At 72.4% G+C, this 52,616-nt stretch carries 44 protein-coding genes; 30 read left to right on the plus strand and 14 right to left on the minus strand.

All coding sequences use genetic code 11. The features are described from left to right. The 4 genes from ACFWVV_RS14715 to ACFWVV_RS14730 form a co-directional block, all read left to right on the plus strand. The coding region (locus ACFWVV_RS14715) for a vitamin B12 dependent-methionine synthase activation domain-containing protein (protein ID WP_384353795.1) at positions 1–1,156 on the plus strand (1,156 nt) is incomplete at its 5' end. Between the two features lie 105 nt (positions 1,157–1,261). Further along, positions 1,262–2,173: a methylenetetrahydrofolate reductase [NAD(P)H] gene (gene metF, locus ACFWVV_RS14720; RefSeq protein WP_384353801.1), complete on the plus strand. Its 912-nt coding sequence runs from the start codon at positions 1,262–1,264 to the stop codon at positions 2,171–2,173. Between the two features lie 222 nt (positions 2,174–2,395). After that, on the plus strand, positions 2,396–3,796 hold the full coding sequence (gene ahcY, locus ACFWVV_RS14725; protein WP_384353793.1) for an adenosylhomocysteinase: 1,401 nt from the start codon (positions 2,396–2,398) through the stop codon (positions 3,794–3,796). Between the two features lie 216 nt (positions 3,797–4,012). Next, positions 4,013–4,681 carry a DUF1772 domain-containing protein gene (locus tag ACFWVV_RS14730; protein WP_384353791.1) on the plus strand — a complete coding sequence of 223 codons (669 nt, stop codon included), beginning with the start codon at positions 4,013–4,015 and terminating at the stop codon, positions 4,679–4,681. Between the two features lie 77 nt (positions 4,682–4,758). Here the strand turns inward: ACFWVV_RS14730 and ACFWVV_RS14735 are convergent, their stop codons facing one another. Next, positions 4,759–5,262: a DUF1772 domain-containing protein gene (locus tag ACFWVV_RS14735; protein WP_384353789.1), complete on the minus strand. Its 504-nt coding sequence runs from the start codon at positions 5,260–5,262 to the stop codon at positions 4,759–4,761. Between the two features lie 289 nt (positions 5,263–5,551). Here ACFWVV_RS14735 and gdhA point away from each other — a divergent pair, with 289 nt between their 5' ends. Both gdhA and ACFWVV_RS14745 read left to right on the plus strand, forming a co-directional pair. Beyond that, complete coding sequence (gene gdhA / locus ACFWVV_RS14740; RefSeq protein ID WP_384353799.1) at positions 5,552–6,886, plus strand: NADP-specific glutamate dehydrogenase; 1,335 nt, start codon at positions 5,552–5,554, stop codon at positions 6,884–6,886. Positions 6,887–7,115: 229 nt separating this feature from the next. Then, positions 7,116–7,928: an SDR family NAD(P)-dependent oxidoreductase gene (locus ACFWVV_RS14745; protein ID WP_384353787.1), complete on the plus strand. Its 813-nt coding sequence runs from the start codon at positions 7,116–7,118 to the stop codon at positions 7,926–7,928. Positions 7,929–8,007: 79 nt separating this feature from the next. Here ACFWVV_RS14745 and ACFWVV_RS14750 read toward each other — a convergent pair whose 3' ends face one another. Next, the gene (locus tag ACFWVV_RS14750; protein ID WP_384353785.1) at positions 8,008–9,003 is read right to left on the minus strand and encodes an AMP-binding protein; all 996 of its coding nucleotides are present in this window, start codon (positions 9,001–9,003) and stop codon (positions 8,008–8,010) included. Between the two features lie 347 nt (positions 9,004–9,350). Here ACFWVV_RS14750 and ACFWVV_RS14755 point away from each other — a divergent pair, with 347 nt between their 5' ends. The 4 genes from ACFWVV_RS14755 to ACFWVV_RS14770 all read left to right on the plus strand — a co-directional run bounded on the left by ACFWVV_RS14755 (position 9,351) and on the right by ACFWVV_RS14770 (position 12,623). Beyond that, entirely contained in the window at positions 9,351–10,178 is an 828-nt protein-coding gene (locus ACFWVV_RS14755; RefSeq protein ID WP_384353783.1) for an NAD(P)H-binding protein, read from the plus strand. 143 nt (positions 10,179–10,321) lie between these two features. Further along, entirely contained in the window at positions 10,322–10,957 is a 636-nt protein-coding gene (locus tag ACFWVV_RS14760; RefSeq protein WP_384353781.1) for a hemerythrin domain-containing protein, read from the plus strand. Further along, positions 10,954–11,496, plus strand: coding sequence for a DUF1772 domain-containing protein (locus ACFWVV_RS14765; RefSeq protein WP_384353779.1), 543 nt, complete (start codon positions 10,954–10,956; stop codon positions 11,494–11,496). Before ACFWVV_RS14760 ends, ACFWVV_RS14765 begins: the two co-directional genes overlap by 4 nt. Positions 11,497–11,615: 119 nt before the next feature. Then, positions 11,616–12,623 carry an AraC family transcriptional regulator gene (locus ACFWVV_RS14770; RefSeq protein ID WP_384353777.1) on the plus strand — a complete coding sequence of 336 codons (1,008 nt, stop codon included), beginning with the start codon at positions 11,616–11,618 and terminating at the stop codon, positions 12,621–12,623. Here ACFWVV_RS14770 and ACFWVV_RS14775 read toward each other — a convergent pair. From ACFWVV_RS14775 to ACFWVV_RS14800, 6 genes are all read right to left on the minus strand, one after another. Then, positions 12,595–13,455 (minus strand): 4'-phosphopantetheinyl transferase, encoded by an 861-nt coding sequence (locus tag ACFWVV_RS14775; protein WP_384353775.1) that lies wholly within the window; start codon positions 13,453–13,455, stop codon positions 12,595–12,597. The two genes, ACFWVV_RS14770 and ACFWVV_RS14775, sit on opposite strands and share 29 nt — an antisense overlap. Next, entirely contained in the window at positions 13,452–14,288 is an 837-nt protein-coding gene (locus ACFWVV_RS14780) for an alpha/beta fold hydrolase (RefSeq protein ID WP_384353773.1), read from the minus strand. Before ACFWVV_RS14780 ends, ACFWVV_RS14775 begins: the two co-directional genes overlap by 4 nt. Further along, positions 14,285–14,758, minus strand: a complete 474-nt coding sequence (locus tag ACFWVV_RS14785) for an SRPBCC family protein (RefSeq protein WP_384353771.1) — start codon at positions 14,756–14,758, stop codon at positions 14,285–14,287. Before ACFWVV_RS14785 ends, ACFWVV_RS14780 begins: the two co-directional genes overlap by 4 nt. Positions 14,759–14,837: 79 nt before the next feature. Further along, positions 14,838–16,379: an FAD-binding protein gene (locus ACFWVV_RS14790; RefSeq protein ID WP_384353769.1), complete on the minus strand. Its 1,542-nt coding sequence runs from the start codon at positions 16,377–16,379 to the stop codon at positions 14,838–14,840. A gap of 37 nt (positions 16,380–16,416) precedes the next feature. Then, positions 16,417–17,970 (minus strand): flavin-containing monooxygenase, encoded by a 1,554-nt coding sequence (locus tag ACFWVV_RS14795; RefSeq protein ID WP_384353767.1) that lies wholly within the window; start codon positions 17,968–17,970, stop codon positions 16,417–16,419. A 10-nt stretch (positions 17,971–17,980) separates the two neighbouring features. Next, positions 17,981–18,877, minus strand: coding sequence for a class I SAM-dependent methyltransferase (locus tag ACFWVV_RS14800; protein ID WP_384353765.1), 897 nt, complete (start codon positions 18,875–18,877; stop codon positions 17,981–17,983). Between the two features lie 211 nt (positions 18,878–19,088). On the opposite strand from ACFWVV_RS14800, the gene ACFWVV_RS14805 reads away from it, so the two are divergent. From ACFWVV_RS14805 to ACFWVV_RS14815, 3 genes are read left to right on the plus strand one after another with little or no spacing between them, the layout of a single operon-like run. After that, positions 19,089–19,343 (plus strand): hypothetical protein, encoded by a 255-nt coding sequence (locus ACFWVV_RS14805; protein WP_384353763.1) that lies wholly within the window; start codon positions 19,089–19,091, stop codon positions 19,341–19,343. Positions 19,344–19,354: 11 nt separating this feature from the next. Then, positions 19,355–20,341 (plus strand): 3-oxoacyl-ACP synthase III family protein, encoded by a 987-nt coding sequence (locus ACFWVV_RS14810; protein ID WP_384353761.1) that lies wholly within the window; start codon positions 19,355–19,357, stop codon positions 20,339–20,341. Next, positions 20,338–21,090 (plus strand): SDR family NAD(P)-dependent oxidoreductase, encoded by a 753-nt coding sequence (locus tag ACFWVV_RS14815; RefSeq protein ID WP_384353759.1) that lies wholly within the window; start codon positions 20,338–20,340, stop codon positions 21,088–21,090. The genes ACFWVV_RS14810 and ACFWVV_RS14815 overlap by 4 nt, the downstream gene beginning before the upstream one ends. Before the next feature lie 264 nt (positions 21,091–21,354). Here the strand turns inward: ACFWVV_RS14815 and ACFWVV_RS14820 are convergent, their stop codons facing one another. Then, on the minus strand, positions 21,355–22,296 hold the full coding sequence (locus ACFWVV_RS14820) for a BTAD domain-containing putative transcriptional regulator (RefSeq protein ID WP_384353757.1): 942 nt from the start codon (positions 22,294–22,296) through the stop codon (positions 21,355–21,357). A 300-nt stretch (positions 22,297–22,596) separates the two neighbouring features. Between ACFWVV_RS14820 and ACFWVV_RS14825 the strand changes: the two genes are divergently transcribed. The 12 genes from ACFWVV_RS14825 to ACFWVV_RS14880 all read left to right on the plus strand — a co-directional run bounded on the left by ACFWVV_RS14825 (position 22,597) and on the right by ACFWVV_RS14880 (position 33,847). Further along, complete coding sequence (locus ACFWVV_RS14825; protein WP_384353755.1) at positions 22,597–23,808, plus strand: aminotransferase class I/II-fold pyridoxal phosphate-dependent enzyme; 1,212 nt, start codon at positions 22,597–22,599, stop codon at positions 23,806–23,808. Positions 23,809–23,886: 78 nt separating this feature from the next. Continuing rightward, complete coding sequence (locus ACFWVV_RS14830; RefSeq protein ID WP_384353753.1) at positions 23,887–25,140, plus strand: beta-ketoacyl-[acyl-carrier-protein] synthase family protein; 1,254 nt, start codon at positions 23,887–23,889, stop codon at positions 25,138–25,140. Then, the gene (locus tag ACFWVV_RS14835) at positions 25,137–25,985 is read left to right on the plus strand and encodes a MaoC/PaaZ C-terminal domain-containing protein (protein WP_384353751.1); all 849 of its coding nucleotides are present in this window, start codon (positions 25,137–25,139) and stop codon (positions 25,983–25,985) included. Before ACFWVV_RS14830 ends, ACFWVV_RS14835 begins: the two co-directional genes overlap by 4 nt. Continuing rightward, positions 25,982–27,589 (plus strand): AMP-binding protein, encoded by a 1,608-nt coding sequence (locus ACFWVV_RS14840; RefSeq protein ID WP_384353749.1) that lies wholly within the window; start codon positions 25,982–25,984, stop codon positions 27,587–27,589. Before ACFWVV_RS14835 ends, ACFWVV_RS14840 begins: the two co-directional genes overlap by 4 nt. Next, positions 27,586–27,849 (plus strand): phosphopantetheine-binding protein, encoded by a 264-nt coding sequence (locus tag ACFWVV_RS14845; RefSeq protein WP_384353747.1) that lies wholly within the window; start codon positions 27,586–27,588, stop codon positions 27,847–27,849. The genes ACFWVV_RS14840 and ACFWVV_RS14845 overlap by 4 nt, the downstream gene beginning before the upstream one ends. Positions 27,850–27,888: 39 nt before the next feature. After that, entirely contained in the window at positions 27,889–28,944 is a 1,056-nt protein-coding gene (locus ACFWVV_RS14850; RefSeq protein WP_384353745.1) for a hypothetical protein, read from the plus strand. Continuing rightward, on the plus strand, positions 28,937–29,845 hold the full coding sequence (gene trpA, locus ACFWVV_RS14855) for a tryptophan synthase subunit alpha (protein ID WP_384353743.1): 909 nt from the start codon (positions 28,937–28,939) through the stop codon (positions 29,843–29,845). Before ACFWVV_RS14850 ends, trpA begins: the two co-directional genes overlap by 8 nt. A gap of 79 nt (positions 29,846–29,924) precedes the next feature. Then, entirely contained in the window at positions 29,925–30,299 is a 375-nt protein-coding gene (locus ACFWVV_RS14860; RefSeq protein ID WP_384353741.1) for an ectoine synthase, read from the plus strand. A 47-nt stretch (positions 30,300–30,346) separates the two neighbouring features. Next, positions 30,347–31,492, plus strand: coding sequence for an acyl-CoA dehydrogenase family protein (locus ACFWVV_RS14865; protein WP_384353739.1), 1,146 nt, complete (start codon positions 30,347–30,349; stop codon positions 31,490–31,492). After that, positions 31,489–32,205 carry an N-(5'-phosphoribosyl)anthranilate isomerase gene (locus ACFWVV_RS14870; protein WP_384353737.1) on the plus strand — a complete coding sequence of 239 codons (717 nt, stop codon included), beginning with the start codon at positions 31,489–31,491 and terminating at the stop codon, positions 32,203–32,205. The genes ACFWVV_RS14865 and ACFWVV_RS14870 overlap by 4 nt, the downstream gene beginning before the upstream one ends. Positions 32,206–32,270: 65 nt before the next feature. Continuing rightward, on the plus strand, positions 32,271–32,993 hold the full coding sequence (locus tag ACFWVV_RS14875; RefSeq protein ID WP_384353735.1) for an indole-3-glycerol-phosphate synthase: 723 nt from the start codon (positions 32,271–32,273) through the stop codon (positions 32,991–32,993). Beyond that, the gene (locus tag ACFWVV_RS14880; protein WP_384353733.1) at positions 32,990–33,847 is read left to right on the plus strand and encodes an alpha/beta hydrolase; all 858 of its coding nucleotides are present in this window, start codon (positions 32,990–32,992) and stop codon (positions 33,845–33,847) included. The genes ACFWVV_RS14875 and ACFWVV_RS14880 overlap by 4 nt, the downstream gene beginning before the upstream one ends. Positions 33,848–33,901: 54 nt before the next feature. Here ACFWVV_RS14880 and ACFWVV_RS14885 read toward each other — a convergent pair whose 3' ends face one another. The 3 genes from ACFWVV_RS14885 to ACFWVV_RS14895 are packed head-to-tail and all read right to left on the minus strand — an operon-like array spanning position 33,902 to position 36,560. Then, positions 33,902–34,534, minus strand: coding sequence for a DUF6875 domain-containing protein (locus ACFWVV_RS14885; protein WP_384353731.1), 633 nt, complete (start codon positions 34,532–34,534; stop codon positions 33,902–33,904). Then, complete coding sequence (locus ACFWVV_RS14890) at positions 34,531–35,124, minus strand: hypothetical protein (protein ID WP_384353729.1); 594 nt, start codon at positions 35,122–35,124, stop codon at positions 34,531–34,533. Before ACFWVV_RS14890 ends, ACFWVV_RS14885 begins: the two co-directional genes overlap by 4 nt. A 38-nt stretch (positions 35,125–35,162) precedes the next feature. Then, a complete protein-coding gene (locus ACFWVV_RS14895) occupies positions 35,163–36,560 on the minus strand; it encodes a pyridoxal phosphate-dependent decarboxylase family protein (protein WP_384353727.1) in 1,398 nt (465 codons plus the stop codon). A gap of 233 nt (positions 36,561–36,793) precedes the next feature. Here ACFWVV_RS14895 and ACFWVV_RS14900 point away from each other — a divergent pair, with 233 nt between their 5' ends. From ACFWVV_RS14900 to ACFWVV_RS14915, 4 genes are all read left to right on the plus strand, one after another. Then, positions 36,794–38,260 carry a multicopper oxidase family protein gene (locus ACFWVV_RS14900; protein WP_384353725.1) on the plus strand — a complete coding sequence of 489 codons (1,467 nt, stop codon included), beginning with the start codon at positions 36,794–36,796 and terminating at the stop codon, positions 38,258–38,260. Between the two features lie 317 nt (positions 38,261–38,577). After that, positions 38,578–40,134 carry an acyl-CoA carboxylase subunit beta gene (locus tag ACFWVV_RS14905; protein ID WP_384353797.1) on the plus strand — a complete coding sequence of 519 codons (1,557 nt, stop codon included), beginning with the start codon at positions 38,578–38,580 and terminating at the stop codon, positions 40,132–40,134. Between the two features lie 17 nt (positions 40,135–40,151). Then, positions 40,152–40,481, plus strand: a complete 330-nt coding sequence (locus ACFWVV_RS14910) for an acyl-CoA carboxylase epsilon subunit (protein WP_384353723.1) — start codon at positions 40,152–40,154, stop codon at positions 40,479–40,481. A gap of 84 nt (positions 40,482–40,565) precedes the next feature. After that, positions 40,566–41,492, plus strand: coding sequence for an MBL fold metallo-hydrolase (locus ACFWVV_RS14915; protein ID WP_384353721.1), 927 nt, complete (start codon positions 40,566–40,568; stop codon positions 41,490–41,492). A 95-nt stretch (positions 41,493–41,587) separates the two neighbouring features. Here the strand turns inward: ACFWVV_RS14915 and ACFWVV_RS14920 are convergent, their stop codons facing one another. Both ACFWVV_RS14920 and ACFWVV_RS14925 read right to left on the minus strand, forming a co-directional pair. Continuing rightward, positions 41,588–41,965, minus strand: coding sequence for a DUF6009 family protein (locus ACFWVV_RS14920; RefSeq protein ID WP_384353719.1), 378 nt, complete (start codon positions 41,963–41,965; stop codon positions 41,588–41,590). A gap of 118 nt (positions 41,966–42,083) precedes the next feature. Then, on the minus strand, positions 42,084–43,637 hold the full coding sequence (locus ACFWVV_RS14925; protein WP_384353717.1) for a phage/plasmid primase, P4 family: 1,554 nt from the start codon (positions 43,635–43,637) through the stop codon (positions 42,084–42,086). A 688-nt stretch (positions 43,638–44,325) separates the two neighbouring features. Here ACFWVV_RS14925 and ACFWVV_RS14930 point away from each other — a divergent pair. Further along, positions 44,326–52,616, plus strand: an 8,291-nt coding sequence (locus ACFWVV_RS14930) for an amino acid adenylation domain-containing protein (RefSeq protein WP_384422699.1), incomplete at its 3' end; no start/stop codon positions are given.

Genomic DNA, 52,616 nt, shown 5'->3' on the forward strand with positions numbered 1-52,616 from the left:
CGACGTCATCGGCATGTCGGGTCTGCTGGTCAAGTCCACGGTGATCATGAAGGAGAACCTGCAGGAGCTCAACCAGCGCAAGATGGCCGCCGACTACCCGGTCATCCTCGGCGGCGCCGCCCTGACCAGGGCGTACGTGGAGCAGGACCTGCACGAGATCTACGACGGGGAGGTGCGCTACGCGCGCGACGCCTTCGAGGGGCTGCGCCTGATGGACGCACTGATGGGCGTCAAGCGCGGGGTCCCCGGCGTCGAACTGCCGCCCCTGAAGCAGCGCAGGGTCCGCCCCGCCGCCGTGGCGCAGATCGAGGAGCGTCCCGAGGAGGAGGGCTCGGTCCGCTCGGATACCGCCACCGACAATCCCGTACCCACGCCGCCGTTCCGGGGCACCCGGGTCGTCAAGGGCATCCCGCTGAAGGAGTACGCCTCCTGGCTGGACGAGGGCGCGCTGTTCAAGGGGCAGTGGGGGCTCAAGCAGGCGCGCGCGGGAGGCGCCACGTACGAGGAACTCGTGGAGCGCGAGGGCAGGACCCGGCTGCGCGGCCTGCTGGACAGGCTGCACACCGAGAACCTGCTGGAGGCGGCCGTCGTCTACGGCTACTTCCCGTGCGTGTCCAAGGGCGACGACCTGATCCTGCTGGACGAGCAGGGACTGGAACGCACCCGGTTCACCTTCCCCCGGCAGCGCGGCGGCCGCAGGCTGTGCCTGGCGGACTTCTTCCGCCCCGAGGAGTCCGGTGAGGTCGACGTGGTCGGCCTCCAGGTCGTCACGGTCGGCTCGAAGATCGGTGAGGAGACCGCCAAGCTCTTCGAGGCCAACTCCTACCGCGACTACCTCGAACTGCACGGCCTGTCCGTCCAGCTGGCCGAAGCCCTCGCCGAGTACTGGCACGCCCGGGTCCGCTCCGAACTCGGCTTCGCCGGCGAGGACCCGGCCAAGGTCGAGGACATGTTCGACCTGAAGTACCGCGGCGCCCGCTTCTCGCTCGGCTACGGCGCCTGCCCCAACCTGGAGGACCGCGCCAAGATCGCCGACCTGCTCCAGCCCGAGCGGATCGGCGTCCACCTCTCCGAGGAGTTCCAGCTCCACCCGGAACAGTCCACCGACGCGATCGTCATCCACCACCCCGCGGCCACGTACTTCAACGCCCGTTGAGACCGGGCCGCCGACACCGGAAGGAACGGTCCCTTGACAGCTGTCTTCGCCGAACGCGCGGCACCGGCCCCGGCCCGCCCGCAGCCCGCCGCAGCGCCGAGCGCCCTGCCGAACCCACGCCCCACCGTGCGCGAAGTGCTGTCCAGCGGACGGCGCTCGTACTCCTTCGAATTCTTCCCGCCCAAGACCGCGGCGGGCGAGCGGACACTGTGGAACGCGATCCGCCGTATCGAGGCGTACGCACCCTCCTTTGTCTCGGTCACGTACGGGGCGGGGGGATCGTCGCGCGACCGCACCGTGGAGGTCACCAAGCGGATCGCCGCCGAGACCACCCTGCGCCCGGTCGCGCACCTCACCGCCGTCGGGCACTCGCGCGCCGAGCTGCGCCAGATCATCGGCCAGTACGCCGACGCGGGCATCCGGGACGTACTCGCCCTGCGCGGCGACCCGCCGGGCGACCCGCGCGGCGAGTGGACCCCGCACCCCGACGGTTTCCGGCACGCCCATGAACTGGTCAGCATGATCCGGGAGTTGGGAGACTTCAGCGTGGGTGTGGCCGCTTTCCCCGAGCGGCACCCGCGCTCGCCGGGCTGGACCGAGGACATCCGGCACTTCGCCGCCAAGTGCAAGGCGGGGGCCGACTACGCGATCACGCAGATGTTCTTCCACGTGGAGGACTACCTGCGGCTGCGCGACCGGCTCCTGTCGGTGGGGTGTCTGACCCCGGTCATCCCCGAGATCATGCCGGCGACCGACTTCCGCCAGATCCGGCGCTTCTCCGAACTGAGCGACGCACGCTTCCCCGACGCCCTCGCGCAGCGGCTGGAAGCGGCGCAGGACAACCCGGCCGACGGCCACCGGATCGGCGTCGAGTACGCCACCGCCATGTCGCAGCGGCTGCTCGCCGAGGGAGCGCCGGGTCTGCACTACATCACCCTCAACAAGTCGACCGCGACGCTGGAGATCCACCAGAACCTGAACGTGGGGCCGCAGCCGCGGCCCGCGCAGCAGGCCTGACACGGCAACAGTTCCGGCCCGCACACCCGGGCGCCGGCTCTCGTGCCCGCCCGGGTGTGAGTACCGGCCCCGGTGTGCGCACCGACCCCGACGTGCGTACCGGCCCCGGTGTGCGCACCGACCCCGACGTGCGTACCGGCCCCGGTGTGCGCACCGGCCCTCGTACCCACCCCAGCCCTCGTCCCAGTCACCTCTGACGAACCTTTACGGAGCAGCCCCGCTATGGACTTCACCGACTTCAAGGTCGCCGACCTCTCCCTGGCCGCTTTCGGCCGCAAGGAGATCACCCTGGCCGAGCACGAGATGCCCGGTCTGATGTCGATCCGCCGCGAGTACGCCGCCACGAAGCCGCTGGCCGGCGCCCGCATCACCGGCTCGCTGCACATGACGATCCAGACGGCCGTACTCATCGAGACCCTGGTCGCCCTCGGCGCCGAGGTGCGCTGGGTGTCCTGCAACATCTACTCCACGCAGGACCACGCCGCCGCCGCGATAGCCGCCGCCGGCATCCCGGTCTTCGCCTGGAAGGGCGAGACGCTTCAGGAGTACTGGTGGTGCACGGAGCAGGCGCTGACCTGGCCCGGACACGCAGGACCGAACATGATCCTCGACGACGGCGGCGACGCGACCCTCCTCGTGCACAAGGGCGTCGAGTACGCCAAGGCCGGCGCCGTGCCCGACCCGTCGACCGCCGACAACGAGGAGATGGCGCTCGTCCTGTCCCTCCTGGCCCAGTCCGGTCTCGACTGGCCGGCCCTGGCCGCCGGGATCCGCGGCGTGACCGAGGAGACCACCACCGGTGTCCACCGCCTGTACGAGATGCACCGCGACGGCCAGCTGCTCTTCCCGGCCATCAACGTGAACGACGCCGTCACCAAGTCGAAGTTCGACAACAAGTACGGCTGCCGCCACTCCCTCATCGACGGCATCAACCGCGCCACCGACGTCCTCATCGGCGGCAAGACCGCGGTCGTCTTCGGCTACGGCGACGTCGGCAAGGGCTGCGCGGAGTCGCTGCGCGGCCAGGGCGCCCGGGTGATCATCACCGAGATCGACCCGATCTGCGCGCTCCAGGCCGCGATGGACGGCTACCAGGTCACCACCCTCGACGAGGTGGTGGAGAGCGCCGACATCTTCATCACGACCACCGGCAACAAGGACATCATCATGGCCGCCGACATGGCCAGGATGAAGCACCAGGCGATCATCGGGAACATCGGTCACTTCGACAACGAGATCGACATGGCCGGACTGGCGAAGATCGAGGGCATCGTCAAGGACGAGGTCAAGCCGCAGGTCCACACCTGGACGTTCCCCGACGGCAAGGTCCTGATCGTGCTGTCCGAAGGCCGTCTGCTCAACCTGGGCAACGCGACCGGGCACCCGTCCTTCGTGATGTCCAACTCGTTCGCGGACCAGACGCTGGCCCAGATCGAGCTCTTCACCAAGCCGGAGGAGTACCCGACCGACGTCTACGTGCTGCCCAAGCACCTCGACGAGAAGGTCGCCCGCCTCCACCTCGACGCCCTCGGCGTCAAGCTCACCACGCTGCGCCCCGAGCAGGCCGCGTACATCGGGGTCGACGCGGGCGGCCCGTACAAGCCGGACCACTACCGCTACTGACGTACGGGAAGCGCAGCACCGGCCGCCCGTGAACGAGACGGGCGGCCGTGACCGGGGGCGGTCTTCCCGGGGCGGGCGGCCGGATCGGGCCGACGGCCCTAAAACTTCGCTCAAGGACGGTTCGAGAGCCCGCGGCACGGCATCGGGGGAGTGCCACGATCGGATGTCCGTGCCATGGGCAAGCAGTACTCCGACCACTCAGATGAGGACGCAGCCATGAGCCACCCCCCGACCGGGAGCCCGCACCACACCGGCAACTTCCCCCCGCCGCAGCAGCCCGGGCCACCCCACGGGTACCCCCAGGGGCAGGCGCCCGGGTTCCCGCAGCAGGGGTACGGGCAGGCCGGCCGGGGGAGCAACGCCCCGGCGGCTCCCGCCACGGGGAGCACCAAACTCTCGACGGCGCTGATCCTCGTCCCGACCGTCCTCATGGGCCTGATGGCCGGAGTGTTCTTCGCCTTCGACGTCTCCGTCATGCCGGGCCTCGCGGACAGCGACAACCGTACGTACGTCACGGCGATGCAGCACTTCAACGCCAGCATCGACGGCAACGGCCTGTTCGGCATGGCCTTCGTGTGCGCCCTGCTCGTCGCGGTGGCCTCGGCGGTGGTCGAACTGCGCAAGGGCCACCGCAAGGTCGCGCTCTGGGTGGGTGTCGCCGCCGCCCTCTACTTCGTCGTCCTCATGATCACCTTCACGGTGAACATCCCGCTCAACAACGAACTGGCCAGGGCGGGCAGCGCGGCCGAGCTCACCGACTTCTCGATCGTGGAGAAGTTCAGGACCACCTGGGTCACCACCAACATCCTGCGCACGCTGCTGTGCACGGCAGCCCTGACCGTGCTTGCCCGCGCGCTGGTCCTCTACGGGCGCGCCACCCGCTGATAAGGGCGCGCCACCCGCTGACGCAACCCCGGGCCCGCCCCTCTCCCGGGCGGGTCCCGCCACCCGTTCGGCAGGGGTCAGGCGGCGAGGCCGCCGTTGAGCACCAGGGCCCAGGCCAGGAAGCCCACCGCGGCCGTGCACAGCAGGGTCCGCCACACGTTGGCCCGCGCCCACGGGGCCTCGAACGCGCGCCGTACCGCTCTCGGGTCGGGGATGCGGGCCACCGGGCCGGCCTTCTCCAGCGCGTTGTTCAGCGGGATGTTCACCTTGTTGGTGACGCCCATGGAGACGAGGTAGCAGAACAGCGCGGCGATCAGCGGCGGCAGGACGTCGCGGCCGTCCGAGGGGACGTGCAGGGCGAGGGCCACCGCCGTGAAGAGGAACGCGCCGATGTAGCCGAGCACGAACCACCCGTTGAGGATGGCCACGTTGATGCGCTGCATGACGTCGATGACACCACGGTCGTCCTGGGAGCGCCGCAGCGCCGGCAGCACGGACACGGAGAAACCGTAGAACAGGCCGCTGACCAGTCCCATGGTGCTGATCGCGGCGATGAGCGAGGCCAGACGTGCGGTCTCCACGGTGGGGTCCCCCTGCGTGGTCGTGGACGGAACGGGTCATTGGCGGGCAAATGGCACCCCAAGGAAGGGTCATCCTCACGTCAACGCGCCGTGATCCTATGGTGGTCGGGCCGTGCGTCGCGGCGAGCTCGAGCGGGCTTCCAGAGGCCCTTGAGCAGTACGGGCGAAAGTGGCCGCCACCAGGACGGGGACGGGCACGGACTCCGTACCCACCCGAGGAGAGGAACTGCCCGTGAAGGCCTCCGAGACCCCGAAGTCCCCCGCCGCCCCCACCGGCTCCCGGCAGCGGCTGGACGCGCTGCGCGCGGACATCGAGCGCCGCAACCCCGCCCAGCCCGAGTTCCACCAGGCGGTGCGGGAGGTCCTGGACACCCTGGCGCCCGTCTTCGAGGCGCGCCCGGAGTACGCGGAGCCCGCCGCCGCCCTCGTGGAGCGGCTGACCGAGCCGGAACGGCAGATCGTCTTCCGGGTGCCGTGGCAGGACGACCGGGGCCACGTACAGGTCAACCGGGGCTACCGCGTCGAGTTCAACAGCGCGCTCGGCCCGTACAAGGGCGGCCTGCGCTTCCACCCCTCCGTCGACATCGGCGTGGTGAAGTTCCTGGGCTTCGAACAGGTCTTCAAGAACGCGCTGACCGGGCTCGGCATAGGCGGCGGCAAGGGCGGCAGCGACTTCGACCCGCGCGGCAGGTCCCAGTCCGAGGTGATGCGCTTCTGCCAGTCCTTCATGACCGAACTGCACCGCCACATCGGCGAGTACACGGACGTCCCCGCCGGTGACATCGGCGTCGGCGGACGCGAGATCGGCTACCTCTTCGGCCAGTACCGGCGCATCACCAACCGCTGGGAGGCCGGCGTGCTGACCGGCAAGGGCCAGGGCTGGGGCGGCTCCGCGATCCGCCCGCAGGCCACCGGCTACGGCAGCGTGCTGTTCGCCGCCGAGATGCTGGGGCAGCGCGGGGCGTCCCTGGAGGGCCTCACCGCCGTCGTCTCCGGTTCCGGCAACGTCGCGCAGTACACCATCGAGAAGCTCCAGCAGCTCGGCGCCAACCCGCTGACCGCCTCCGACTCGCAGGGGTACGTCGTCGACGACAAGGGCATCGACCTCGCGCTCCTCCAGCAGATCAAGGAGGTCGAACGCGGCCGGGTCAGCGAGTACGCACAGCGCCGCGGCGCCAGCGCCCGCTACGTGCCGGGCGGCCGGGTCTGGGACGTCCCCGCGGACGTGGCCTTCCCCTCCGCCACCCAGAACGAACTGACCGCACCCGACGCCCTGACCCTGGTGCGCAACGGGGTCCGCGCGGTCTCGGAGGGCGCCAACATGCCCACCACCCCCGACGCCGTACGCATCCTCCAGGAGGCCGGCGTCGCCTTCGGCCCCGGAAAGGCGGCCAACGCGGGCGGAGTCGCCGTCAGCGCCCTGGAAATGAGCCAGAACGCGGGCCGGTCCGCCTGGAGCGCCGCCCGCGTCGAGGAGGAGCTGGCCGCCATCATGCGCTCGATCCACGCCGTCTCCTACGAAACCGCCGCCCGCTACGGCGCCCCGGGCGACTACGTCACCGGCGCCAACATCGCGGGCTTCGAACGGGTCGCGGACGCGATGCTGGCACAGGGCGTCATCTGACCTTCCAGCCCGGCCTTTCACGAGCCCGGCGACCGCCCCCCTGGTGCGGGCAGCCGGGCTCATCTACGCCCGGTACGAGTACGAGTACGAGGGAGGTGTGGGCGGGCGGCTCCCCGCTCCACCCGTGTCCTGCCGCGTTCCGAGCCGTCCTTGTCAGAGTCGGGAGGTCCGCACGGGCGCCACGTCCGTACGGGCAGCACGTCTGTGCGAGCGACGGAGGGGGACCGCGATGACGGTGACGGCGATGGGGACGGGCAGGGCTCCGGAGAGCCCGGTGGCCCTGGTCACAGGGGCCACCAGCGGCATCGGGCTGGCGATAGCCCGGGATCTGGGGGCCCGCGGCCACCGGGTGTTCCTGTGCGCACGCACCGAGAGCGCGGTCAAGCAGACGGTGGAGGACCTGCGTGCCGAAGGCCTGTGCGTGGAGGGCATGGCGGCCGACGTCACCGACCGTACGGCGGTCCAGGCGCTGGTCGGGGCGGCCGTCGCCACCTACGGCGCCCCTCTCGGCATCCTGGTCAACAACGCGGGCCGCAGCGGCGGCGGCGCCACCGCCGACATCACCGACGAGCTGTGGCACGAGGTCATCGACACCAATCTGCACAGCGTCTTCCTGCTGACCCGCGAGGCCCTCAACGCGGGCGGTCTGGCCACCGCCGACTGGGGCCGCATCATCAACATCGCCTCCACCGCCGGCAAGCAGGGCGTACTCCTCGGCGCCCCCTACACGGCGTCCAAGCACGCCGTGGTGGGCCTCACCAAGGCCCTCGGCAAGGAGCTCGCCCCGACCGGCGTCACCGTCAACGCGGTCTGCCCCGGCTACGTCGAGACCCCGATGGCCGCCCGCGTACGCAGCGGGTACGCGCAGGCGTGGGACACCACGGAGGAGTACGTCCAGGAGCAGTTCGAGGCGAAGATCCCGCTCGGCCGCTACTCCACCCCGGAGGAAGTCGCAGGCCTGGTCGGCTACTTGACCACCGACCTCGCGGCCTCCATCACCGCCCAGGCCCTCAACGTGTGCGGCGGTCTGGGGAACTTCTGAGCAGCCTCCCGTACACGGAAGGAGCCCCGGCCGGGATACGGCGGCCGGGGCTCCTTCCGTGTACGGGGGCGCGAGCGGCTCACAGCACCGTCGGCGTCCTCCACACGTCCCGCAGGACGGCCTGCGGGGCTGCGCCCGTGGCCTGCCACGCCGTGACCGCCGCCGCGTCCACCGGCTCGTGCGAGAGCAGGACGTGGCGCAGTGACGGGAGGGAGGCGCCGTGGGTGGCGGCCGTGAGGCGGGCGAAGGCGGAGGGGAGCTGGGTGAGGACGGTGATCCGTTCCGCCGCCAGCAGCCGGGCGAAGGCGGGCGCGTCCGCGGCCGTGGCGCGGTCGACGACGACCGCGCGGCCGCCGGAGAGCAGCGGGCCCCACATCTCCCGCATGCCGAGGTCGAGGGTCAGGGAGTGGAAGGACGTCCACACGTCGTCGGGTCCGGCGTCCAGCATCGGCAGGGCCGCGTCCAGCCAGGACAGCACGTCCAGGTGCGAGGCCGGCCGTACCGCCGCCGCCCGGCCGGGATCCGTACCGGCGGCGGGGAGGGACACGAAGGCCGTGTCCCGGGGGAGTTCGCGGGGGGCCGAGGGGGTGGGGCGGGTGCCGATGACGAAGCGGCCCACCTTCGCGAACGGGACCTCGTCGCCCAGCAGTCCGCTGTCCGAGACGACCAGCGAGGCGCCCGCGTCCCGCATCAGGAACTCCTGGAGGCCCCAGGGGTGCGCGGGCTCCAGCGGCAGGACGGCCGCGCCCGCGCGCAGCACGCCGAGCACCGCGCCCACCGCCGTGCAGGACCGCCCGGCCCGTACGGCCACCGCACGGCCGGGTCCGGTACGCCCGGCGAGGCGGCGCGCCAGGTCGTCGGCCAGCAGCTCCAGGTCGAGGTACGTGACCCGGTCCTCGGTGTCCTGGGCGGCGACCCGGTCCGGGTGACGGGCGGCCACGGCCGCGAAGCGCAGGTCGATCCGGTGCCGCCGCTCCAGGCGCTCACCGGCCGGGTCGAGCCCGATCCGGCCGAGCAGAGAAGCCAGGTCGTCGGAGAGCGGGTCGAGCTCCGGATGCTCAGGAGCGGGGTTCATGCGGCCTCCCGGGCCCTCGGGTCGGTTCGGGACGGTGCTTCCCGAGGGACGATGGTGTCGCGTACCACCGGAGTGCCGCTCAAGTCTGGCTGTATGTAAGGGAGTTGCTGTCGGACGGCGCGTGGGGACGCACGGCACCTGAACGTACTCCAGGCGGACTCGAGAGCCGGTCCAGGCAGGGTCCAGAGCCGCTGGAGAGGCTGTGACACGACCCGCCCGCAGATGCCACGCTTCTCGGGCCCTTGCCGCAGCCGCACTCCCCACCACCGCGTGTCCTTGGACGGACGCGTATGGAACTGAGCTTTGTGGCTATGGCCCGTCTCGCGAGACTGGACTTGACTGTACTCATGACTCAGAACGCGCAGAACACGCAGATCACCCTCGTCATCGGTGGAACCGGCAAGACCGGCCGTCGCGTTGCCGAGAAGCTCTCCGCGCAGGGCCGTCAGGTCCGGATCGGTTCGCGCACCGGCGAGCCGGCCTTCGACTGGCACGAGCCCGCCACCTGGGACGCCGCCCTGGAGGGCGTCGACCGGGTGTACGTCACCTTCTACCCCGACCTCGCCTTCCCCGGCGCCGACGAGCTGGTCGGTGCCTTCTCCAAGAAGGCCGTCGCCGCCGGCGCCCGCCGCCTGGTGCTGCTCTCCGGCCGCGGTGAGGAAGCCGCCGAGGTCGCCGAGGACAAGCTCAAGGCGTCCGGTGCCGACTGGACCGTCGTGCGCGCCAGCTGGTTCAACCAGAACTTCAACGAGAGCTTCTTCCTGGAGCCCGTGCTGTCCGGCGAGATCGCCCTGCCGACCGGCAACGCCGTCGAGGCCTTCGTCGACGCCGACGACATCGCCGACGTCGTGGTGGCCGCGCTCACCGACGACAAGCACATCGGCAAGCTGTACGAGGTCTCCGGACCGCGTCTGCTCAGCTACAGCGACGTGGCCGCCGAACTGTCCAAGGCCACCGGCCGCGACATCAAGTTCATCCCGGTCACCAACGAGCAGTACCGCGCGGTCCTCAAGGAGAACAACCTCCCCGAGGAGTTCGCCGACCTGTTCACCATGATCCTGGACGGCCGCAACGCGCACCTCGTGCACGGTGTGGAGGAGGCCCTGGGCCGCAAGCCCAAGGACTTCGCCGACTTCGCCCGCGACGCCGCGGCGACGGGCGTCTGGAACGTCTGACACCGAAGCAGCACGGCAGTACGGCACCACGCGGGACCCCGACCGGTTCGGGCGGCGACTCTGGTACGGCCGCCGCCCGCCGGTACCGGGGCACCCACCACGTACCGCCGCAATCGCACCAACCCGGCAGGAGGCGCTGTCCGATGCCCACTCCGAAAACCTGGTCCAGCGAACAGGGAACGCACTCCCTCCCCCCGCACTTCCACGGTTTCGCCCTGATGCACATCGCCATGCGGCGCGACGCGGCGCGCCTGCGCGCGGCGGCTCCCCACTGGCGGGGCACCGGCAACGAGTGGTGGCAACGCCTGCGCGAAGTCATCGAATGGCACCACACCAGCGAGGACGACGTCCTGTGGCCCGGACTGCGCCGCCGTGACGCCGACTTCGACGCCCAGGCCCGTGAACTGCACGACGACCACGAGGAGCTGGACCGTGCCATGGCCGCGGTCTCCACGGCCGTGACGCAGGGCGGTGCCGGACTCGTCCAGGCCGCCGCGCACTTCGAGCACGTCCTGCACGACCACCTGCGCGACGAGGAGCAGGTCGTCTTCCCGGTCTTCGACCGGCTGGGCGAGCGCGCCTACCTCGCCGAGGAGCGCAAGGTCGTCTCCAGCGCCCCCCGGCGCGTGATGACGTACCTCCAGCCCTGGATGTTCGACGGCGCCGACCGGACCTCGGTGGCGCACGTCTCGTCCACCATCCCGCCCCCGGTCCGGCTGATCGGCGCCACCGTGCTGCGCAGGCGGTACGAACGCACCCTGAAGGGGATCCTGACATGACCAGCACAGTGACAGGCCCGGCCGCCGACGTGGTGAGCGGCGCGGCAGCCGGCACCACCACCCAGTCCGTGACCCTGGTGGCCGCGACGGTGGGCACCGGCCTGATGGCCGGCCTCTACTTCGCGTTCGACGTCTCCGTGATGCCGGGCCTCGGCCGAGGCGACGACCAGACGTACGTGACCGCGATGCGCAACATCAACGAGGCCATCGACAACGGCCTGTTCGGCCTGCTCTTCCTCGGCGCCTTCCTCGCCACCGGGATCGCCGCCGTGCAGCAGCAGCGCGGCGGACGCCCCGACGCGGCCCGCTGGGGCTGGACGGCGTTCGCGCTCTACGGGCTCTCGCTCGTGGTGACCGCGGTCGTCAACATCCCGCTGAACAACCAACTGGCCCGCGCAGGAAGCGACCTGAGTGCCGCCCGTTCGCGCTTCGGCACCCGCTGGGCCGGCGGCAACCTGATCCGCACGGTGGCCTGCACGGCCGCCCTGGCGGCACTGGGCCGCGCACTGACCCTGCACGGCCGGGCGTCGGCGGCGTAATCACGCCGCGGCCGCCCCCCGAAGCAGCGCCCGTCCCTGCCCTCTCCCCCAGGGCAGGGACGGGCGCTTTTCGGTACGAGCCCGGTCCGGAGCACGGCAATCCCGGAGAGGATGAACGGATGGACACTCTGACCGGCCTGCTGGAAGGCCCCAAAGCACGTGGCGCCTTCCTCCTGAAGTCCGTGTTCAACCCGCCCTGGTCGCTGCGGGTCGAGGACCACGCCCCGATCTCCGTCGTGACGATGGCGCACGGCGACGCCTGGCTGATTCCCGACCGCGGCACGCCCGCCGCGATCCGGCCCGGCGACGTGGCCGTGCTGCGCGGCCCCGACCCGTACACCGTCGCCGACTCCCCCCACACCCCGGTCCAGATCACGGTGGGCCCCCAGCAGCGGTGCAACACCCAGGACGGCGAGGACGTCACGGAGTCCATGGCGCTGGGGGTGCGGACCTGGGGCGCCGCCTTCCAGGAGAGGGGCTCCGCGGTGATGCTGAGCGGCACCTACCAGGCCCCCAGCGAGATCGGCCGCCGGCTGCTGAGCGCCCTGCCGACCCTGCTGGTACGCCCCTCCGAGGGCGCCGACGGCACCCTGATCCAGCTGCTCGCCACCGAGATGTCCCGCGACGAACCGGGGCAGGAGATCGTCCTGGACCGGCTCCTGGACCTGCTGCTGATCGGCGTCCTGCGCACCTGGCTCGCCGACCCGGGCAGCGGCGCCCCCGCCTGGTACCGCTCGCAGAGCGACCCGGTGGTGGGCCCCGCGCTGCGACTGCTGCACGAGAACCCCGCCCACGGCTGGACCGTGGAGGAACTCGCCCTCAAGGTGGGCGTCTCCCGGGCCTCCCTCGCCCGCCGCTTCACCGAACTGGTCGGCGAGCCGCCGATGGCGTACCTGACGGGCTGGCGGCTCGCCCTGGCCGCCGACCTGCTGCGCGAACCCGACTCCACGGTGGCGTCGGTGGCCGCGCGGGTGGGTTACGGCTCGGCGTTCGCCCTGTCCACGGCCTTCAAGCGGGTACGGGGTCTCAGCCCGCAGGAGTACCGGTCGGGCACCGCGCCGTCCGGGCCGCGCGAGATCCCGCCGGAGCCCCGCACCGTCATCCTGCCGAAGCCGCGGGGGGCCTGAGGGGCAGCACCCGGCGGGCATCGGCCCGGCGGGCCACCGCCGTCAGGACCAGGCCGTCGGCGGTCAGCCAGCGGCCCTCGTAGACGGGGTCGACGGGGGCCGCCCGCGGCGGGCGCAGGACGGCGGAGAAGGTGCCCCCGGGGAAGAGCGTGAGCGTGGCGTCGCGGAAGCCCAGCCAGATGCCGGTCGCCGGGTACCACGCCTTGTACACCGCCTCCTTGGCGGAGAACAGGACCTTCTCCCACGGCACCGAGGGGTCCGCCGCCGCCAGCTCCGCCAGCCGCACGCGCTCCGCGGGCGAGGTGATCAGTCCGAGGACGCCCTTGGGCAGCGGGCCCACGGGCTCCGCGTCGACGCCCAGGGCGGCGTACCGGCCGGCGGACGCGGCGACCGCACCCCGGTAGCCCTCGCAGTGGGTGATGCTGCCGACCACCCCCTGCGGCCACCGGGGTGCGCCGCCGGGGCCCGGGAGCAGCGGGGCGGGGGAGCGGCCCAGCTCGGACAGACAGCGCCGCGCACAGGTGCGGGCCGTCGCGAACTGGTGGCGCCTGCGCGCGCGGCGGCCCGCCATCAGGGCCGCCTCGGAGAGGAACAGCGGGGCGGGCGCCGCGTCGTCGAAGGCCTCCGACGACGTGACGCCCGCGGGGAGGATCCGCCCGATCAGCCCGGCGGCGCGGGAGCCCGCAGGCCCGGCCGCCGCGAGGGGGGTGCGGGTGCCGGCGGCCACCGGGCGGGCCCGGAGTCCGGCCGCCGCGGGACGGGGGCCGCCGCCGCCCGTGGCGGGAAGCACCGGGCCCGCGCCCGGCGCCGGCAGTGTCCGGCCACCGCTCATCGCGAGGTGAGTTCGGCCACCGCCGACACGGCCGCCGAGGGGTGCTCCAGGGGCAGCATGTGGCCCGCGCCCTCGATGCGCTCGAAGCGGGCCCCGGGCAGCACCCGGGCGAGGGTCTCGGCCAGGCTGATGCCGATCACCTTGTCCGCCGTGCCGTGCAGGACCACCGCGGGGACGGTCAGCTTCTTCAGCGCCTCGCGCACGTCCCAGCCGCGGGTGCACCGGAAGAAGTCCGCCCGCACCCGGGGCGCCGTCGCCGCGAACATCTGGCGGTTGACGTCGCGCACCACCGGGTCGACGCCCTTGCCCATGGTGGAGCCGAGCAGCTTGCGGCCCAGCGGGCCGCGGCGCAGCGCCCACGAGAAGGGGGCGCCGCCCATCATCTTGACCTCGCTGTCCGGGGTGTCCTGGCCGTGCGCGGCCGTGCCCAGCAGCACAAGTCCCTTCAGGCGCCCGGCGGACGGCGAGGACGCCGCATACGCCAGGGCGGCGAACCCGCCGCCCGAGTGGCCGACCAGCACCGATTCGCGGGCGCCCGTCTCGGCCAGCACCGCCGCCAGGTCCGCGCCCAGGCGCTCGACCGAGACGGGGGTACGGCCCAGGGTGGAGGCGCCGTGGCCGCGCTGGTCGTACAGCACCACGCGGTGCCCGGCCCGGATCAGCCGGTCCGCGACGGTGCCCCAGGTCCGGCGGGTGTGGGCCCAGCCGTGCACCAGGACCACGTCGGCGCCCGCCGTCCGTCCGGCCAGCGGCGTCAGGACCGTGACGGCCAGTTCCGCACCGTCGTCGGTGCGTACCGTCAGCTCGTGGGTCAGTTCGGGGATGGTGGTCACTTGGCCACCGCCGACAGCCGCCGGTTCAGCGAGTCGAAGGCGGCGAGCGTGCCCCTGGAGTGCTCGGCGCCCAGGTCGGCGACCTTGGCGAGGATCTTCAGCCAGCCGTGCGGGCTGCCGGTGAAGTGCATCGAGAGCCGGGTGCGGCCGTCGGCCAGCGGCTCCAGACGGAAGGTGCTCGGCCCGCGGAACACCCCGTCGACGTACTCGATGTCGAGCCGGCGGCCCGGCTCGACCGCCACCGTCCGCGAGGTGAAGCGCAGCTTGAGGCCGCCCTTGTCGGCGCCCTTGGTGTGCACGGTCACCCCGGTCCTCCCACCCACCTCGTCGGGCTCGCCGGAGACCGCGTGGAAGGTGTTGGCGGGCACCCACCACTGCTTGGCGCCGCGGAACTCCGAGACGAGCGCCTCCCAGACGGCGTCCGCCGGGGCGTCGATCACCGCCTCGTCGATCAGGTCGTACGTGGTCATCCGAAGCCTCCGAGATAAGGGAAAAGGCGGCGGGGGCGGGGGCGCGTGCCCCGCCCCCGCCGCCCGGTCCGACGGGCCGTCAGGCGAAGATGCCCTGGCCGGGGGTGAAGATGTTGCCGGGGTCGTACTTCTTCTTGGCGTTCACGAAGCCCGCCCAGCGGTTGCCGTAGTGGGCCTGCCAGTCGGCCGTCGTCATGCCGGGGATGGAGCCCACCAGGTAGCGCTTGGCGCCCATGCTCACCGCGATGTCGTACAGCTTGCGGTTCTGCTCCAGCATCGCCTGGACGTTGGGGTCACCCGGGTTGGGGAAGCGGAGCAGGTCGAAGAGGTAGCCGACGGACTCGTTGGGCTGGACCGCCAGCGGTGCCTTGATCTTCGAGGTGTAGTATGGGTAGAAGAGCAGGAACCCGCCGCCCAGCGAATCGCCGCCCAGCTCCTTCTCCGCCAGCTCCATGAACGCCTTGGTCTTCGAGCCGGGCAGGAACATGCTCAGCCACGGCTTGGGCGTGTACCAGTGGCCGGTCTCCTTGAGGTACACCTCGTACGCGTCGAGCCGGAACATGTAGTCCCGGAACGTCCGGTCCTCGATGACCGCCTCGGCCCGCAGGTCGCTCAGGCCCGCCAGCAGCTTCGCGCGGTCCGGCGGCGTCGTGTTGTAGGTGGCGCCGGCCTCCATCTTGTAGCGCCAGCCCGAGCCGTCGGGGGTCCGCACCATCTCGCCCGCGTTCACCGGGAAGCGGCCCTCGGCCAGGAGCTTCTCGGAGTCCTTGAGGTACGTCGCCAGGTCGGCGTAGTAGAGCGTGAAGATGACCGCGCGCTTGGGCGCGGGCACCAGCTTGACCTTGACCCGGACGATGATGCCGACCTGGCCGGCGCCCGCCAGGGCCGCGTGGAACAGGTCGGTGCGGACCGACCGCGAGGCGGTGACCAGGTTGCCGTCACCCGTGACGATGTCCAGGGACTCGACGTTGTCGACCATCAGCCCGTACCGGTGGACGGTGCCGCCGATGCCGCCGACGCTCAGCGTGCCGCCGATCGACAGGTGCAGGTAGTCGGGGAGCGCGGGCGGGGTCTTGCCGAGCTTGAGCGCGGCGTCGGTGACCTGGGCCCAGGTGACTCCGGCCTCGACCTGGACGACGCTGTTGCCGAAGGAGCAGATCTTCCTCAGGCCGCTGGCGTCGACGGAGATGCCGCCGGGCACCCGTGCCTGGCCGTACACCGAGTGCGACTCGATGTCGTTGCCGGTGCCGCCCTGACCGTTGACGGCGATCTTGATGTTGTTGGCGCGGGCGTACTTGACGATCTTGACGATGTCGTTGACGCTGCCGGGCCGCAGCACGGCCCACGGCTTGTTGGCGCCACCGTCGAAGAAGTGGCCGAAGTCGTGGGCGAAGGACTCGACCACGGCGGGCGACGTCTCCAGGGTGCCGTCCAGCGTCGGCACCGGGACGACGGCGGCGTTGCCGGCGGCCTCGGCGGCCGTGGCCCACGACTGGCCGACGGAGTTCCAGCCGATCACCGCGACGGCGGTGGCCGCCGCGGCACCGAGGATCCTGCGCCGGGACGGCTCCGGCGCCCTGCCCGCGGCGGTGCGGGCAACTGTTCTTGGGGGCATGCTCATCTTCGTACGTCTCCCGATTCCCGTGGCCTGCTCGGTCCTACTGAGGCACCTGCGTGCCGGTGCGCACCTGCGAGGCGAGCTGGTACTCGCTCAGGTCGAAGCGCTTGGTCCCGGCGCGGAAGCGCCAGGTGTACGTCGGCCAGATCGACGAGTTGCGGCCGCCTGCGTCCTGGTACCAGCTCTGGCAGTCGGTCCAGACGGAACCCTCGATCCGGCTGTCGAGCGTCTTGTTGTACGCCTCCTGCGCCTGCGGCCTGACCTCGACGCTGGCCAGCCCCCGCTGCTCGGTCTTCTTGAGCGCGTCCAGGACGTAGCCGATCTGCGCCTCGATCATCACGGTCTGCGAGGAGTGCCCCAGCGCCGTGTTGGGGCCCAGCAGCATGAAGAGGTTGGGAAAGCCGGCGACGGTGGTGCCGCGGTGGGCGGACATGCCGTCCTTCCACGCCTCGCGCAGCTGCACGCCGTCGCGGCCCCAGATCCGGCGCGCGACAGGGCGGTCGGTGGCCGCGAAGCCGGTGCCCAGGATGATGGTGTCGATTTCGCGCTCGACCCCGTCCCTGCCCACGATCGACTTCGCCCGGACCTCCTGGATGCCGTCGGTGACCAGGTCCACGTTGGGCTGCTGGATCGCCGGGTACCAGGTGTTGGAGAAGAGCAGCCGCTTGCAGGCCACCACGTAGTCGGGTGTCAGCTTGGCGCGCAGCGCCTCGTCGGGCACCGACTTCTTCAGATGGTCGCTGGCCATCTTCTGCACCTTGCCGGCGACCTTGGGGCGGGCCCAGGCGAAGGCAAGGACCTCACGGCCCCACTTGTTGAAGTTGCGCCTGAAGCCCTGGTAGCCGGGCAGCGAGCGCAGCATCGCGGTGTGCCGCGCGCTGTTGGGCTTGTCGGTCTTGGGGCCGATCCAGGCGGGGGTGCGCTGGTAGAGGTCCAGGTGTGCAACCTCGGGCTGGATCTTGGGCACGAACTGGATCGCCGAGGCGCCCGTACCGATGACGGCGACGCGGCGGCCCTTCAGGTCGTGGTCGTGGTCCCACTTCGAGGAGTGGAAGATCTTGCCCTCGAAGTCCGCGAGCCCCTTGATGTCGGGCACGGACGGCTCGCTCAGGTAGCCGGTGCCGGTGACCAGGAACTGGGCGGTGTAGTCGCCCTGGGAGGTCTCGACCTTCCAGTGGCGTTCGTCCTGCACCCAGCGGGCGGCGATCAGCTCGTGCCCGAAGCGGATGTGCGGGCGGACCCCGAAGCGGTCGGCGACGTTGCGCAGGTAGTCGTACAGCTCGTCGCGCTTGGCGAAGGTGGACTTCCAGTTCGGGTTCCTGGCGAAGGAGAACGAGTAGAGGTGTGACATGACGTCGCACGCGGCACCCGGGTAGTCGTTGTCGCGCCAGGTGCCGCCGACCTCGTCGGCCCGTTCGAACACCAGGAAGTCGTCGATGCCGGACTGCAGCAGCCGCACGGCGGTGCCCAGGCCCGAGAAACCGGTGCCGATGACCGCGACCCGCAGGTGCCGGGTCGGGCCGCGGCCGCCGGGGGCTGCGGCGGCGGTGGTGCGTGCGCCGCCGTCCTTGGCCGGTTCGAGAATGCTCGTCACGTCAGCCTCCTCAGCGGCGCGTGATGGTGACGCGGAAGTTGTTGAAGAACTTGTCCTCGAGCGTGTACGCGAAGATGTCGAGGTAGCGTTCGAAGCGGGCGACGACCTCTTCGCCCTCCATGGCCACGGCCTCGTCGCGGCGCTCGGCCAGCAGGACCAGCCAGGCGCGGCAGGCCATCGCGAACGACTCGCGCTCGTTGACGATCTCGTCGATCTCGAAGAGACCCTCGGCGGCGGCCGTCAGCTCGTGCAGGTGCGGGATGTGGCAGCCCTCGAACTCCGAGCGCTGCAGGAACTTCAGGTCGTCCAGGAGCGCCCGGTTCATCGGCAGCGCCTCGGCGGTCATGGTGTGCAGCACGAACTTGGCGCCCGGGTTCAGGGCGTTCGCGATCTGCTGGAAGAAGAAGCGGTAGCGCTTGGTGCGCTCCTTCGGCGGCAGGTTCGAGGAGACGAAGTGCTCCAGGGCGTTGATGCAGAACGCGGCGTCGTACTTCTCGCTGTCGTCCGCGACCTTGTAGTCCGCCCAGCTCTGCACCAGCGTCTTGATCCGCGGGTTGTTCAGCGCGTCGTTGAAGGCTTCCTGCGTACGGGAGAGCGTCAGACCGACCGCGGCCTCCGCACCGTGCACGGTGGTCACCCGGTTGATCATGGTGCCCCAGCCGCAGCCGATGTCGAGCACCCGCTTGGCACCGCCGGGCCGTACGTTCGCCAGCTCGGCGAACTTGTCCAGCTTGCGGTACTGGGCCGCATCGAGAGCGGCGACCAGGTCCTCGCCGGCCTCCCAGTAACCGCCGGAATACATCATCGAGGGACCCAGGATCAGCCGGTACAAGTCATTGCTGACTTCGTAGTGGTGCCTGATCGCATCGACTTCCGGGTCCACCGACTTGGGCGCGACCGTTGTCATCTGATCCTCATTCCTGTCCGGCGGGCCAGCACATTCCTTCAATTCGCGTCCGAGGAAACCGGATGCCCCGCAAGGAATGCGCAATACGGCCGCCGGGCGGCCCGCCGGGCAGGGAAGGGAACTCTCCGGGTCCGTCTTGCGACTTCCTTGCGGGGGCGGAGTTTTCATCGCATCGGTAAATAAGGACGCACCGCCGAGAGAGGACCGACCCATGTCGCTGCCCACCATCGAAGAACTGGCCAGCCAGCTCGAGGCCGTTTCCGGTGCCGCAGAGGTCAGCCCCGACGCCCCGCTCCAGCACATCGCGGACGTCGACTCGCTGGACCTGATGGAGTGGCTGTACGGCTTCCAGAACCAGTACCCGCACATTCCGGCCGACGAGTCGCTCTTCGCCGACCTCGACGACACCACCACGCTGCGTGACGTGTACGCGAAGATCGTGGCGCTCGTCCCGGCGAACGCGTAGGCGAGGGGCCTGTGTCCGGCTTCGACATCACCGGGTGGGGCATGTCCGTACCCGAACGCGTCGTCACCAGCGCGGAGCTCGCCGAACGCTTCGGCGTCGACGAGCACTGGGTGGTCAGCCGCTGCGGCATCCGTGAGCGGCGAGCGGTGGACCCGGGGCAGACGACCGCCTCGCTGGCCGTCGAGGCCGGCCGGCGGGCGCTGGAGAAGGCCGGTCTGACCGGCGACGACATCGCCCACCTCATCGTCGCCACGGCGACGCCCGAGCAGCCGTCCCCCGCGACGTCCGCGTTCGTCCACCACGAACTGGGCATCTCGGGGAGCGCGCACGACGTGAACTCCGAGTGCGCGGGCTTCGTCTACGGCCTGGTGTCCGCGATGGCGCTCATCGCCATCGATCCCCGGCCGATCCTGCTGATCGGCTCCGACACCCACACCCTCACCGCCAACCCCGAGGACCGGGACCTCTCCATCCTCGTCGGCGACGGCGCGGGCGCGGTCGTCCTGCAGGCGGGCCCGGAGAACCGGGTCAAGGCCTGGAACCTCGGCGCAGACGGCTCCTGCGCCGGCTCCCTCAAGGTCCTGGCAGGCGGCAGCCGCATGCCGACCACCGCCGAAACGGTGGCGGCCGGCCTGCACTACGCGCAGATCAACGGCAACGAGATCTACCTCAACGCCGTGCGCTACACGGTCCGCACCGTGCGCGAGACGCTGGAGAGCGCCAAGGTCGACGCGGCGGACATCGACCACGTCGTCCCGCACCAGGCCAACATCCGGATCATCAACTCGATCCTGTCGCACACCGGGCTGCGCCAGGAAGCGCTGATCACCAACCTCCAGAAGTACGGGAACACGGCGTCCGCGTCGATCCCCATCGCGCTCACCGAGGCGCTGGAGGAAGGCCGCATCAAGTCCGGCGACAAGGTCCTGCTGGCCGGCTTCGGTGCCGGTATGACATGGGGTTCGATCCTTCTGGAATGGGGCGGTGTCGCCGCATGAGCAAGAACAGTGCAGGTCAGCGGCCGGAATCCCCGGTCGCGCTCGTCACCGGCGCCTCGGGCGGCCTCGGCCAGGCCCTCGCCCTTGAGCTGGACTCCCTGGGCTGCCGGGTCGCGGTGCACTACAACAGCTCGCGGGACGCCGCGGCCGCGCTCCAGGAGAAGCTGACCAACCCCTCGGTGCTGGTCACCGGGGACGTCGGCTCCTGGGAGGCCGTGCAGGGCATGTACGCCACCATCACCGACGAGCTCGGCGCGGTGGACGTCCTGGTCAACAACGGGGCCATCCGCAAGGACGGCCTGATGGCCATGCAGAACCCGGCCGACTGGGCCCAGGTCATCCAGACCAACCTGATCGGCTCCTTCCACACCGCCCGCGCCACCGTGCCGTACATGCTGCGCAAGCGGTGGGGCCGGGTGCTCAACATCGTCTCCCCGTCCGGCATCATCGCGACGGCCGGGCAGACGGCGTACTCCGCCTCCAAGGCGGGGCTGATCGGCTTCACCCGCACCCTCGCGTCCGAATGCGGGCGCCGGGGTGTGACCGTGAACGCGCTCTCACCCGGATTCATGATCACCGGGATGACGCAGGACCTCCCCGACCGCGTCATCGAGGGCATGGAGGACAAGGCGCCCATCCCGCGCTTCGTCACGGTGGAGGAAGTGGCCCGCAGTGCGGGCCTGTTCCTGGACCAGGACTGCATGACGGGACAGGTCGTCTCGATCGACAGCGGTGTGTCCATCACCTGACGCCCCGCCTCCCCTCGTACCGGGCCCCGGCCGCGCCATCCCCCCGTAGCGGCCGGGGTTCGTACCGTGCGCGCGTGCTGGTGCGGGCCGCGCGCCGCGTGCGTGCTGTGCGGGCCGTACGCGTCAAAAGCCGCCGCCGGATCCTCTCCGGCGGCGGCTTCGACGCGTGCCCTGGGGGCTTGGGGGACTGGGGGCTGAGGGGCTTGGGGGACCGGGCGGCTGGTGCGGTGCGGGCCGCGGCGCCCCAGTCGTACCGGCGCGGGTTCAGGCCGCGGGGGAGGCCGGCAGGGAGGTGGGCAGCGGCGCCGCGGTGCGGGCGGCCGGCAGCGGGTGGGTGATGCAGCCGTGCGCGGACAGCAAGCACGGCCGGGGCGGCGCCGCCCTGCGGTCCACCTCGAACATGCCCATCAGCAGCGGGTCCAGCGCGGCCACCGGCCGCAGGGCGGGCCGCGGCTCGGGGGTGCGCAGCAGCTCCAGGTACACCGCCTCCGTCTCGGGCGCCGGGTCGATGCCCAGTTCCTCGGCGAGCACGTCGCGCAGCTGCTGGTAACTGCGCAGCGCCTCGGCCCGGTTGCCGGCCCGTGAGTGGGCCGCCATCCGGCACCGGTAGGCGCTCTCCCGGAACGGGGCCCGGCGCACCGCCTCCTCCGCGTACCGCAGCGCGTGGTGCTCGTCGCCGAGCGCGGAGGACGCCAGGCTGGCCGTCTCCAGGGCGTTCAGCCGCAGTTCCTCCAGCTGTTCGCGCATCGAGTCGACCCACTCGCCCTCGTGCGAGGGAAGGAACGAACCGCGCAGGTTCGACACGGCGCCGGCCGCCAGCTGCCGGGCCACCGCGTAGGCGCCCTGGGCGTACGCCGCGACGGCCTCGGTCACCGCGCTCTGCGCGACTTCCACGTCCACCACCGCGTGCTCCGGGATCCGCAGCACGTACCGGCCGCCCTGGGCGACCAGCGGTGTCTCGCCGGGCAGGTCCCGCGGAGTGGTGACGAACGCGCGGACCCGGCTCACCACGCTCCGTAGCGCCGAGGCCCAGGTGTCGGGCAGTCCCTCGGGCCATACAGTTTCGGCCAACTGGTCACGTTCGGTTCCGTCGGCCCGCTCGACCAGCAGCCGGGCGAGCGCCACTTGTGCCTGGGCGCTCGACAGGTGCTGCGGCGGGGCCCCGTCCTGCTCGATCGCGACAATCCCCACGAGTCTGATCAGCATTCTGCACTCTCCGAAACGGACGACTTCCGGCCGTGTCTGTCTAGTTCGTGCGCTCTCGAACATAACCGTGTGCCCGGTTCGCGTGTCAACGGCGAAATGCCCCGTCGACCGCTCTTCCAGCGCGACTGGACTGCCGCACTTCTCCCGCTCCTGCCGCGCTCGACTACCGCCCTCGCGCGTGACCTTGCGCTGCTATTGCGCCTCCGGAGCCCTAATGGAATTCCACTAGAGCCCCGCCGGAGAAACGGCAGGGCGCCGATGGAGTTCCGGGTCGGCCGGACGCTCGCGAAGGAGAAGAACGTGAACGCATCCGCTGCCTGGGAACGCCTGGAGCCGAAGCTCGCCTACTTCCGCGACAGGGTTGCCTCGCTGGAGTACGAGCCCGAGCGCAAGAACAGCTTCGTGGCGTACACCTGCGAGCGGAACTCGGCCTACGCGGACCTGGACGGCCGCCGCCTGCTGATGATGTCCGGCTACAGCTACCTCGGTCTGGCCGGCGACGAGCGCGTGGTCGCCGCCGCCAAGGCCGCCCTCGACCTCTACGGCACCGGCAACCACGGCGTCCGCGCCCTGGCCGGCTCCACCCCGCTGCACGAGGAGCTGGAGGCCGAGGTCGCCAAGGTCGCCGGCCGCGAGAAGGCGATGGTCTTCGGCTCCGGCTACGCGGCCAACACCGGCACCGTCGGCGGCATCGTCGGCCCCGGCGACACCGTCTTCATCGACAAGTACGACCACGCCAGCATCGTCGACGGCTGCCGCCTCTCCGGCGCCAACGTCACCCGCTTCCGGCACAACGACGTCGGCCACCTGGAGCGCCGGCTGGCCGCAGCCCCCAAGGGCGGGGTCCGCCTGGTCATCGTCGACAGCGTCTACTCCATGGACGGCGACATCGCCCCCCTGGTCGACCTCCGCAAGGTCTGCGACATGCACGACGCGCTGCTGATGGTCGACGAGGCCCACGCGCTGGGCGTCATCGGCGCCACCGGCAAGGGCATCGAGGAGCACTTCGACTACGAGGCCCGCGTCGACATCAAGCTCGGCACCCTCTCCAAGGCGATTCCCTCCATGGGCGGCTGGGTGGCGGGCTCCGCGGAGCTCATCCACCACCTCAAGTACGCCGCACGCCCCTTCCTCTTCTCCGCCGCGCTGGGCCCGGCCCAGGCCGCCGCCGCGCTGGCGTCCCTGCAGATCCTGCAACGGGAGCCGGAGCGGGTGGAGTTCATCCAGCGGGAGTCCGAGCGCTTCCGCCGCACCCTGCACGACGCGGGCATGAGCACCGTCGACAGCGAGACCGCCGTCGTCCCGGTCATCGCCGGGTCCGACGAGGCCGCCTACGACTACGCCACCACCTGCCGCAGGAACGGTGTCATCGGCCTCCCCGTGGTCACCCCCGCCGTCCCCAACGACCTGGCCAGGCTGCGCATCGCGATCACCGCCGCGCACACCAAGGCCGACCTCGACTTCGCCGCCGAGGCCTTCATCGCGTCCGCCCGCGAGTGCCGGATCATCTGAGCGCCCCGCGCCCACCCCGCAACCGAGCGCCCCGCGCCCACCCGCAACGACGGCTTCGACAGCCTCCGAGGAGCAGACATGCCTGGACAGTCCAGGGGCAGTTCGGCGCAGCCGCCCGTCGCCATCACCGGCATGGGCGTGGTCACCCCCGGCGGGTGCACCCCGGACGAGCTGTGGAACACCCTGCGGGCCGGCCGCTCCACCGCGGCCACCCTCACCCACTTCGACCTCAGCCGCCACCGGGTACGGATCGGCTGCCGCGTCACCGGCCTGGACGCCGTGGCGGGTCTCGTACCGGCGAAGGAAGCCCGCCGGATGGACCCCTTCGCCCACTTCGGTACGGCTGCCGCGCTCGCCGCGCACCGCGACGCCGGCGCACCCACCGCCGAGGCGGGCCGCACCGCGATCGTCGTCGGCAACGCGGTGGGCGGACGCGCCACCAGCGACCTGGAGTCCGCCCACTTCACCGAGGGCGGCCCGGCCAGGGTCAACCCGCTGATGCCGTTGATGACGATGCCCAACGCGGCCGCCGCGCACATCGCCATCCGGCTCGGCTGGACGGGCCCCGCCCTGACCGTCGCCAACACCTGCGCCAGCGGCGCCGACGCCATCGGCCACGCGCTGATGCTCCTGCAGACCGGCCGCGCCGACGTCGTCATCGCCGGCGGCGCCGAGCACACCCTCACCCCCGTCACGCTGGCCGGCTTCGGCAACCTCAACGCCGTCTCGATGCGCAACGACGACCCCGAGCACGCCTCGCGCCCCTTCGACAAGGACCGCGACGGCTTCGTGATGGGCGAGGGCGCCGGGTTCGTCGTGATGGAACGCCTCGCCGACGCGAAAGCGCGCGGCGCCCGCACCTACGGCCTGGTCGCCGGGTACGCCGCCACCTCCGACGCCTACCACCTCGCCATGCCGGTGCCCGACGGCGCCCTCGCCGCCGCCGCCATGGCAGGTGCCATCGCCGACGCGGGCCTGGCGCCCGAGGACATCGTCCACGTCAACGCGCACGGCACCTCCACCCCGCACAACGACCGCGCCGAAGCCGCCGCCCTCACCAAGGTGTTCGGCAGCGCGCAGCCCCCCGTCACCGCCCCGAAGTCCGTCATCGGGCACCTCATCGGCGCCGCCGGCGCCGTCGAACTCATCGCCACCGTGCAGGCCATGCGGCAGGGCGAAGTACCTCCCACCGCCAACCACGAACAGCAGGAGCCAGGAATGGACATCGACGTCGTCCACGGCGTACCGCGCGCCGTGCCGCAGGGACCCGCGATCACGAACTCCTTCGGGTTCGGCGGACACAACTCCTCCGTGGTGGTGATGCCGGTATGACGACCCTCGCCCTGCCGTCCCCGGTCCGTACCCTCACCGTCGGCGAACCGGCCATCACCGGCTACCGCACCGCGGCCCGCCACTGTCTGCCGCCCGCCAGGCCCGGCCAGGCGTCCCCGGTGCACGCCTTCGTCCTCGCCCACACCGTCGCCGAGCAGACCGTCGCCGCGCTCACCGAGGCCGAGCCGGGCCCGGTCTCCGTGGTCCACCTCGCCCAGGACATCCGCATCGTGCGCCAGGTCCGCCCCGACGAGGAGATCACCGTCACCCTGGAGGTGGCCGGCATCCGCAAGGAGCCGCGCGGCGCCCGGATCGCCCTGCGCACCGAGCTGACCGGCGAGGACGGCCCCGAGCCCATCGCCCACCTCACCATCTCCGCCCTGCTGGTGGGCGCCACGCTCCTTGAGCCGTACGGCGACATAGCCGGCGGCCCGCCCGCCCCCGCCCCCACCGGCGCGGGCACCCCGCAGAGCGCCACCCACGAGCTGAGCCCCGCCTGGATCCGCACCTACGGGCACGTCTCCGGCGACCTGAACCCCATCCACCTCGACCAGGAGGCGGCCCGCGCGGCGGGGTTCGAAACCGTCATCGCGCACGGCATGAGCGTCGTCGCCCTCGCCGTGGAGGAGGCCGTGGACCGGTTCGCCGACGGCGACGCCGCCCGGGTGCGCGGCCTGGGCTGCCGCTTCTCCGCCCCCGTACCGCCGGGCACCCCGCTGGAGATCGCCCTGCAGCCGGACGCCGAGGCCCGGGTCGTGCGCTTCACCTGCAAGACGCCCCAGGGCGCGGCCGTGAAGTCGGGCTGGATCGAGATCGCCCCGCCCCAGCCGGGAGGCCACCCGTGACCACCACCCCGCAGGGGACGAAAGCGCCGGCCACGAAGGCGCAGGCCGCCCCCGTCCAGGAGGCCGTCACCGCCCCGCAGGCCGCCCCCGCACCCACCCCCGGCCTGATCGCCGGGTTCCTCACCCAGGTACGGGACCGCCCGCACGCCACCGCCCTCGTCTTCAACGGCACCGAGACCACCTACCGCGCCCTCTACGAGCTCGCAGGCCAGGAACGCGACCGGCTCGCCCACCTGCGGCTCGGCCCCGGCGAACCGGTCGGTGTCCTCGCCGACAAGTCCCCGGCCACCGTCGCCCTGGTGCTGGCCTGCCTGCTCTCCCGGCGTCCGGTGATGCTCCCGTCCCCGGCCCTCGCCGATTCGCTGCTCGCCGATCTCTTCGCCCAGGCCGGCTGCGCACACGTACTGGCCCCCGGCGGCGAGCCGGCCCGTGTGACGCCCAACCCGGACGTCACCGCCCAGCCGCTGCCCGCCGACGAGGCCGCCGACGTGGCCCTCCTGCTCACCACCTCGGGCTCCACCAGCCTCCCGAAGATCGTCCCGCTGGGCACGGACGCCGTGGACCGCTTCACCCGCTGGGCGGGCCCCGCCTTCCAGGCAGGACCCGGCCGGACCGTCCTCAACTACGCGCCCCTCAACTTCGACCTCTGCCTCCTTGACGTGTGGACCACGCTCGCCCACGGCGGACGCGTCGTCCTCGTCGATCCGGCACTCGCCGCCCACGGCCGCCACCTGAGCGAACTGCTGCTGCGCCACGAGGTGCACGTCATGCAGGCCGTCCCGATGGCCTTCGGACTGCTCCAGGACGCGGCCGCCAAGACCGGCACCGTCTTCCCCGGCGTCGAGCACGTGATGTTCACCGGCGACGCCATCCCCGACCGCACCTTCGCCGCCCTGCCCGGCCTCTTCCCCCGGGCCCGCATCCACAACATCTACGGCTGCACGGAGACCAACGACAGCTTCATCCACGAGGTCGACACCACCGCGACCGCCTTCCCGCCCGTACCCATCGGCCAGCCGCTGCCCGGCGTGCAGGCCCTCCTGCTGGACCCCGACACCCAGGCCGTCGTCGAAGGGCCGGGCAGCGGAGAGCTGTACGTCTCCACGCCCTTCCAGACCCGCGGCTACCTCGACCGCACCCGGCACGCCGAGAAGTTCGGCGGCCACCCGCTGGGGCTCGACGGCCGCCGCTGGTTCCGCACCGGCGACCTGGTCCGGCGCGACGCCGCGGGCACCCTGCACCTGACCGGCCGCACCGACTTCCAGGTCAAGGTCCGCGGCGTCGCCGTCAACACCGCCGAGATCGAACGGGTCCTCCAGGAGCACCCCGACGTCCTGGAGGCCGGAGTGGCCGCCCTGCCCGACGCGATCGCCGGCAAGAAGCTCGTCGCCGGCGTCCAGCGGGCACCCGGCTCCGCCCTCACCGGGCTGCAGCTGCGCAAGCACTGCGCCCAGCACCTGCCCAGGGCCGCCGTGCCAGGACACCTCACCCTCATCGACGCCCCGCTGCCGAAAACGGCCACCGGAAAGGTCGACCGCAAAGCGCTCGACCGGCTCGACCAGCTGACCGCCACCGCCACCACACCCGAAGGAATCCCGTCATGAGCAACGTCGACACCATCAAGAACTTCGTCATCACCGAGTTCCTGCCGGGCACCCCGGCGAGCGAGCTGGCCTCCGACCACGACCTGCTCAACGACGGGGTCATCGACAGCCTGGGCGTCCTCAAGCTGATCGCCTGGGTCGAGGACCGCTTCCAGGTCGCCGTCGGCGACGACGACCTCGACCCGAACAACTTCCGCAGCGTCGAGGCCATCGACACCTTCATCGCCGAAGCCCGCGCGGCCGCCCCCGCGACGGTCTGATCCCGCCCCCGCCGCCCCCACCAGAGACGGAGACCGACCGTGCATGACGCACTCACCGGCCTGCTGCGACAGCAGGCCCCCGTCGGCCGGGAGACCTGGCGGTCCTGGTGGGACCAGCTCGGCGACGGCCGGCTCGACCAGACCCAGGCCGTCGCCCTGCTGACCTCGCTCACCAGCCGCATCCCGGACCACGAGACGCTGCGCCACCTGCTGGACTCGCTCGCCGAACGCCGGGCCGCGGCCCCGGTGGGTGCCTCCTGGCAGGACACCGTGAACGTCGTCGGCACCGGCGGCGGGCCCCGTACCTTCAACATCTCCACCGCCTCGGCGTTCGTCGCCGCGGCGGCCGGCGTCAAGGTCGTCAAGACCGGCTCCCGCGCCTACACCAGCTCGCTCGGTTCCGTCGACCTGCTGGAGCGGCTCGGGGTCAGGCTCACCTCCTCGTACGCCCAGACCGAGGACACCCTCGCCACCTACGGCATCGCCTTCACCGGCCCCTTCGTCTACCCCTCGCAGCTGACCCGGCTGGCCAGGACGGTGGCCCCGCTGAGCATGAAGCCCTTCGGGCGCTTCCTGAACGCGCTGGGCCCCTTCCTCGCCGACCTGCCGGTCACCGCCCAGGTCACCGGGGTCTCCGCGACGGCCCCGCTGGACACCCTGCGCTCCCTGGCCGCGAGCCACCCGGGCCGCAGGATCTGGCTCACCACCAACGACACCGGCGCCGACGAGCTGCTCCCCTTCGCCACCAACACCGTCCACGGTGAGAGAGCCCTGACCCGGATCATCCGGCCCGGCGAACTCACCCCCGCCGACGGCTCGTTCGGCGACCTGCGGCCCGCCGCCGACCCGGCGGACGCCGTCAACCACTTCCTCTCCGTCCTCTCCGGCACCGCGGGCCGCATCGCCACCCGCACCGTCTGCCTCGGTGCAGCCGCCCTCGCGGTGGCCACCGACACCCGCCGGGACTGGCACTCCGCGATCGCGCTGGCCGAACACGCGGTGCGCTCCGGCGCCGCCCGCGACCTGGCACGGCGGATCGCCGAGGCCCCCAAGCCCACCACCCCGTCGAAGAAGCCGGCGGTGGCCCATGCCTAGCCCCCTGGAGGTCACCGGGACCACGACCCCCGCACCCCCCGCACCCGCCCCCTTCTTCCCCCGCCGCACCGAAGGCCGCACCGGCCTGGCGCTGTTCCTCAACGCGGGCGACCCGCCGCTGCCGGTCCTGCGCGACCTGCTGCTGATGCTCGACGAGGAGGGCGTGGACTGCCTGGAACTGGCCGTCCCGTTCCCCGACTCGGTCACCGACGGCGCGGTCGTACGGCGCTCCGCGAGCCGGGCGCTGGAGCGCGGCGGGGCGGGCCTGGACGACGTACTCGCGTTCATCGCCGATGTACGGCCGCACCTGGCGCACACCCGGATCGCCCTGCTCACCGACTGGAGGTACTCGCTCGGCCACCGGGACCTGGCCGCCGCCACCCGCGACATCGCCGCATCGGGCGCCGACGGCCTCCTGATCCACGCGCTGCCGCCCCGGCTGCGCACCGCCCACCTGGAGTCGGCCGCCGAGGCCGGGCTCCCCGTCGTCACCACCTGCTACGCCAACAGCCCGCAGGAGACGCAGGCACAGGCAGCCGCCCGCGCCTCCGCCTACCTCTACCTCGTCGCCCACTACGGACGCAGCGGGACCGCACCCGCCGCCGGCCACGCCGCGCTCGCGCAGACGGTCGCGGGCCTCCGGGCGCACACCGCATCCCCGATCGCCGTCGGCTTCGGGGTCAGCACCCGCAGGCACGTGGAGGCCGTCGGGGCCGCCGGGGCGGACGCCGCGATCATCGGCTCCGCCGCCGTCGCCGCCATCGAGGCGGCGCAGGAGGCAGGACACGACGTGACCGAGGCCTTCAGGGCCTTCGTCCGCTCGGTCCTCCCGGACGGCACCCACGGCCCCCGCCACACCGCAGCTGCCACCGGCCCCACGGGCGCCGAACAGCCTTCCTGACCAGGCCGGTTCGTCCGGCCGGAGAGTTCCGCACCTCATCCAGCACCCTCGCGCACCACCCTCACCCCAGGAGACAGCCATGATCGTTCGTGACATCGAGTCCGTGAAGACCGTCGAGTGGGGCAACGGCCTCAGCCGCCGCTTCCTCCTCGCCGAGGACGGCCTGGGCTACTCGCTCACCGACACCGTCGTCAGCGCGGGCACCAAGTCCCGCCTGGAGTACGTCAACCACCTGGAAGCCTGCTACTGCATCGCGGGATCCGGTGAGGTCATCGAGCTCGACGGCACCTCCCACGAGATCGTCCCGGGCCGGATGTACGCCCTGGACCAGCACGACGCGCACTTCCTGGTGGCCAGCCCGCACGAGGACCTGCGCCTGGTCTGCGTCTTCTCGCCGGCCCTGCGCGGCGACGAGGTGCACAGCCTCGACGCCGCCACCTCCTCCGCCTACTGAGACCGGCGCACCAGCCCGCACCATCCGCCCACACAAAGGGGTCCGTCGTGATCCGTTGGAACACCGACCAGGCAGATCTGCGCGACAGCCTGGAGAGGTGGGGAGACGCACTCAGCGCAGACCACATCGAGCTCGACGAGCGCTCCGCCTTCTCCGAGGACAAGTGGAAGCTCGTCCAGAAGACCGGGATCCTCTCCCTGCCCTTCGCCGAGGAGTACGGGGGCCTGGGGCAGTCGCTCCTGACCACCATGTACGTGCTGGAGGGCCTCGGCGAGTACAACAGGGACGCCGGCCTGAGCTTCTCGGTCACCACGTCCATCTGCTCCACCGGCATCCCGATCCAGCAGTTCGGCACCACCGACCAGAAGGAGCGCTACCTGCCCCTGATCTGCTCGGGCGAGGCGATCGGCGCACACGCGATCACCGAGGCCGAGGGCGGCTCCGACGCCATGGCCATGACCACCCGGGCCGTCCGGGACGGTGACGACTTCGTCATCAACGGCAGCAAGGTCTTCGTCAGCAACGGACCGGTCGCGGACCTCGTCGTGGTCTACGCCCGCACCCACCCCGACGGCGGCCCGCTCGGCACCACCGCGTTCCTGGTGGACGCGAACACCCCCGGCCTGACCGCGGGCAAGCCCCTGAAGAAGATGGGCCTGCGGACCTCGCCGCTCAGCGAACTCTTCTTCGACGACGTACGGGTGCCCAGGAGTGCGGTACTGGGACGCGTCGGCGGCGGGTTCCTCGTACTGGACCACGTGATGAAGCGGGAGATCCTCTTCTCCTTCATCGTCAACGTGGGGGAGATGCAGCGCCGGCTGGACCGGTGTGTCGACTACGCGAAGACCCGCAAGTCCTTCGGCAAGGCGATCGGTTCGTACCAGACGATCGCCAACAAGATAGTCGACACCAAGATCCAGCTGGAGACCGCCCGCAAGTGGCTCTACGACACGGGCGAGAAGCTGGAAGCCGGTGAGAACGTCACCGAGGATCTCGCCATCTCCAAACTGGTCACGAGCGAGAGCAACCTGGCCACCAGCCTGACCGCCGTCCAGATCTTCGGCGGCCACGGCTACATGTCGGAGTTCGGACTGGAACAGGAAGTACGCAACGCCGTCGGAGGCACCATCTACTCCGGCACCAACGAGATCCAGTACAACCGCATCGCCTCGATGCTCGGGCTGGGCAAGTGACCCGGCTCCCACCCCTTCTGCTGAAGGTCTGCGGGGCCACGGCCCCGCAGGACATCGAGGCGGCGGCGGCCGCCGGGGCGGACTGTGTCGGCCTGTGGCACGGCATCCCCGGCGGCCCGTCCGAACTGACCGCGCAGCAGCTCGAATCCCTTGCGGGACAGGCCCGTTCGGCCGGGCTGCTGCCGGTACTGGTCACCTTCCTCGCGGACGCGGACGAGCTGGCTGCGCTGGTGCGGCGGGCCGGGATCGGTCTGGTCCAGCTGCACGCCTACCAGCCGCCCTCGCTCGTGCGGGCACTGCGCGAGGCACTGCCCGCCGAGGTCGGCATCGTCAAGGTGCTGCACGTCGACGGGGCGGGCGGCTGCGTGGAACGCCCGCTGGCGGGCGCGTACGCCAGGGCAGGCACCGACCTGTTCCTCCTCGACACCGCCACCGACGACGGCCGCATCGGCAGCACGGGACGCACCCTTGACCCCGCGCACCTCACGGCCCTGCTGCCCCGCCTGAGCAGGCCGTTCCTGCTGGCCGGGGGACTCACTCCGGCCAACCGCCCGGCGTACGGGGAGGTCGCGGACCACCCCGGGTTCCGCGGCATCGACGTCGACACCGCGGCCCGCTCCGCCCTCACCGGCGGCTTCGGCGTCCCGGAGATCGCCGCCCTGGCCCGCTCCTGGTGCACCGGCACCGGCACCCGCGCCCTGGACCCCGTCTGACCCCGGGGCCCCCGCCCCTCCCGAAGCCCCCTCCCGGGGCCCCTTCCGAAACGGAGCCCTTCGCGATGACGGACCGCAACCGGACCGACTTCCCTTTTCTCGAGGCCCTCCTGGCCGCCCCGACGCCCGTGGTGACGGAGGTGAAGAGGCTCGACTCCCACGGCTACAACCTGCTCGGCAGCCGCACCCCGGTCGGCATCGTCGAGGCGTACGAGGCGGCCGGCGCGCCCTGCATCTCGGTGGTGACCGGCCGCTGGTTCGGCGGCACGCCCGACCTGCTGCGCGACGTCGCCGCCATCACCAAACTCCCACTGCTGCAGAAGGACTTCATCACCCGCAAGGACCAGGTCCGCACCGCCAAGGAGCTCGGCGCCTCCGCCGTCCTGCTGACCGCGGCCCTGCTGCCCGCCTCCAGCATGCGCACGCTGGAGACGGAGTGCCTGCGCAACGGGCTGACCCCCTTCGTCGAGATCACCTCGGAGGCCGAACTCGAAAGCGTCCACCACCCCTCGGAATGCGTGATCGCGGTCAACAACAAGGACATCAAGAAGCGGGAGCGCGGCCGGGGGGACCTCGGCCGCAGCCTGGACCTGCTGCCTGCGGTCCGCGCCACGGGCACCCCCTGCCCGGTCAGCGCGAGCGGCATCGACAGTCCCGAGACCGCGGCCGGCCTCCTCGACGCCGGCTTCCGCGGCCTGCTGGTGGGCACCTCGCTGCTGCGCAGCGGGGCACCGGCGGCCTGGATGCGGTCCGTGGCCGGCGCCCGGAAGGAACTGATACTGCGATGAGCCCCCTCGCCTACGCCGAAGAAATCGCCCCGCCCGCAACCCCGCTCACCCTCGACGCCGGCGGCTTCCCCCTCTCGGCGCTGCTGGCCCGGCCCGCCCAGGGTCCGCCGCGCGCCACCGTCCTGGCCGTCCACGGACGCGGCACCGGCGCCGCGTACTGGAACTCCTTCGTCCCGCTCGCCACCGCCCGAGGGTTCGCCGTACTGGCCGTGGACCGGCCGGGATACGGGGAGTCCGCCGGGTTCCTCCCCGAGGGCCTGCCGCTCGCCGAGCAGGCGGCGGCCCTGCACACCGCGCTCAAGGACTACAGCCGCACCCACGAGAGCGGTGCCGGGGTCTTCCTGCTCGGACACTCCGACGGCGGCAAGGTCGCCCTGCACACGGCGGCGACCGAGGGCGCGCTCCCGCTCCTGGGCCTGGACACCTCCGGCACCGGCTACCGGTACCACCCCGAGGCCCTGCACTTCCCCACCACCCTGGGCGGCGGCGCCACCAAGCTCAACTGGGGCCCGCTGAACCTCTACCCGCCCGGCACGTTCCGGGCCAGCCGCTCCCTGCTCTCGCCGACCCCGTCCCGGGAAGCGGCGGAAACCGTCCTGTGGCCCCGCCAGTTCGAGGAGCTGGCCCCCCGTGTCCGCATCCCGGTCCGGCTGACCTTCGCGGAGCACGAACTGTGGTGGGAGCTCGACGAGGACACCCTGGCGGAGATGACCGGCCGGCTGACGGCGTGCCCGTCGGTCACCACCGCCCACCTCCCGGCGTCGGGCCACAACATCGGGCTCGGCCTCACGGCGCCGGCGTACCACCGGGAGGTGCTGGCCTTCGTCGAGCGGTGTGTGGGGGCCGCCGGGTGAGCGGGCGGCGGCCGGGCGGCCCTCCGGTCGGGCGGCCGCCCGGCGGCCACCCGGTCAGGCGAGCACCTGGCTCACCAGCCGGTCGCGCACCCTGGCCGGGATGGAGGGGGCGAAACGCTGGAGGTAGTGGTCCATGTGCAGGTCGTCGCCCAGCAGGAACGGGAGGTCGAAGACCAGCAGCTTGCGGACCGCCAGGAGCGGCAGCGGGGCGCGCAGCGGCCGGAAGTCCTCGTTGTAGAGACCCGGCTCCTCGCACACCGGGTGGAACTGGCCGATCATCAGACCCTCGGCCACGAACTCGTCCTTGGCCTTGAGCTGGAGCTCGTCCAGTTCCACCGAGTCGCTCGCGTCGAAGTCCGGCAGCACGAGGAGGATCGTGAGCAGTTCGCGGTCCTCCTCCGACAGCGGCGCGGACAGCTTGGCGTGGCGGGTGCGCAGCGAGTCGACCGCGGAGGGCAGGTCGTCACAGGCCGCCGACGGCACGGCCAGGTGGTACAGCTCCTTGCGCAGGGACGGCTGGGTGTACGGGCAGACCGGGCCCGTGCGGCCCAGCTCGGGGTGGCTGGAGACCAGGAAGTCCCGGCTCCAGTCCAGCACCAGGGTGAGCGGGGCGAGGTGCTGCGCGGGCACCTCGCCCCGCGTCACCTGGCCCGCGGTCCAGGACTGGATCAGGTCGTCGCCCCTCATCGGGGATCCCTCCACATCGGTCGCAGTGCGGGGCCGCCCCCCGGCAGCACGAGGTCCCCGCCCAGGCGTACGAAGCCGGCCTTCACGGTGACGGCTTCGCCGCCGGGGGAGCTGGCCTCCGTGTAGGCGCCCACTCCTTCCGCGTCGGCGCGCGCGACGACCGCTTGCAGCAGCCCCGTCAGCAGCCCGCCGCGCTGGTGGCCTGCCCTGACCCCGCCGAAGGAGAGGTAGTAGTGCGGGACGTCCACCGGGCGCCGTTCGGCCTGGTGGGCGGCGATGGTGCGCAGGGCGTCCGCGTACGGCCCCAGCGCCCGGCCGAGGGCCTCGTCGAGGGCCGCCTCGTCGGGTGCGGCGCCGGGCGGCAGGAAGAGGACCACGCCGTCGCCGCCGGGGTCGGCGAGGACGCCGTCGTACGCGGCGGACAGTTCGACGAACACCCGGAAGAAGCCGGGCAGCAGCTCGGCCCGCACCAGGGGGTCGGGGATCATCCAGCGGGTGAGGGCGTCGTCGTGGAAGCAGGAGGAGAGCAGCGCGCACAGGTCCGTGACGGCCGGCCGGCCGGACAACGGGGGCCGATGGGTCGTGGGCAAGGTGGACTCCAGGGTCGCGGGGCGGGGGAGTGCTGTGGTCAGGGCGCGGCGGTGGCCCGTGCGGCCAGCTCCGAGACACGCTCGTGCAGTACCGGCAGATAGTGCTCGTGCTCCGGTTTGAGCAGGACGCTGCGGATCACCCGGGCCGCCTCCGCGTCCCGCACCACCCGGGGGTGGCGCCGCTGGAAGGCGTCCGCGTCCGCGCGCAGCACGCTCAGGAACACCGGGTCGGGGTCCGCCGTCATCGCGTCGCGCAGCAGCCGCCCCGACGCCTCGTCGATCGCGGACAGCCGGCCGTCCGCGGTCGCCGGGAAGTACGTCACGATGTCCAGGTCCGGCCGCTGGTAGAGCTCCAACTCCCGTGAATTGGTGAGCAGTTGGGCCCAGTGCAGGGCTGCCCGCCGGTTGGCCGCCAGGATCTGCCCGAAGCCGTCCACGGTGAGCGGCAGCAGCTGGAGCGTCAGCCACAGTCCCGCGGCCGCCGCCCCCGCCCGCGAGCACTCCAGGCTGATCTCGCCCAGGTGCAGCTCGGAATCGGTGAAGTAGGTGTACGGCGAGTCGTGCGCGAAGTGCCGACCCGCGCGCGGGTCGGGGAACAGGACCGCCCCGCAGCCGTAGGGCTGGAGCCCCTGCTTGTGCGGGTCCACCACCACCGAGTCGCACTCCGCGATCGCCCGCCAGGGCTCCGCGTGGACGCCCCCGGTGCCGGCCCGGCCCAGGATCGCGAAGAAGCCGCCGTACGCCGCGTCCACGTGCACCCGTACCCCGTACCGCCTGGCCAGCGCCAGCACCTCGTGCACCGGGTCGACCGCGCCGAGCCCGGTCGTACCGGTGGTGACCACGACGGTGCCCACCCGGCCGCCGCGCAGCACGTCCTCGAGCGCGTCGAGATCGATTCTGCCGCGCACGTCCACCGGAACGCGATGGCCCTCCATGCCCAGCACGTGGCACATCCGCTCGTGCGTGTAGTGGCACTCGGAGCTGTAGGCGATCCCGCGCCCCGGGTGCAGCTCGCGCGCGACGTACAGGGCCTCCAGGTTGGCCATCGTGCCGCTGGTGGTCAGGTGCCCGACGTGGGAGGAGGCGAGCCCGAACATCTCCGCCAGCGCGGCGACCGCCTCACGCTCCATCTCCGTGGTCGCGGGCCCGCCCTCGGCGGCGTGGTTGTTCGGGTTGAACAGCATCGCGGTGAGATAGCCGGTGACGGCGGCCGGGTGCGGCGGCTTGACCATCTGGCCCGCGTAACGCGGGTGGAAAAAGGGGTAGTTGTCGTCCATCCGCTTGGCGAAGCGGTCGAACGCCTCGTCGAACGCGGTGGCCGTGACACGGTGCGCGTCATGGCCCTCGTAGGGGCCGAACCGCCCGCCCCACTCTTCGGCCACCGTCAGCGCGCGGGGCAGCCAGGCACGCAGGTCGTGCAGATCGTGCAGGTCCACGGGAGCCTCCGCCGGGGGCCGCACCGGGACTCGACGGGGCGGCTCGGGTCGCACGTACGCGGTCCCACGCACGCAACGCCAGCGTTGCCCAGCCCCCGCAAGGCCCCCGCAACGCCCTGCCGGCGCCCGCCCGCACCCCACCCGGGCCCGAGCGGCACGCAAGCCGCCTCTGGTGCACTCGCGGCGCGGCGCCCGGCGTCCGCCAAGCCCGCCCCGCCCCAGGAGGAAACCCCATGGTCACCAGACGCAGCGTGCTCGGCGGCGCCCTCGGCGCGAGCGGCGCCGGGCTGCTCACCGCGGGCGGGCTGATACCCCTGCTCCAGGCACGGGCCGCGGAAACCGGCCTCGAACCGGTCGCCGGGGCTCAGGCGGTGGCCGTGCCGCCCGCCTTCAGCGTGAAGATGCCCACCCTGCCCACGCTGAGCCCGGTGTCGACCCTCGGCGGCCAGGACACCTACCTCCTCACCACCAAGGAGGTGACCAAGGAGATCATCCCCGGCGTGCGGACCAGGGTCCTCACCTACGACGGTCACTTCCCCGGGCCCGTGCTGCGCGCCCGCAGCGGCCGCCGGGTGGTCGTGCGCCACCGCAACACCCTCACCATGCCGGTCTCCTGCCACCTGCACGGCGGCTCCGTCACGCCGGAGAACGACGGCGGCCCGATGGACACCTTCGCCCCCGGCAAGGAACGCACCTACGTCTACCCCAACCAGCAGCCGGCCGCCCCCCTCTGGTTCCACGACCACGCCCACCACATGGAGTCCGAGCACGTCTACCGCGGCCTGTCCGGCAGCTACCTGCTCTCCGACGACACCGAGCGCTCCCTCCCGCTGCCCGGCGGCGCGTACGAGGTGCCCATCGCGCTGCGCGACGCCCGCTTCGACGCCGCGGGCCAGCTCGTCTACGAGATGGACGACATGGGCCGCAGCACGATCCTGGCCAACGGGCGGCCGACCCCGTACTTCGAGGTGGCGGCCCGCAAGTACCGCTTCCGGCTGCTGAACTCCTCCAACATGCGCTTCTTCCAGCTGCGGCTGTCCGACGGCGGCCAGATCGTCCAGATCGGCACGGACGGCGGCCTGCTGGAGCGCCCCTTCGCCACCGACACCGTCGGGCTCTCCCCGGCCGAGCGCGCGGACGTGATCATCGACTTCTCCCGTTACCCGCTCGGCACGAAGATCGTCCTGGAGAACACCCTGGGCCCCGAGAGCCCCGACCAGGTGGGCAAGGTGCTGCGCTTCGACGTCGTCCGCAAGGCCTACGACAGCAGCCAGGTGCCCGACGTACTGCGCAGGCTGCCGCCGATGCCGAAGGCGACCGTGCACCGCGACATCGTCCTCACCATGGACGAGGACGGCCGCCAGGAGCCGCGCGCGTACCTGGACGGCAAGGTCTGGGAGGCCGACCGCATCGACCAGTCCATCGCCTTCGGCAGCTCGGAGATCTGGACCGTCACCAACGCCAACAAGATCATCCCGCACAACTTCCACCTGCACCTGGTCCAGTTCCGGGTGCTGGAGCGCAACGGCGCCCCGGCGGGCCCGGCCGAGGCGGGCCCCAAGGACACCGTGCGGCTCTTCCCCGGCGAGAGCGTGAAGCTGCACGCCACCTTCGACTCCTACCGGGGCACCTACGTCTACCACTGCCACCTGCTGGACCACTCGGCGATGGGCATGATGGCCAACTTCCGGGTGCGCTGACCGCCGGGCGGGGGCAGGTCGGCGGAGGCGGCGGGCGGAGGCGGTGAAGTCTGTCCGCGGAGACCTGTCCGCGGAGGTCTGTCCGCGGAGGTCTGTCCGCGGAGACCTGTCCGCGGAGGTCTGTCCGCGGTGCCGAGGGATCCTCAAGCGGTCCTCGACAGCTTGTCGAGGACCGCGCACCAGGGTTGTCCGGTACCGATGCGCATTCCCGGCCGACGCAGAGAGAAGCAGGAGGACCGCGGAAGAGAGTGCCTACCGGCCCCAGCAGACCTCCCCACCATCCGGAGGAATCCGTGAGCATCACCGATGCCGCTCCCATCCCCCTTCGAACCCAGGAACGCGCCGCGGAACTGGCCGAGATCAAGGCCCAGGCCGTGGCCGGGCCCAGCCCCCTGGCCACCGAACGCCAGCACGCCAAGGGAAAACTGACGGCACGCGAGCGCATCGGACTCCTTCTCGACGAGGACTCCTTCCACGAGATCGAGGCACTGCGCCGGCACCGCGCCACCGGCTTCGGCCTGGCGGACAACAGGCCCTACACCGACGGCGTCGTCACCGGCTGGGGCACGGTCGAGGGCCGCACGGTCTTCGTGTACGCGCACGACTTCCGCATCTTCGGCGGCGCGCTCGGCGAAGCCCACGCCACCAAGATCCACAAGGTGATGGACCTCGCGGAGGCGGCCGGCGCCCCCCTCGTCTCGCTCAACGACGGCGCGGGCGCCCGCATCCAGGAGGGCGTCACCGCCCTGGCCGGCTACGGCGGCATCTTCCAGCGCAACACCCGTGCCTCCGGTGTGATCCCGCAGATCAGCGTGATGCTCGGCCCGTGCGCGGGCGGTGCGGCCTACAGCCCCGCACTGACCGACTTCGTCTTCATGGTCCGCGGCACCTCGCAGATGTTCATCACGGGCCCCGACGTGGTGCAGGCCGTGACGGGCGAGAAGGTCTCGATGAACGGGCTGGGCGGTGCCGATGTGCACGCCGAGGTCTCCGGCGTCGCCGCCTTCTCCTACGACGACGAGGAGAGCTGCCTCGCCGACGTCCGTCACCTGCTGTCGCTGCTGCCCTCCAACAACCGCGAGACCGCCCCCCGCCTGCCCACCGACGACCCCGCCGGCCGCCGCACCGACTCCCTCCTGCGGCTGGTGCCGGCCAACCCGAACCAGGCGTACGACATCCGCCGGGTCATCGAGGAGATCGTCGACGACGGCGACTACTTCGAGATCCAGCCGGGCTGGGCGCCCAACGTGGTCTGCGCACTGACCCGCCTCGACGGCCACGTCACCGGGATCGTCGCCAACCAGCCCGCTGCGCTGGCGGGCGTCCTGGACATCAGGGCGAGCGAGAAGGCCGCGCGCTTCGTGCAGTTCTGCGACGCGTTCAGCATCCCGCTGCTCACCCTGGTCGACGTGCCCGGCTTCCTGCCCGGCGTGGACCAGGAGCACAACGGCATCATCCGGCACGGCGCCAAGCTGCTGTACGCGTACTGCAACGCCTCCGTGCCGCGCATCCAGCTCATCCTGCGCAAGGCCTACGGCGGCGCGTACATCGTCATGGACTCGCGCTCCATCGGCGCCGACCTGTCACTGGCCTGGCCCACCAACGAGATCGCGGTGATGGGCGCCGAGGGCGCCGCCAACGTGATCTTCCGCCGGGAGATCGCCGCAGCCCAGGACCCCGACGCCGAACGCACCCAGAAGATCAAGGAGTACGAGTCGGAGCTGATGCACCCCTACTACGCCGCCGAACGCGGCCTGGTGGACGACGTCATCGACCCCGCAGAGACCCGCTCCGTCCTGATCGGCGCCCTCGACATGCTGCGTGCCAAGTACACGGACCTCCCGTCCCGCAAGCACGGCAACCCCCCGGTATGAGCGAAGGAGCCACGACCATGACCACCGAGCCCCTGACCGCCGTACCCGCGACAGCGGAGTCCCTGACCGCCGCGCCACTGGCCGCGGAGCCTCTGACCGCCGTACCCGCGACGGCGGAGTCCCTGACCGCCGCGCCCCCCGCGGCCGGGCCCACCGCCCCGTGGCAGATCACCGGGGGGCAGCCCTCGGCCGAGGAGACCGCCGCGCTCACCGCGGTGCTGACCGCGCTGCTGGCCCACCACGCCGCCACGCGGCAGACCTCCGCCCACCCGACGCCCACCGACACCGTCTGGGACCGCCCCAGCTTCAATCCCCGCATATCCGCCGGGAGTTGGCGATACCGCTGAGCGTTCCCGCTGAGCGCTCCACCGGGAGTCCATCCCAGCGCCCCACGCCCCACCGTCCGCCGGACGCCGAGGAAAGGCAGCACCGTGCACCGCGCAATCCCCGAGCGCCCGGCGGACACCCTCGTCACCGAGGTGGCCGACGGCGTCCACGCCTACGTACAGCACCGGGGCGGCTGGTGCCTGAACAACGCGGGCATCCTCACCGACGCAGGCCACAGCGCCCTGGTCGACACCGCCGCCACCGAGGACCGGGCCCGCGCCCTGCGCCGCACCGCCCTCGCGCTGTGCCCCCTGCCGCCGCGTGCCGTGGTCAACACGCACTTCCACGGCGACCACACCTACGGCAACTTCGTCTTCCCCGAGGCCCTGACCATCGGCCACGCCCGCACCCGCACGATGACCCGGGCGGCCGGTCTGCACATGGCCTCCCTGTGGCCGGACGTCCGCTGGGGGGACATCGAGGTCGCCCCGCCCCAGCTGACCTTCGAGGACCGCACCACGCTCCACATCGGCGCACTGCGGGCCGAGCTCATCCACATCGGCCCCGCCGCGCACACCACCGACGACACCATCGTCTGGCTCCCGGAGCAGCGGGTGCTGTTCACCGGGGACCTCGCGATGAACGGCGTCACCCCGTTCTGCGCCATGGGCTCGGTCACCGGGTCGCTGCGCGCGCTGCAGCGGCTGCGGGCGCTCGGCGCCACCACGGTGGTGCCCGGCCACGGCCCGGTCGGCGGCCCGGAGATCCTCGACGCCAACGCGGCCTACCTCCGCTGGGTCCAGCAGCTCGCCGAGGAGGGCACCTCGAGCGGCACCGAGCCCCTCGTCCTGGCCCGCGCCACCCGCCCCGGCCCGTACGCCGGGCTCCTGGACCCCGAGCGGTTGCTGCCCAACCTCCACCGCGCGTACGCCGAGGCCCGGGGGCTGCCCGAGGGGGCGCCGCTCGACATTCCCGCGCTGTTCCGGGAGATGACCGAGTACCACGGAGGCCCGCCGCGCTGTCTCGCCTAACGGCCGGAATGCGTCGGTCCGCTGCCCGTGTGCTTCCCGGCCGGGACCGGCCGGGCCGGGACCGAGCAAGGACCGGCCAGGACCGGGCCGGGGCGTCAGGAGTTCGCGGGGGCCTTCTGCGTGGTGCCCTGCGAGCGGGCGGTCTTCTGCCCCGGCCTGCCCGGGTGCACCGTGTCCGGGTCCACCGCCTCCAGCGGGGAGCCCACCTTGTAGGGGCCCTCGGGGTCGTTGGGACGGTCGTGCGGCAGCAGGTAGAAGGTGCGCCGGGCGAACAGGCCGCTGTCGTGGCTGCGCTGGGCCTCGGGGGCCAGGTTGGCGTACCCGACGAGCCGGCCGTGCCGGGCGTAGCGCGGCTTGCCCTTGCGGGTGGGGACCTTGTCGAGCGCCTGGCGGACGTAGTCGAGGGCCGGTTCCTCCAGCCACACGATCTCGACCTCATGGGCGAGCTCGCCTGTCTGCGGCGTCGCGCTCATCGGTCCTCCTGGCTGTCCGTGGCGGGGCGAGAGCCTGGGCGCACAGCGGTCGCTCGCCCGCATTCTACGGTTGGGCCGGGCGCGGGGCCGGGGGCTTCTGCCATGACGTGGCTGATTCTCACGAGGTCCTGCCCGCCGCCGTGTGGGGGAGCAGGGCCAGGCCGGGGTAGAGCTTGGCGGCGTTGCTTTTGATCATATCGGCCGGTGAGCCGAGGCCCAGTTCCTGCCTGATGCGGCCTGCGAAGGCCCGTGCGGTGGATGTCCTGATGCCCTCAGCCGAGCACCAGCGTCCATACGTTTCATACAAGAGCTTCTGCTCCACGCGCAGTTCGGGGTTGGCATGGCCGTCCGCCCCCGTCCTGGTGCAGCACTCCTGGAGGAAGCGCCCGACGTGGTCCTCGGTGGTCTCGTAGGCGGCGGTGGCGACCTGCACGGTGTCGGGTCCGGTCAGCGGGTCGCGGGAGGCGAGGTACTTCATGGACCCCTCGATCAGCCAGTGCAGGATGCCGGGGCCCTCCTCGCGGACGAGCTCGTCGGCCAGGTTGTCGATCTTGCGCTCGTCGGGGACGCTGCGCTCGAAGGGGATGATGCGCATCCGCCGCCAGAACGCGTAGCCCCCGGTGCCGACCTCGGGGCGGTGGTTGCCCAGCAGCCACAGCTTGTGCGTGGGCGTGAAGGTGAAGAAGTCCTGCCGCATCCGGCGCGCGGTGATGGTGTCGCCGCCGGTCAGGAGCTTGACCCGGGCCTCGTTGAACTTGTCGTCGGGTCTGAGCTCGGAGCAGACCACGATGCGTCTGCCGTGGAGTTCGGTGAGCTCCGTGGAGTGTTCGGCGAACTTGCCCTTCTCCATGAGGAATCCGGGCGGGGCCGCGTTGGCGTAGTCGCCCAGCAGGCTGCTCAGCACTTCCAGCAGTACGGACTTGCCGTTGGCACCCGACCCGTACAGGAACGGCATGACCTGCGCGCCGACGTCCCCGGTGATCGAGTAGCCCAGTAAGAGGTGCAGGAAGCGGATGGTCTCCACCCCCCTGGGGCTGTCCCCGAAGGTGTCGTGGAGGAAGGTGTGCCAGCGGGGGACCGGCATCGGCCGGGGGGCCACGGTGGTGGCCCGCGAGTGCATGTCGGTCAGCGGGTCGGGTTTGCGCAGCTCGCCGGTCTTCAGGTCGACCACCCCGGAGGGCGTGCACAGGGCGTAGTCGTCGCCGTCGAGGGCGCTGGGGTCCAGGCTCAGGTTCGGGGCGGCCTGCGCCTGGTAGAGCATCGCCTTCAGCCCGGGGGTGGAGGCGGAGCGCCTGCGGTGGGCGGCCAGTTCGCGGCCGGTGAAGCGCTGCTGCGGGTCGCTCTCGGCGATCGACTCGGCCAGGTCTCCCGCGGCCCACACGGCGGCCTCGGCGCCCCCCGCGGCCTTCCACCGGTACTGGTCCCAGACGTGCCAGCCCATCCCTACGACGTAGCGGAACCGGTCCTGGTAGGCGCGGGCGAACAGCTTCGCGTTGCCCCGGTCGGTCAGCGCGTCCGGCAGCAGAGGCGGCTCACCCGCGGCCGGCGGGCCGGGCGGCCCGGCGGCCGGCTCGGGGACGCCGGCCTGCGCCGGGACGGCGGGCGGTGGTACGAGATCAATGCCGAGCTGGTGCATCTGCTGCGCCGCGCCGTCAGCATCGAAGCTGTTCATGAGCGTCCTCGAAGGAGAAGGGCGAACCGGTACCGGCCGCAGGCCGGAAAACCCGCCCAACGGGGCTGACGGGGCTGAGATTTCGGGTTGAGCCTAGCCCAACGGGCCCCTTTGCCCAGGTCGTTTCGCTCTTTGCTCGGATGGTTCCGATACACGTCCGAGTGCGTCCGTCTGCCGCCGCGGCGGGGCCCGCTTCAGCCCCGCGGGGCTGAACAGCCCCTTCAGCCCCGTCGCCAAGAGTGCAGGTCAGAGCGTTTTCCCGCAGAGGAGCGGGGCTGAAGGGGCTGAGACTGCACTTATCACCGCTCTAGAGCCTTTTTCTTCATACGCGTGCGTATGGAAAGGAAACATTAGTAATACTGCAACCTCCTGAAGCGCTGATAACTGCAAAGTTCAGCCCCGTCAGCCCCGTGATTTTTTGGCCCATGTGCTCTGACCTGCGGTTTCTTCACGGGGCTGAACGGGGCTGAAAACGGGGCGGGGCTGAACCGCGGGCTTCGGCCCCGCCTCACAGCCCCGCGGGGCCTCCTCCGGGTGCTCCTGCTGTTCGACGGCAGAACGTCTGGTCGCACGCCTATAGGGCCGAGATAGGCCGCGTCGGAATCCTCCGCTCGGAGCATCGCGCCGTCCCGGGACGCGACGCCCGCCGTGGTCCGCATTGGCACACCGTTTTGGGAGCGTGAGTCGGTTGGCACTTTCCGAGGTTCAGAATGACGTCTGCCTGCCTGTCACCGCCGCGCAGCTCGGTGTGTGGGTGGCGCAGCGACTGGAGCCGGAGAGCCCGCTCTACCAGTGCGCCGTGCACTTCGACTCGCCGCCGCTGGACACCGGCGTGCTGCGCCGGGCGGTCGTGCGCGCGGTGGCCGAGACGGCCACCCTGCGCTCCCGGTTCGGCGACGACGGCGAGGTCTTCCAGGTCGTCAGGTCCGAGGTCGACGACTCCCTCGACCTCGTCGACCTGCGGGCCGAGGACGACCCCGAGGCCGCCGCGCAGGCCTGGATGGACCGCGACCTGGCGACCGTGCCCGACCTCGGCGAGGACACCCTCTTCCGGCACGCCCTGCTGATCCTCAGCCACGACCGGCACTTCCTGTACCTGCGCTACCACCACATCGTGCTGGACGGCTTCGGCCAGACCCGTTACCTGGACCGGCTCGCCCGCATCTACACCGCCCTCCTCGCGGGCGAGGAGCCGCCCGCCCCCCGCCACCACGAGCTCGGCAAGCTCGTCGCCGAGGAGAGCGCCTACCGGGACTCCGCCCACCACGGCAGCGACCGCGACTTCCTCCTGGAGCGCCTCGCCGGGGCCGAGGAGCGCCAGTCCCTCGCCGACCGCGCCGCCGGTGCGGCCCCCCGCGCGCTGCGCCTGCACGTCGACCTGACGCCCGCCCTGACGGCCGCGCTGAACGCCGCCGGGCACTGGCCGGCCGTCATCGCCGCCGCCACCGCCGTCTACCACCACCGCCTGCTGTCCGCCGAGGACATCGTGCTGGGCATCCCGCTGGCGGCCCGCCGCACCCCCGCCGCACTGAGCACCCCCACGATGCTCGCCAACGACCTGCCGCTGCGGCTGACGGTCACCCCCGGCGCCACCTTCACCGAACTGGTCGCCGCCACCCGCGCCGAACTCGGCGCCATGCTGCGGGTCCAGCGCTTCCGCCGCGAGGACCTGCACCAGGCCCGCGACCTCACCGGCACCGACGGCGCCATGTTCGGCACCGCCGTCAACGCCATGTCCTTCGACACCCGGGCCCGCTTCGGCGACGTGGTCGCCACCGCCCGGCAGCTGTCCAACGGACCCGTCGCCGACCTCGCCCTGGCCACCCACGGCGACCCCGCAACGGGCGCCGTACGCCTGGAGTTCGCCGCCAACCCCGCCCTGTACACCCCGCAGGCGCTCCGCGCCCACCAGGAGCGCTTCCTGACCCTGCTGGGCGCCCTCACCGACGCCCCCGACGCCCCGGTCGGCCGGGCCGGCCTGTTCGGCGACGCGACCGCCCGGCAGCTGCTGCACGGCCCCAACGACACCGCGGGCGACGTCCCAGGCCCCCTCGTCGAGCTGTTCGAGCAGCGGGCCGCCGCCACCCCCGACGCCGTCGCCCTGTGCGCCGAGGAAACCCTCACGTACGCCGAACTCGACGCGCGCGCCAACCGGCTCGCCCGCCTCCTGGCCGCCCGCGGCATCGGCCCCGAGCAGCTGGTCGGCGTCGCCCTGCCCCGCACCACGGGACTCGTCGTCACCCTGCTCGCCGTCCTCAAGACCGGCGGCGCCTACCTGCCGATCGACCCCGAACACCCCGCCGACCGCACGGCGATGATCCTCGACGACGCCCGCCCCGGCCTCCTCGTCACCACCACGGGCCACCCGGTTCCGCCGGACGTCCCCACCCTCCGCCTCGACGCCACCGACCTGTCCGAGGGCGACGCGGGCCCGCTCGACCGCCCCCAGGACGGCCGCAGCACCGCCTACGTCATCTACACCTCCGGCTCCACCGGCCGCCCCAAGGGCGTCGCCCTGGAGCGCGCCGCCATGGACAACTTCCTGGCCGCGATGGCCCGCGCGGTCCCCGTCGGCGCGTCGGACCGGCTGCTCGCCGTCACCACGGTCAGCTTCGACATCGCCGTACTGGAGATCTTCCAGCCCCTGCTGGCCGGTGCGCGGGTCGTCCTGGCCAGCCGCGAGGAGGTCCTGGACCCGGACGCCCTGCGGGCCGTCGTCGAGCGCGAGCGCATCACCGTCGTGCAGGCCACCCCCAGCCTCTGGCAGGCGCTCGTCGACAACCGCCCCGAGGTCTTCGCCGGGGTACGGGTCCTGACCGGCGGCGAGGCCCTCCCGCAGTCCCTGGCGGGCACCCTGGCCGCCCACGCCGCGGGCGTCACCAACATGTACGGCCCGACCGAGACCACCGTCTGGTCGATGACCGCCCCCGTCGACGGCGGCCCCGTCTCGCTCGGCGCCCCGATCCTCAACACCCAGGTGTACGTGCTCGACGCCGCGCTGCGCCCGGTCCCCGCCGGATACAGCGGCGAGCTCTACATCGCCGGGGACGGCGTCGCCCGCGGCTACCGCGGCAGGCCCGCGCTGACCGCCGAACGGTTCGTGGCCAACCCGTACGGAGCGGGCCGCATCTACCGCACCGGCGACCTGGTCCGCGTCGAGGACAACGGCTCCTTCACCTTCGTCTCCCGCCTCGACCACCAGGTCAAGATCCGCGGCTTCCGCATCGAACTCGGCGACATCGAGGCAGCGCTGCTCTCCCACCCGCCCGTCGAGCGGGCCGCCGTCCTGATGCGCGAGGACCGCCCCGGAGACAAGCGGCTGGTCGCGTACGTGGTCTCCGCGGAGGGCGACACCCCCGCCCTCCGCGCCCACCTCGCCGAACGCCTCCCCGAGTACATGGTGCCGGGCGCCGTGGTCGTGCTGGACGCACTGCCGCTGACCCCCAACAAGAAGCTCGACCGGCGCGCCCTGCCCGCCCCCGTACGGGTCTCGCTGCCCGGCGGGCGGGCCCCGCGCACCCCGCTGGAGGCACAGCTGTGCGCCCTCTACGCGCAGGTGCTCGGACTGGAATCGGTCACCGTCGACGACGACTTCTTCGTCCTGGGCGGCAACTCGCTCTCCGCCACCCGGGTCGTCGCGCACGCCGCCCGCGCCGGGCTCATCGTGCCGGTCCGCGACGTCTTCCGGATGCGCACCGTCGCCCGCCTCGCCGCCGCCTGCACCACCGCCCCCGACGGCACACCGGGGGCGGCCCTGCCCGAGCTGCCCGCGCCGCTGCCCGCCGCCGAACTCGCCGCCCTGCTCGCCGGCCCCGGCATCCAGGAGGTGCTGCCGCTCACCCCGCTCCAGGAGGGCCTGGTGGTGCACAGCGCCACCGCCGCGGCCGACGGCGACCTCTACACCGTGCACCTCTCCCTCGACCTCGGCGGCGACGTGGACGCCGGGCGGCTGCGCACCGCCCTCGACACCGTCCTCACCCGCCACCCCGTGCTGCGCTCCTCGATCGCCCACGAGGGCCTGAGCCGCCCGGTCCTGCTCGTCCGCGAGCGGGCCGAAGTCCCCTGGACCCACCACGACCTGCGCGGCCGCACCGAGGACCTCGACGCCGTACTGCGCGCGGAGGCCGAAGCCCCCTTCGACCTCGCCGCCGCACCGCTGGTGCGGGCCGCCCTCGTCCGGCTGGACGACGGACACCGGCTCGCGGTGACCTGCCACCACCTCGTCCTCGACGGCTGGTCGGTGCCGGTCCTGCTCGGCGAGATGCTGCGCGCCTACGGGGGCGTCGACCTGGGCCCCGCACCCCGCCCCTACCGCGACCACCTGCGCTGGCTGGCCGGACACGACCACGAGGCCTCCGCCGCCGCCTGGGGCGAGGCCCTGGCAGGCCTGCGGCCCACCCTCGTCGGAGCACAGGAGAGCGCGCCGGGCGCCGGCCGCGCCCCCGACACCGTACGGATCGAGCGCGCCCTGGACGCCCCCACCACCCGCGCCCTGGAGCACGCCGCCCGCACCCTGGGCGTCACCACCAGCAGCCTGGTGCAGGCCGCCTGGGCGGTCGCCCTGCGCGAGCTGACCGGCCGCGACGACGTCGTCTTCGGCATCACCGTCGCGGGCCGCCCCGCGGACGTGCCCCAGGTGGCCGACATGGCCGGGCTGTTCGTCAACACCGTGCCGCTGCGGGCCCGCCCGGCCGCCGCCCGCACCCTCGCCGAGCTCGCCCGCGCCGTCCAGGACGACGGCGCGGAACTGCTGGCCCACCAGTACCTGCCGCTCGTCGAGATCCAGCGCTCCGCCGGAGTGACCGCCCTCTTCGACACCCTGGTCGCCTTCCAGAACTACCCCGTGGACCGGGACGCGCTCGAGAGCACGGCCCGCGACAGCGGACTCGTGGTCGGCGGCGCCGACGTCCGGGACGCCACCCACTACCCGCTCACCCTCACCGCCGTACCCGGCGAGCAGCTGACCGCCCGGCTCGCCTGCCGCCCCCACCTCTTCGACCCCGCCGCCGCCGAGGCGCTCCTGGACCGGTTCACCGGCACGCTCGCCCAGCTGGCCGGCGCCCCCGGCACCCCCGTCGGCGACCTGGTGCCCGACGCCGCGGGAAGCGCCCGCCAGGACACGGCGGACCTGGTGGAGCTGCGCGGCTTCCGGTTCGACCCCGCCGACGTCGAGGCCGCACTGACGGCGCGCCCCGGCGTGGTCCGCGCCGTGGCGACCGTCCGCGAGGACACCCCCGGCGAGCGCCGCCTGGTCGGCTACGTCGTCCCCCGCCGCGGCACCACCACGGACCCGGCCGCACTGCGCGACGCCCTCGCCGACACCCTGCCGGACTACATGGTGCCGTCCGTGCTGGTCACCCTGGACACCCTGCCCACCGCCCCCGGCGGCGGCGTCGACCGCAGGGCCCTGCCCGTACCCGTGATCGCGGGCACCGCCGCCAGGGAGCCCGCCACCCCCACGCAGGAACTCCTCTGCGCGCTCTACGCCGAGGCGCTCGGCCTGCAGACGGTCGGCGTCGACGAGGACTTCTTCGCCCTCGGCGGCGACAGCGTCCTCGGCTTCCGCCTGCTGGCCCGCGCCCGCAACCGGGGCATCTCCTTCAGCTTCCGCGACATGTTCGCGCTGCGCACCGTGGCCGCACTGGCCGAGGCCTGCGTGCCCTACGAGCAGCCCGAAGCCCACCGCATCGCCCTGCCCGTCCCCGCCGAGGAGGCCGCGCGGCTGGCCGCCGGGCCCGGCGTCGAGGCGGTGCTGCCGGTCGCCCCCAACCAGGAGGGCCTGCTCTTCCACCACGCCTTCGACGACGCCGACCCGTACACCCTCCAGATCGTGCTGGACTTCGCACGGCCCCTGGACGCCGGGCGGCTGAGCGGCGCCCTGGACCGGCTGCTGCTGCGGCACGAGGCGCTGCGCGCGGGCTTCTCCACCACCGAGAACCAGCAGTGGGTGCAGCTCGTCCACACGGCCCCCGCCGTGCCGGTCCGCGAGGCCGACGCCGCCGACGACGCGGCGTTCGCCGCCCTGCTCGACGAGGACAAGGCCACCCGCTTCGACCTGACGAGCCCCCCGCTGGTGCGGGCGGCGGCCGTACGCCGCGCGGACGGCACCGGATCCCTGGTCCTGACGGTGCATCACATCGTCGCCGACGGCTGGTCACTGCCGATCATCGCCCGCGACCTCTTCGCGGAGTACGCGGCCGGCGCACCCGCCACGGCCGGGAGCACCCCGGCCCCGGCGCCCGCCGCCCCCACCGGCGCCCGCTACCGCGACCACCTCGGCTGGCTCGGCGCCACCGGCACCGAGGCATCGCTGGAGGTCTGGCGCACCGCCCTCGCGGAGGTGACCGAACCCCTGCGGATCGGCGAGCAGCGCGCGGGCCACCCGGGCCACGCCGGTCAGCCCGTACGCCGCGACCACGTGCTGAGCAGCCGGGAGACGGCAGCGCTCACCGCCACCGCCCGCTCCTGCGGCGTCACCGTGAACACCCTGGTCCAGGCCGCCTGGGCGATCGTGCTGCGCGCTCTGACCGGCCGGGACGAGACCCTGTTCGGCATCACCGTCGCGGGCCGCCCCGCCGACCTGCCGGGCTCCGGCGACCTCGTCGGCCTCTTCATCAACACCGTGCCGCTCGCCCTGCGCCTCGACGCCCGCGAAAGCCTCGGCGACCTCGCCGTACGGCTGGGCCGCGAGCAGTCCGCGGTCATGGACCACCAGCACGTCGCGCTGCGCGACATCCAGCGCGCGGCCGGCCTGGGCGAACTCTTCGACACCTCGCTCAGCTTCGAGAACTACCCGCTGGACCGGGACGCCATCACCGCCTCCGCGAACGCCGCCGGCCTGGAACTCACCGACGCCAAGGTCCGCGACGGCAGCCACTTCGCCATCAACGTCGTCGTCGAGCCCGGCGAGGAACTGCGCTTGCGCGTACGCCACCAGGCGCACCTGGTGGACGAGGAGACCGCACACGACGCGGGCGCCGAACTGCTCGCCGCCCTGCGCACGTTCGCCGCCGCACCCGCCACCGTGCTGGGCCGCCTGGGAGGCGCCCCCGCCGACGGACGGCGCGCCGCCCTTAAGGCCTGGAACCCGCCGCAGAGCGACCCGTCGCCGTCGGTCACCCTGCCCAGGATGTTCGCCGCGCAGGCCGCGCGCACCCCCCACGCGCGGGCCGTGCTCGCGGGCGGCGAAGCCCTGACGTACCGTCAGCTGGACCGCCGTTCGCACGCCCTCGCCGCCGAGCTGACCGCCCGCGGGGCGGGCCCCGGCAGCCTCGTCGCGGTCATGCTGCCGCGCTCGGTGGACCTGATGGTCGCCCTGCTCGCCGTGCTCAAGTCCGGTGCCGCCTACGTGCCGGTGGACCCCTCCTACCCGGCCGAGCGGATCGCCGTGATCCTCGCCGACGCCGCCCCCGCCCTGGTCGTCGCGGCCGACGGGGAGCTGGTGCCGGGCGGCCTGGAGACCGTGCGCCCCACCGCCGCCGAGTCCGACGGGGTGGACAGCCTCGAACCCCGCCCGGGGGACGCCGCGTACGTCATCTTCACCTCGGGCTCCACCGGCCGCCCCAAGGGCGTGGTCGTCGAACACCGGGCCCTCGGCGCCTACCTGCGCAGGGCCGCCGCCGCCTACCCGGACGCGGCCGGCCTCTCCCTCGCCCACACCTCCGTCTCCTTCGACCTCACCGTCACCTGCCTGCTCACCCCGCTGACCGCCGGCGGCTGCGTCCACCTCGCCGAGATCCCGGACGCCGTCGGCGCCGAGCGCCCCACCTTCCTCAAGGGCACCCCCAGCCACCTGCGCCTCCTCGACACCCTGGGCGAGGAGGTGTCCCCGACCGGGACCCTGGTGCTCGGCGGCGAGGCCCTGCGCGGCGAGATGCTCGCCGGCTGGCGGGCCGCCCACCCCGGCGCGACCGTCATCAACGCCTACGGCCCGACCGAGGCCACCGTCAACGCCATGGAGTTCCGCATCGAGCCCGGCGAGCAGGTCGCGGACGGCCCCGTCCCGATCGGCCGTCCCTTCCCGTACGCCCGGGTGTACGTCCTGGACAGCGGCCTGCGGCCGGTACGCCCCGGCGCCCGCGGCGAGCTCTACCTCGCGGGCGAGGGCCTGGCCCGCGGCTACCTCCGGATGCCCGGCCAGAGCTCGCAGCGCTTCGTGGCCGACCCCTACGGCCGCCCCGGCACCCGCATGTACCGCACCGGCGACCTGGCCCGCCAGCGCCCGGACGGCACGGTGGAGTACCTCGGCCGCGTCGACGACCAGGTCAAGGTCCGCGGCTTCCGCATCGAGCTCGGCGAGATAGAGGCCGCGGCCGGCACCGTCCCCGGGGTCCGGCGCGCCGCCGCCGCCGTGCGCGGCACCGCAGCCGAACCCCGCCTGGTCGGCTACCTGGAGGCACCCGACGGCGTGGACACCGCCGCCGTCGAGGCTAGGCTGCGCGAGACGCTGCCCGCGTACATGGTGCCCGCCGCGTTCGTGGTGCTCGACGCACTGCCGCTGACCCCCAACGGCAAGGTCGACCGCGCCGCCCTGCCCGAACCGGCCCTCGTCGCCGGCACGGCCGCCCGCACCGCAGCGACCGCCCTGGAGGAGCGCCTCCTCGGTCTGTTCCGGCAGGTCCTCGGACGCGAGGACGTGGGCACGGGGGACGACTTCTTCGGCCTGGGCGGCGACAGCATCATGTCGATCCAGCTGGTGGGGCGTGCCCGTGCGGCGGGCTTGCGGTTCTCGGCGCGGCACGTCTTCGAGCACCGTACGGTCGCCCGCCTGGCCGCCGCGCTCGGCGAGGACACCGCCGGCAGCCCGCTGGAGGAGCGCCTCCTGGGCCTGTTCCGGCAGGTCCTCGGACGTCAGGACGTGGGCGCGGGGGACGACTTCTTCGCTCTGGGCGGCGACAGCATCATGTCGATCCAGCTGGTGGGGCGTGCCCGTGCGGCGGGCTTGCGGTTCTCGGCGCGGCACGTCTTCGAGCACCGTAC

Source organism: Streptomyces sp. NPDC058663 (assembly GCF_042716745.1).
Classification (GTDB): Bacteria; Actinomycetota; Actinomycetes; order Streptomycetales; family Streptomycetaceae; genus Streptomyces.

Bases quoted from the DNA above. Each gene is read 5' to 3' on its own strand.
- ahcY (WP_384353793.1), top strand. From the start codon at position 2,396: ATGGACTTCACCGACTTCAAGGTCGCCGACCTCTCCCTGGCCGCTTTC.
- ACFWVV_RS14730 (WP_384353791.1), top strand. From the start codon at position 4,013: ATGAGCCACCCCCCGACCGGGAGCCCGCACCACACCGGCAACTTCCCC.
- ACFWVV_RS14745 (WP_384353787.1), top strand. From the start codon at position 7,116: ATGACGGTGACGGCGATGGGGACGGGCAGGGCTCCGGAGAGCCCGGTG.
- ACFWVV_RS14750 (WP_384353785.1), bottom strand. From the start codon at position 9,003: ATGAACCCCGCTCCTGAGCATCCGGAGCTCGACCCGCTCTCCGACGAC.
- ACFWVV_RS14755 (WP_384353783.1), top strand. From the start codon at position 9,351: ATGACTCAGAACGCGCAGAACACGCAGATCACCCTCGTCATCGGTGGA.
- ACFWVV_RS14760 (WP_384353781.1), top strand. From the start codon at position 10,322: ATGCCCACTCCGAAAACCTGGTCCAGCGAACAGGGAACGCACTCCCTC.
- ACFWVV_RS14765 (WP_384353779.1), top strand. From the start codon at position 10,954: ATGACCAGCACAGTGACAGGCCCGGCCGCCGACGTGGTGAGCGGCGCG.
- ACFWVV_RS14770 (WP_384353777.1), top strand. From the start codon at position 11,616: ATGGACACTCTGACCGGCCTGCTGGAAGGCCCCAAAGCACGTGGCGCC.
- ACFWVV_RS14775 (WP_384353775.1), bottom strand. From the start codon at position 13,455: ATGAGCGGTGGCCGGACACTGCCGGCGCCGGGCGCGGGCCCGGTGCTT.
- ACFWVV_RS14785 (WP_384353771.1), bottom strand. From the start codon at position 14,758: ATGACCACGTACGACCTGATCGACGAGGCGGTGATCGACGCCCCGGCG.
- ACFWVV_RS14790 (WP_384353769.1), bottom strand. From the start codon at position 16,379: ATGAGCATGCCCCCAAGAACAGTTGCCCGCACCGCCGCGGGCAGGGCG.
- ACFWVV_RS14800 (WP_384353765.1), bottom strand. From the start codon at position 18,877: ATGACAACGGTCGCGCCCAAGTCGGTGGACCCGGAAGTCGATGCGATC.
- ACFWVV_RS14805 (WP_384353763.1), top strand. From the start codon at position 19,089: ATGTCGCTGCCCACCATCGAAGAACTGGCCAGCCAGCTCGAGGCCGTT.
- ACFWVV_RS14815 (WP_384353759.1), top strand. From the start codon at position 20,338: ATGAGCAAGAACAGTGCAGGTCAGCGGCCGGAATCCCCGGTCGCGCTC.
- ACFWVV_RS14820 (WP_384353757.1), bottom strand. From the start codon at position 22,296: ATGCTGATCAGACTCGTGGGGATTGTCGCGATCGAGCAGGACGGGGCC.
- ACFWVV_RS14830 (WP_384353753.1), top strand. From the start codon at position 23,887: ATGCCTGGACAGTCCAGGGGCAGTTCGGCGCAGCCGCCCGTCGCCATC.
- ACFWVV_RS14835 (WP_384353751.1), top strand. From the start codon at position 25,137: ATGACGACCCTCGCCCTGCCGTCCCCGGTCCGTACCCTCACCGTCGGC.
- ACFWVV_RS14845 (WP_384353747.1), top strand. From the start codon at position 27,586: ATGAGCAACGTCGACACCATCAAGAACTTCGTCATCACCGAGTTCCTG.
- trpA (WP_384353743.1), top strand. From the start codon at position 28,937: ATGCCTAGCCCCCTGGAGGTCACCGGGACCACGACCCCCGCACCCCCC.
- ACFWVV_RS14860 (WP_384353741.1), top strand. From the start codon at position 29,925: ATGATCGTTCGTGACATCGAGTCCGTGAAGACCGTCGAGTGGGGCAAC.
- ACFWVV_RS14875 (WP_384353735.1), top strand. From the start codon at position 32,271: ATGACGGACCGCAACCGGACCGACTTCCCTTTTCTCGAGGCCCTCCTG.
- ACFWVV_RS14880 (WP_384353733.1), top strand. From the start codon at position 32,990: ATGAGCCCCCTCGCCTACGCCGAAGAAATCGCCCCGCCCGCAACCCCG.
- ACFWVV_RS14885 (WP_384353731.1), bottom strand. From the start codon at position 34,534: ATGAGGGGCGACGACCTGATCCAGTCCTGGACCGCGGGCCAGGTGACG.
- ACFWVV_RS14900 (WP_384353725.1), top strand. From the start codon at position 36,794: ATGGTCACCAGACGCAGCGTGCTCGGCGGCGCCCTCGGCGCGAGCGGC.
- ACFWVV_RS14910 (WP_384353723.1), top strand. From the start codon at position 40,152: ATGACCACCGAGCCCCTGACCGCCGTACCCGCGACAGCGGAGTCCCTG.
- ACFWVV_RS14920 (WP_384353719.1), bottom strand. From the start codon at position 41,965: ATGAGCGCGACGCCGCAGACAGGCGAGCTCGCCCATGAGGTCGAGATC.
- ACFWVV_RS14925 (WP_384353717.1), bottom strand. From the start codon at position 43,637: ATGAACAGCTTCGATGCTGACGGCGCGGCGCAGCAGATGCACCAGCTC.